At 71.4% G+C, this 57,671-nt stretch carries 47 protein-coding genes (2 of these 47 only partly in view); 29 read left to right on the top strand and 18 right to left on the bottom strand.

All coding sequences use genetic code 11. From position 1 onward, the window contains the following. The 4 genes from WMF39_RS14885 to WMF39_RS14870 form a co-directional block, all read right to left on the bottom strand. Nucleotides 1-711, bottom strand: the 5' portion of a protein-coding gene (locus WMF39_RS14885; RefSeq protein WP_437746165.1) for a 2-oxo acid dehydrogenase subunit E2. It extends 147 nt beyond the left edge of the window; 711 of the gene's 858 nt are visible here — the first part of the coding sequence; its start codon is at nt 709-711; its stop codon lies beyond the left edge, outside the window. Between the two features lie 290 nt (nt 712-1,001). Then, the gene (locus tag WMF39_RS14880) at nt 1,002-1,511 is read right to left on the bottom strand and encodes a hypothetical protein (protein WP_437746164.1); all 510 of its coding nucleotides are present in this window, start codon (nt 1,509-1,511) and stop codon (nt 1,002-1,004) included. Between the two features lie 561 nt (nt 1,512-2,072). Then, nucleotides 2,073-2,648 carry a histidine kinase dimerization/phospho-acceptor domain-containing protein gene (locus WMF39_RS14875; RefSeq protein ID WP_437746163.1) on the bottom strand — a complete coding sequence of 192 codons (576 nt, stop codon included), beginning with the start codon at nt 2,646-2,648 and terminating at the stop codon, nt 2,073-2,075. A gap of 87 nt (nt 2,649-2,735) precedes the next feature. Next, nucleotides 2,736-2,987: a hypothetical protein gene (locus WMF39_RS14870; protein ID WP_437746162.1), complete on the bottom strand. Its 252-nt coding sequence runs from the start codon at nt 2,985-2,987 to the stop codon at nt 2,736-2,738. 57 nt (nt 2,988-3,044) lie between these two features. Between WMF39_RS14870 and WMF39_RS14865 the strand changes: the two genes are divergently transcribed. After that, nucleotides 3,045-3,176, top strand: coding sequence for a hypothetical protein (locus WMF39_RS14865; RefSeq protein ID WP_437746161.1), 132 nt, complete (start codon nt 3,045-3,047; stop codon nt 3,174-3,176). A gap of 200 nt (nt 3,177-3,376) precedes the next feature. Further along, entirely contained in the window at nt 3,377-6,115 is a 2,739-nt protein-coding gene (locus tag WMF39_RS14860; RefSeq protein ID WP_437746160.1) for a cation-translocating P-type ATPase, read from the top strand. 186 nt (nt 6,116-6,301) lie between these two features. Here WMF39_RS14860 and ppsA read toward each other — a convergent pair whose 3' ends face one another. After that, nucleotides 6,302-8,629, bottom strand: coding sequence for a phosphoenolpyruvate synthase (gene ppsA, locus WMF39_RS14855; RefSeq protein ID WP_437746159.1), 2,328 nt, complete (start codon nt 8,627-8,629; stop codon nt 6,302-6,304). Between the two features lie 165 nt (nt 8,630-8,794). Here ppsA and WMF39_RS14850 point away from each other — a divergent pair, with 165 nt between their 5' ends. From WMF39_RS14850 to hypE, 11 genes are read left to right on the top strand one after another with little or no spacing between them, the layout of a single operon-like run. After that, nucleotides 8,795-10,237: a 4Fe-4S dicluster domain-containing protein gene (locus WMF39_RS14850; protein WP_437746158.1), complete on the top strand. Its 1,443-nt coding sequence runs from the start codon at nt 8,795-8,797 to the stop codon at nt 10,235-10,237. Nucleotides 10,238-10,243: 6 nt separating this feature from the next. After that, complete coding sequence (locus WMF39_RS14845) at nt 10,244-10,711, top strand: cyclic nucleotide-binding domain-containing protein (protein ID WP_437746157.1); 468 nt, start codon at nt 10,244-10,246, stop codon at nt 10,709-10,711. After that, the gene (locus tag WMF39_RS14840; RefSeq protein ID WP_437746156.1) at nt 10,708-11,613 is read left to right on the top strand and encodes an FAD/NAD(P)-binding protein; all 906 of its coding nucleotides are present in this window, start codon (nt 10,708-10,710) and stop codon (nt 11,611-11,613) included. The genes WMF39_RS14845 and WMF39_RS14840 overlap by 4 nt, the downstream gene beginning before the upstream one ends. Before the next feature lie 5 nt (nt 11,614-11,618). Further along, the gene (locus tag WMF39_RS14835) at nt 11,619-12,395 is read left to right on the top strand and encodes an oxidoreductase (RefSeq protein ID WP_437746155.1); all 777 of its coding nucleotides are present in this window, start codon (nt 11,619-11,621) and stop codon (nt 12,393-12,395) included. Beyond that, nucleotides 12,385-13,794 (top strand): Ni/Fe hydrogenase subunit alpha, encoded by a 1,410-nt coding sequence (locus WMF39_RS14830; protein WP_437746154.1) that lies wholly within the window; start codon nt 12,385-12,387, stop codon nt 13,792-13,794. Before WMF39_RS14835 ends, WMF39_RS14830 begins: the two co-directional genes overlap by 11 nt. After that, nucleotides 13,791-14,402 (top strand): hydrogenase maturation protease, encoded by a 612-nt coding sequence (locus tag WMF39_RS14825; protein WP_437746153.1) that lies wholly within the window; start codon nt 13,791-13,793, stop codon nt 14,400-14,402. The genes WMF39_RS14830 and WMF39_RS14825 overlap by 4 nt, the downstream gene beginning before the upstream one ends. Before the next feature lie 4 nt (nt 14,403-14,406). After that, a complete protein-coding gene (locus tag WMF39_RS14820; protein WP_437329410.1) occupies nt 14,407-14,748 on the top strand; it encodes a hydrogenase maturation nickel metallochaperone HypA in 342 nt (113 codons plus the stop codon). A gap of 2 nt (nt 14,749-14,750) precedes the next feature. Continuing rightward, entirely contained in the window at nt 14,751-17,066 is a 2,316-nt protein-coding gene (gene hypF, locus WMF39_RS14815; RefSeq protein WP_437746152.1) for a carbamoyltransferase HypF, read from the top strand. A 2-nt stretch (nt 17,067-17,068) separates the two neighbouring features. After that, nucleotides 17,069-17,314 carry a HypC/HybG/HupF family hydrogenase formation chaperone gene (locus WMF39_RS14810; RefSeq protein ID WP_437746151.1) on the top strand — a complete coding sequence of 82 codons (246 nt, stop codon included), beginning with the start codon at nt 17,069-17,071 and terminating at the stop codon, nt 17,312-17,314. Continuing rightward, entirely contained in the window at nt 17,311-18,438 is a 1,128-nt protein-coding gene (gene hypD / locus WMF39_RS14805) for a hydrogenase formation protein HypD (RefSeq protein WP_437746150.1), read from the top strand. The genes WMF39_RS14810 and hypD overlap by 4 nt, the downstream gene beginning before the upstream one ends. Further along, nucleotides 18,423-19,463 (top strand): hydrogenase expression/formation protein HypE, encoded by a 1,041-nt coding sequence (hypE, locus tag WMF39_RS14800; RefSeq protein WP_437746149.1) that lies wholly within the window; start codon nt 18,423-18,425, stop codon nt 19,461-19,463. The genes hypD and hypE overlap by 16 nt, the downstream gene beginning before the upstream one ends. A 214-nt stretch (nt 19,464-19,677) precedes the next feature. Here the strand turns inward: hypE and WMF39_RS14795 are convergent, their stop codons facing one another. Next, entirely contained in the window at nt 19,678-20,223 is a 546-nt protein-coding gene (locus WMF39_RS14795; protein ID WP_437746148.1) for a DUF4123 domain-containing protein, read from the bottom strand. Nucleotides 20,224-20,294: 71 nt separating this feature from the next. Between WMF39_RS14795 and WMF39_RS14790 the strand changes: the two genes are divergently transcribed. Next, a complete protein-coding gene (locus WMF39_RS14790) occupies nt 20,295-20,837 on the top strand; it encodes a hypothetical protein (protein WP_437746147.1) in 543 nt (180 codons plus the stop codon). Between the two features lie 64 nt (nt 20,838-20,901). After that, nucleotides 20,902-23,247, top strand: a complete 2,346-nt coding sequence (locus WMF39_RS14785; RefSeq protein WP_437746146.1) for a DUF2169 family type VI secretion system accessory protein — start codon at nt 20,902-20,904, stop codon at nt 23,245-23,247. A gap of 18 nt (nt 23,248-23,265) precedes the next feature. Here the strand turns inward: WMF39_RS14785 and WMF39_RS14780 are convergent, their stop codons facing one another. From WMF39_RS14780 to WMF39_RS14745, 8 genes are all read right to left on the bottom strand, one after another. Beyond that, on the bottom strand, nt 23,266-24,108 hold the full coding sequence (locus WMF39_RS14780) for a DUF4123 domain-containing protein (RefSeq protein ID WP_437746145.1): 843 nt from the start codon (nt 24,106-24,108) through the stop codon (nt 23,266-23,268). Beyond that, nucleotides 24,105-24,461 carry a PAAR domain-containing protein gene (locus WMF39_RS14775; RefSeq protein ID WP_012235334.1) on the bottom strand — a complete coding sequence of 119 codons (357 nt, stop codon included), beginning with the start codon at nt 24,459-24,461 and terminating at the stop codon, nt 24,105-24,107. The genes WMF39_RS14780 and WMF39_RS14775 overlap by 4 nt, the downstream gene beginning before the upstream one ends. A gap of 19 nt (nt 24,462-24,480) precedes the next feature. Continuing rightward, nucleotides 24,481-26,487: a type VI secretion system Vgr family protein gene (locus WMF39_RS14770; protein ID WP_437746144.1), complete on the bottom strand. Its 2,007-nt coding sequence runs from the start codon at nt 26,485-26,487 to the stop codon at nt 24,481-24,483. Nucleotides 26,488-26,655: 168 nt separating this feature from the next. Next, nucleotides 26,656-27,489 carry a class I SAM-dependent methyltransferase gene (locus WMF39_RS14765; protein ID WP_437746143.1) on the bottom strand — a complete coding sequence of 278 codons (834 nt, stop codon included), beginning with the start codon at nt 27,487-27,489 and terminating at the stop codon, nt 26,656-26,658. Next, entirely contained in the window at nt 27,486-27,896 is a 411-nt protein-coding gene (locus WMF39_RS14760) for an AraC family ligand binding domain-containing protein (protein WP_437746142.1), read from the bottom strand. The genes WMF39_RS14765 and WMF39_RS14760 overlap by 4 nt, the downstream gene beginning before the upstream one ends. A 377-nt stretch (nt 27,897-28,273) precedes the next feature. Then, entirely contained in the window at nt 28,274-29,089 is an 816-nt protein-coding gene (locus tag WMF39_RS14755; protein ID WP_437746141.1) for a hypothetical protein, read from the bottom strand. Further along, nucleotides 29,086-29,343, bottom strand: coding sequence for a hypothetical protein (locus WMF39_RS14750; protein ID WP_437535862.1), 258 nt, complete (start codon nt 29,341-29,343; stop codon nt 29,086-29,088). The genes WMF39_RS14755 and WMF39_RS14750 overlap by 4 nt, the downstream gene beginning before the upstream one ends. 5 nt (nt 29,344-29,348) lie before the next feature. Beyond that, complete coding sequence (locus WMF39_RS14745) at nt 29,349-29,570, bottom strand: hypothetical protein (protein WP_437746140.1); 222 nt, start codon at nt 29,568-29,570, stop codon at nt 29,349-29,351. 513 nt (nt 29,571-30,083) lie between these two features. On the opposite strand from WMF39_RS14745, the gene WMF39_RS14740 reads away from it, so the two are divergent. Next, nucleotides 30,084-31,661, top strand: a complete 1,578-nt coding sequence (locus WMF39_RS14740; protein WP_437746139.1) for a hypothetical protein — start codon at nt 30,084-30,086, stop codon at nt 31,659-31,661. A 232-nt stretch (nt 31,662-31,893) separates the two neighbouring features. On the opposite strand, the gene WMF39_RS14735 is transcribed toward WMF39_RS14740, so the two are convergent. The 4 genes from WMF39_RS14735 to WMF39_RS14720 form a co-directional block, all read right to left on the bottom strand. After that, nucleotides 31,894-33,729 (bottom strand): glycoside hydrolase family 43 protein, encoded by a 1,836-nt coding sequence (locus tag WMF39_RS14735; RefSeq protein ID WP_437746138.1) that lies wholly within the window; start codon nt 33,727-33,729, stop codon nt 31,894-31,896. A gap of 368 nt (nt 33,730-34,097) precedes the next feature. Next, nucleotides 34,098-35,504 (bottom strand): sigma-54-dependent transcriptional regulator, encoded by a 1,407-nt coding sequence (locus WMF39_RS14730; RefSeq protein WP_437746137.1) that lies wholly within the window; start codon nt 35,502-35,504, stop codon nt 34,098-34,100. 239 nt (nt 35,505-35,743) lie between these two features. Further along, a complete protein-coding gene (locus WMF39_RS14725; protein ID WP_437746136.1) occupies nt 35,744-37,135 on the bottom strand; it encodes an SGNH/GDSL hydrolase family protein in 1,392 nt (463 codons plus the stop codon). A 799-nt stretch (nt 37,136-37,934) separates the two neighbouring features. Beyond that, nucleotides 37,935-39,203 carry a serpin family protein gene (locus WMF39_RS14720; protein WP_437746135.1) on the bottom strand — a complete coding sequence of 423 codons (1,269 nt, stop codon included), beginning with the start codon at nt 39,201-39,203 and terminating at the stop codon, nt 37,935-37,937. A gap of 402 nt (nt 39,204-39,605) precedes the next feature. On the opposite strand from WMF39_RS14720, the gene WMF39_RS14715 reads away from it, so the two are divergent. The 13 genes from WMF39_RS14715 to WMF39_RS14655 form a co-directional block, all read left to right on the top strand. Continuing rightward, nucleotides 39,606-40,424 (top strand): class I SAM-dependent methyltransferase, encoded by an 819-nt coding sequence (locus WMF39_RS14715; RefSeq protein ID WP_437746134.1) that lies wholly within the window; start codon nt 39,606-39,608, stop codon nt 40,422-40,424. Beyond that, nucleotides 40,417-41,076: a class I SAM-dependent methyltransferase gene (locus WMF39_RS14710; RefSeq protein WP_437746133.1), complete on the top strand. Its 660-nt coding sequence runs from the start codon at nt 40,417-40,419 to the stop codon at nt 41,074-41,076. Before WMF39_RS14715 ends, WMF39_RS14710 begins: the two co-directional genes overlap by 8 nt. Before the next feature lie 24 nt (nt 41,077-41,100). Further along, entirely contained in the window at nt 41,101-43,380 is a 2,280-nt protein-coding gene (locus tag WMF39_RS14705) for a hypothetical protein (RefSeq protein WP_437746132.1), read from the top strand. A gap of 61 nt (nt 43,381-43,441) precedes the next feature. Then, complete coding sequence (locus tag WMF39_RS14700) at nt 43,442-50,434, top strand: pentapeptide repeat-containing protein (protein WP_437746131.1); 6,993 nt, start codon at nt 43,442-43,444, stop codon at nt 50,432-50,434. After that, nucleotides 50,431-52,383, top strand: coding sequence for a metallophosphoesterase (locus WMF39_RS14695; RefSeq protein WP_437746130.1), 1,953 nt, complete (start codon nt 50,431-50,433; stop codon nt 52,381-52,383). Before WMF39_RS14700 ends, WMF39_RS14695 begins: the two co-directional genes overlap by 4 nt. 322 nt (nt 52,384-52,705) lie before the next feature. Then, nucleotides 52,706-53,239 carry a hypothetical protein gene (locus WMF39_RS14690; protein ID WP_437746129.1) on the top strand — a complete coding sequence of 178 codons (534 nt, stop codon included), beginning with the start codon at nt 52,706-52,708 and terminating at the stop codon, nt 53,237-53,239. Then, nucleotides 53,236-53,781: a hypothetical protein gene (locus WMF39_RS14685; RefSeq protein WP_437746128.1), complete on the top strand. Its 546-nt coding sequence runs from the start codon at nt 53,236-53,238 to the stop codon at nt 53,779-53,781. The genes WMF39_RS14690 and WMF39_RS14685 overlap by 4 nt, the downstream gene beginning before the upstream one ends. Further along, the gene (locus tag WMF39_RS14680) at nt 53,778-54,053 is read left to right on the top strand and encodes a hypothetical protein (RefSeq protein ID WP_437746127.1); all 276 of its coding nucleotides are present in this window, start codon (nt 53,778-53,780) and stop codon (nt 54,051-54,053) included. Before WMF39_RS14685 ends, WMF39_RS14680 begins: the two co-directional genes overlap by 4 nt. Nucleotides 54,054-54,300: 247 nt before the next feature. Continuing rightward, nucleotides 54,301-54,516: a hypothetical protein gene (locus WMF39_RS14675; protein WP_437746126.1), complete on the top strand. Its 216-nt coding sequence runs from the start codon at nt 54,301-54,303 to the stop codon at nt 54,514-54,516. Between the two features lie 850 nt (nt 54,517-55,366). Next, nucleotides 55,367-55,849, top strand: coding sequence for a CoA-binding protein (locus tag WMF39_RS14670; protein ID WP_437746125.1), 483 nt, complete (start codon nt 55,367-55,369; stop codon nt 55,847-55,849). Next, nucleotides 55,846-56,559 carry a formylglycine-generating enzyme family protein gene (locus WMF39_RS14665; RefSeq protein ID WP_437746124.1) on the top strand — a complete coding sequence of 238 codons (714 nt, stop codon included), beginning with the start codon at nt 55,846-55,848 and terminating at the stop codon, nt 56,557-56,559. Before WMF39_RS14670 ends, WMF39_RS14665 begins: the two co-directional genes overlap by 4 nt. A gap of 294 nt (nt 56,560-56,853) precedes the next feature. Beyond that, entirely contained in the window at nt 56,854-56,997 is a 144-nt protein-coding gene (locus tag WMF39_RS14660) for a hypothetical protein (RefSeq protein WP_437746123.1), read from the top strand. 281 nt (nt 56,998-57,278) lie between these two features. Further along, on the top strand, nt 57,279-57,671 hold the 5' portion of the coding sequence (locus WMF39_RS14655; protein ID WP_437746122.1) for an MFS transporter. Its footprint extends 966 nt past the window's final position; 393 of the gene's 1,359 nt are visible here — the first part of the coding sequence; the start codon lies at nt 57,279-57,281; its stop codon lies beyond the right edge, outside the window.

The following is a 57,671-nucleotide window of genomic DNA, read 5'->3' as shown; positions in this document are numbered from 1 at the left end:
GCCGGGCACCACCTTGCCGTCCTCCACCACCGGCTCGTCCCTCACCGCGCCCGGGACCACGAGGATCGGCGTGCGCGTGTAGGGCACGAGCGGCACGTAGGCGCTCTCCAGGCCGAGCGAGCCGATGTTGGTCACCGTGACCGCGCCGAACGGGTCGCGGGGCAGCCCCAGCTTCGACAGGTCCAGGTTGAGCGTGTACATCACGAACGAGAGCAGGCGCAGAAAGGCGTTCATGAAGAGAAACGGGATGTGCCGGATCGCGCGCTTCGTCTCTTCCACCGCCCTGTCGCGCCGATGGCGCGCGCGCTCGATCGTCCGGTCCAGCTCGTCGACGATCTGCACCAGGTTCTTCTCATGGGCCCGTTCGATCGTGGTGACGGTGAGATCCACCTCGCCGTCGCCGCTGATCGTCTGCACGACCAGCACCGAGACGGTGACGCCGCGCCGGAGGTAGATCTTGTTCCAGCGCAAGATCGCGTTGGCGTCGGGGCAGCGGCGCAGCGCCTCGGCGCAGGCCTTGGCCACCAGGTGAGTCACCGTGAGCCGGCGGCCGGTGCTGTGACGGAACGCCTTGATGTAGTCGAGCGCGCGATCCATGCGCAGGGTGAGCGTGCCGTACACCGATGGATCGTACGCGGTGTGCCAAGTGCCGATCGCCAGCTTGCGGAAGCTGGAGATCTCCTGTTTTGGCACGAGATCGAGGTTGGGCATGATCCACCCTGCCATGGCTTCACGGGCTGCATGGCTCGGGCCACCGAGGCGTGCAGCGCGTCCCGGCTCCTCGTGCGAGCGGAGCAACGGCGCCGGAGAGTCAGCATCCAGCGCAGCTCACTGCGCCTCCTGCCCGGCCTTGCCGGTCGCCCCGTGCCCGCCTCGAGCGCGTGCAGGTCGCCCTCGGGCAAAGCGAGCTGGCGCGCCGGAGCAGCCGCCGCATGAACGAGGCATTCGGGACCGAGCGGGCGGGACAGCTCCGACCGCGTCGCCAGAGGAGGCGGACTGGACTACTGCGGCTGACGGGCCAGCAGGCCGATGATGGGGAGCGACAAAAGGACCGAGAAAGCAATTCCCATCGTCCATCGTATCCACCGCTTCTGCGGATTGTTCACCCAGTAGTACAGCAGCAACGACAGGAACAGGGACTGCAGGAGAACCTCTGGAAGACCCCTGAGATGGATCCATGTCGGCAATGTCGTATAGAGCATCCCCTCGATCGAGCCCGGAGCTGGTCCAAACGTGCCGAGGATTCCTACCGCCACGAGGACGATCCACATCACCAGCCAGCCGTTGTTCTTCCCGAAAAACGGCTCGCGCAGCATGTGGAAGACCCCCCCGAACATGATCCCCCTGATGGGCTGAAACAGCGGTCCGGCCATCACCCAGGGATCGCTCGTCGGCCGCATCAAGAGGTTCAGGCTGGACTCTGCAAAGAACCGCGTGTAATCGAGCAGCGACGACGCCAGGAGGCCCACGATCGTGTATGTGACAGAATGGGTCACGACCGTCTTGACCACGATCTCGAGAAGCGTTGGTCGCGCTGGGCTCATGGCATGCCCCCTGTGAGACGAGGTTGTGGACACGGTGTGTGTGTCGATGGTTACAGTTGCACGATGTGGCGTTCGCGGTCACGCCATCGGCATCGCTTGAGGGTCTCGTGCTGCTGGCGAGCCGTCCTGAGCGTGCAAGGCGCGCCAGGGAGCCTGACGCCGCGCCCACGCGAAACGTGGTGGTCCGTACCCGTATTTCCGTATCGTCGTGTTGCATGTTGCAGGGCACGTGCCAGCGACGGCCCCGGCCACATCACGCCACGCCCGGGGTACCTGACCCCGGCCGTCCGGAGCACGCACGCCTGGGTTCCCTGCCCAACTCCAGCCCCGGGCAACCCGCGCGGGGACCTCCCGCCGGGCTTCATCGAGATCTGGCGCGGCGGCGTCGCCGAGGATCCGCAGCGGCGGTCATGGGCAGCGAGCCTGCAGTTCTTGCGTCGATGCGAACGATACGCGCCGGTGTTTCACCAGCAGTGTCCGGACACTCCGTCGTGCCATCTTCGCGGCTGCATCGAGCGATACGATGGATCAACAGGCACGCGCTTCGACGCCGGGCGCGCCGCACTTGGCCGCGTTGGACAGCAGGTTGGTGAGCACCTGCTCCAGGCGCCCGGGATCGGCCAGGAGCGGCGGGACCCCATCGAGCACCTCGACGTCGACCCGATGTCCCCTCGTCGCGTCCGCCGTCCGCTCCACCGTCGCCCGGATGAGCGCTGGCAGATCGACCTCGACGTGCCTGAGATCCAGCCGGTGCGACTCGAGGCGGGAGACGTCGAGCAGATCGTCGATCATCCGGTTGAGCTGCGTCGCGCTGGCCAGGATGTGCTGCGCCTTGTCGCTGCACTGCGGTTGCTTCGCGAGCACGGCGGCCTTGAGAACGATCGTGGTGACCGGCTGGCGCAGATCGTGAGCGATGATGCTGGTCCACTCCTCGCGCATCCGCGCGAGCTCCTTCAACGGGCTGATGTCCTCGCCAGCAATGATCGCCCCGGTGATCGTCCCCGCGCTGTCGCGGAGCGGCGCGGCGGCGACGAGGAAGGTCCGGCACGAGCCGTCCGGCTTCGCGACGATGAGCTCCTCGCCGGGGATCGTCTCGCCGCGCATCGCCCGGCTCGACGGCAGCTCGTCCAGCGGGAGGGCGGTGCCGTCCGGGCGGCGCAGGCGATGTAGTGAATGGGCTCGCCCTTCTCGTCACGCACCACGGGGGTGCTCGGGAGAGAAGCCATCGAAGCGCTCATCTTCGCAGAGCTCCGCGAGGCGCAGCGGCGTCCTGTCTCGGTGGACCGCCCGGAGTCGGCCGCGCGGGCGGGGAGCTTGCGCCGATGATCTCTCCCACTCCGCCGTGGCGCTGCTGCAGATCCAGAGCTCGAAGGGCGCGTCGTCGCCGGCGTAGACGCCGAGGGCCGCGTACTCCGCGCCGGAGATGTCGCGCGTCCGGTCCACGATGCGCTGGAGCGCCGCGGACAGAGCTCGCGGCGCCCGCCCTGGCACGGGGAGACCATGCAGGCGACCTCCTCGTCGCGGCCGCTCGACGCCTCGATCTCGATCTCTTCCGGCGACACCGTGGCCCTCACCCTGATCGGCCGATTGTTGCACGAGAGCCACTTGTTGCACGAGAGCCACGCTGCCTGAGGCGCCAACGTAGACAGGTCGATGGGGATGACCTCCCTGAATGCCGATCTGTTCATGATCGCCAGCGACAGGAGCTCGGCGCGGCGCTCTGAGCCGCTCGCCCCGGCCGCTCTCCTCAGCGCATGCTCGGCGCGCAGCAGGTGGCGATCTCACCATCGAGCGGCGGACCCGGGGCTTGCTACTTGCTACTCCGTTGCCGAGTGCCGAGGCCCGCGGATGTGAGTCGCTCGTCTCCTCCTGTTCCTCCTCTCGCCGCGGCCGGACATGCACAGCCGTCGCGCGGCGCCGGCGCCCAGCCGCGCATCCGTCCCTCGGAGCTCGGCGCGCTCTCCGTCGAAGGGCGAATTCAGGCATTACGATCCAATCCGACCGGTTTGACGGACGTCGACGCCGCGAGGAGGCGGCTCGCTCACGGTGACAATGAGCCCGCGCCGCCCAGGCGTTCACGGCCGCTCCGGACGCTGCTTGCGCAGCTCACCCACACGCTCGCCCTGCTCCTCTGGCTCGGCGCCGGGCTGGCCTTCGCCGCGGGCGCCCCGGAGCTCGGGTTCGCCATCGTCGCTGTCGTCGTGCTCAACGGCGCGTTCGCGTTCGTCCAGGAGCACCGTGCCGAGCAGGTCGTGAGCAGCCTGATGCGCCGTGTGGCCGTGCGTGCCCGCGTCGTCCGGGCAGGCATCGAGCGGCGCGTGCCCGCGCGCGAGCTCGTCCCGGGCGACGTGGTCCGGCTCGCGGCAGGTGAGATCGTCCCGGCCGACTGCATCTTGCTGGGCGCCGACAGCCTCTCGATCGACCTCTCGATGCTCACGGGCGAGACAGCCCCGGTCGATCGCGACGCCGCGCCGATCACCTCGGCGGGCCGGGGCGCGGAGGAGCTCGCGCTCCCGAGCCTGCTCCCGAGCTGCGCGTCCGTGGTGACCGGCGCGGGCGAGGCGCTCGTGTTCGCGACGGGCGCGGAGAGCGCCGCGGGCAAGATCGCCAGGCTCCTCGAGCAGGGCGGGCGCGAAGGCTCGCTGCTCGAGCGCCAGGTCGCGCAGCTCTCGCACCTCACCGCGGCCATCGCGGTGATCGTCGGCGCGGCCACGCTGGTGCTCGTGCAGGCGTTCCACCGCGTCGGCCCGCTCGGCGCGCTCACGTTCGCGATCGGCGTGATCGTGGCGCTCGTCCCCGAGGGGCTGCTCCCGACGCTCAGCGTGTCGCTCGCGATCGGCGCGCAGCGCATGGCGGCGCGCGGCGCTCCGGTGCGGCGCCTCTCCGCGGTCGAGGTGGTCGGATCGGTGACGACCATCTGCACGGACAAGACGGGAACCCTCACGCAGAACGCGCTCTCGGTGCGCTGCTTCACCCCCGCGCGCGGCGCGCCCCCGGACGCGGAGCAGGCGGCGCGGCTCGCGGCCGCGCTGTGCAACAACGCGCGTCCGGCGCCGGCGGGCGGCGATTACGAGGGCGATCCGGTGGACGTGGCCCTCGCGCGCTGGGCCGCGGCCGGCGGGGTGGAGCTGGCCGAGGCGCGCGCCCGGTGGCCTCGGATCGCCGACACCGCGTTCGACGCGCGCCGGCGCTACATGGCGGTGACGTGCGCGGAAGGCGGCGCCACGCGGGACTTCGTGAAGGGGGCGCCCGAGGCGGTCATCGCGCTGACCGGCGCGCCGGCGCCCGCAGGTCTCGACGAGGCGGTGGTGAGCGCGGCCGAGCGCGGCGAGCGCGTCCTCCTGCTCGCCGTGAAGGAGGCCAGCGGCCCGCTCACGTGCCTGGGCCTCGCCTGCCTGCACGACCCGACGCGGCCGGAGGTCCCCGCAGCGATCGCCGCGTGCAGGCGCGCGGGCGTGCGGGTCGTGATCCTGACGGGCGATCACCCCGCAACCGCGCGCTCCGTGGCCGCCGCCATCGGGCTGGACACGGCGGACCGCATGGTCGAGGGGCCCGAGATCGACGCGATGGACGACCGGGCGCTGCTCGAGCTGCTTCGGGCCGGCGCGAGCCTCGCGCGCACGACGCCGGAGCAGAAGCTGCGGGTCGTGCAGGTGCTGCGGCGGTCCGGCGAGGTGGTCGTGGTGACCGGCGACGGCGTGAACGACGCCCCCGCGCTCCGCGCCGCCGACGTCGGCGTGGCCATGGGTCTGCGCGGCACGGAGGTGGCAAAGCAGGCGGCGGACATCATCCTGTCCGACGACAACTTCGCCACGATCGTGGCGGCCATCGAGGAAGGCCGGGCCATCAAGCAGAATATCCGCCGCTTCGTGAGCTATGTGTTCACGAGCAACGTCGCGGAGCTCGTCCCGTTCCTTCTCTACATCTTCTTCCCGATCCCTCTCCCGCTCGCGATCGTGCAGGTGCTCGCGATCGATCTCGGGACCGACGTGCTCCCCGCGCTGGCGCTCGGCGTGGAGCCGCCGTCGCCTGCGACCTTGCTCGTCCCTCCGGAGCCGCCCCGAAAACCGATCCTCACCCGGGAGCTCGGGCTGCGGACCTTTTTCCTCTATGGGGCCGTCGAGGCGTTGCTCGGCGTCGCGGCGTACTTTGGGTACTACTGGGCGCACTGGAGGCCGTTCGGCGCGCTCGAGCCGTTCCGCGCGCTGGAGCGCGAGGCGGCGACGATGACCTTCGTCGGGATCGTCTCGGGACAGATCGGGTGTCTGTTCGCGCAGCGCGACGGGCCTCTCTGGAAGCGGCTCGCGTTCTGGTCGAACCCCTGGGTGGCCGCGGGGCTCTCGATCGAGATCGCGCTGACGATCGCGCTCCTCTATGTGCCTGGGCTGAACCGGCTCTTCGCCATGGTCCCGGTGGGATCGGCGTGGCTCCTGTGGCTGCCCGGAGGCGTCGCGGTGATGGTGCTCGCCGATGCGCTGCGGCGCGCCGTGCTGGCGCGCGGCCCGCTGATCATGCCTGGCGCGGTCCGGAGCTGCTCGGGCCGGCGGCGGCCGCATCGAAGTGGGCGGTGACGTGGTAAACGCCGGCCTGGAGATCGAGGCAGAGGCGCAGGCCGCTCGTCTAGTGCACGTCCCCGGCGCTGTGCTGGCTCACCTATTCGTTCCCGCAGCTGACCGACCCGCAGCGCGAGGCCCTGCGCGCCGCGGAGAAGGCGCGGTGTCGAGGGGGTGGGTAGCGAACAGGGCTCGTCGCCGCTCTCACGGCCGCCGCGCCGCCTCGAGCAAGAGCCGCCGCTCGGCCGCCGCGATGACCTGGCGCGCCGCGGGCTCGGCGTCCGGGTTCACCGAGATGGACGTGATGCCGAGCCGCACGAGGTGCTCGGCGAACTCGGGACGGTTCGACGGCGCCTGCCCGCAGAGCGAGGAGGTGATCCCTGCCGCCCTGCACGCCTGGATGATCCGCGCGATGGCGTCGAGCACCGCCGCGTCGGACTCGTCGAACAGCTCGGCGCACACCGCGGAGTCGCGGTCTACCCCGAGCATGAGCTGGGTCAGGTCGTTCGAGCCGATCGAGACGCCGTCGATGCCCATGCGCGCGTACTCCGGGATCCAGAACGCGACGGAGGGTACCTCGGCCATGACCCACCGGTGCAGCCCGCGCTGGCGGCCGAGCGGGCTCCGGTCGATGAGCTCCAGGCAGGCCGCGAGCTCCCAGCGCGTGCGGACGAACGGGATCATGACATGCAGGTTCGGCGTCTCCTCGCGGACGCGGGCGAGCACCTCGAGCTCGATCGCGAACAGCTCCGGCTCGCGGACATACCGGTAGCAGCCGCGGTATCCGATCATCGGGTTCTCCTCGGCGGGCTCGAATCGCTCACCCCCCTTGAGCCCGCGGAACTCGTTGGTGCGGAAATCGTAGGTCCGGTAGATGACCGGACGGGGCTGGAAGGCGCGGGTGACGCGGAGCAGCGAGGCCGACATCTTCTGGAGGAACTCGTCGCGGCCGCCGGACGCGATCAAGGCCTTCGGGTGCACGCCGCCGAGCGCGTCGAGCAGCATGAACTCGGCCCGGAGCAGCCCCACGCCGTCCACGGGCGACGCGGCGACCTCCTCGGCGCGCTCGGCGATCGCCAGGTTCACGTAGAGCCGCGTGCCGAGCACCGCCGGCGAAGCCGCGCGCGAGCCGGCGGCGGTCGGGACGCGCTCGGCCGGCGCCTCGGACTTCGCGGCGGGCCCGGCTCGCGCACCCGCGGGCGCCCCGTCCGGAGCGGCGCCGGGCGCCTCCGCGGCGGCTCGGGCCCCTTCGAGGACCTTGCCGTGCGCGCCGTCGACGGTGACGGTCTCGCCGTCCCGCAGGGTCCGCGTGGCGGCGCGCGTACCCACGACACAGGGGATGCGGAGCTCGCGGCTGACGATCGCGGCGTGGCAGGTCATCCCGCCGCTGTCCGTGACGAGGGCCGCCGCGCGCCGGATGGCGGGCACCCAGTCGGGCGACGTCATGGGCGCCACGAGGACCTCGCCGGCCTTCAGCCGTTGCCCTTCCTCCGGCGAGCGGAGCACGCGCACCGTCCCGGAGGCCGTGCCCGGGGACGCGCCGAGCCCCGAGACGAGGAGCTCTCCGGGGGCGGGGTGCGGCGCGCCCAGCGTGGTGATCGGGCGGGTTTGCACCAGGTACGTCGCCCCACCCTCGACGGCCCACTCGATGTCTTGGGGGGCGTCGTAATGCTCTTCAACCTGCAGCGCGAGGCGCGCGAGCTCGAGCACCTCGTCGTCCTTGAGCACGCGCCGCGCGCCCTCGTCCTCCGGCAGATCCACGCGCTGCTCTCCGCCGTCAGGCGCGCGCACCAGCTTGAACGCCTTGTGGCCGACGCGCGCCTCCAGGAGCCGCGGCCCGCGCTTCGCGACCGTGTACGTGTCCGGCTCGACCTGCCCGCCGACCACGACCTCGCCGAGCCCGAACGCCGCCTCGATGACGAGGCGTGACGTGTCCTTCGTGGCGGGATCCGCGGTGAAGATGACGCCGGAGCGCTCGGAGCTCACCATGCGCTGCACGACGACCGCCAGGGCGGGCTCCTCCGTCAGGCGCTGGGATTTCCGGTAGCTGACCACGCGCTCGCCAAAGGCGGAGGCCCAGCAGTCGCGCACGCGATCCAGCAACGCTTGCTCGCCGGTCACGTCGGTGTACGTCTCGTGCATGCCGGCGAACGAGGTCGAGGCCGAGTCCTCCGAGGTGGCGGACGACCGGACGGCCACGATGGTGTCGAGCCCCAGCCTCCGGTAGGCATCGACGATCTCCGCCTGGATCTCCGCCGGGAGCGGCGCGGCCCCGACGAGGCGCCGCAGCGCGGCGCAGGTCGCGTGCAGCCCGGCCGGGTCGCTCGGATCGGCCTCGGTGAAGAGCGCGACGAGCTGCTTTCGCACGCCCGCGGCGTCCATCGCCGCGAGATACGCGTCCGCGGTGATGACGAAGCCCGGAGGCACGGGCAGGCCGGCGCGCGTGAGCTCCCCGAGGTTGCTGCCTTTTCCGCCGGCGGACGCGACATCCGCGCGAGACAATGAATCGAACCAGAGGACGTGCGCGGTCACCGTGTCTCCTCATCGAGATCTGGATGCCTCCGCTCGGCGCCACTGAGCCGGCGGACGCTCGATCGCCCGTGCGTGCGTCGGAGCAACAAGCGGACCCGCCGCCGTGCCAGTGTTGGTCGTCTGCTGCTCGAACCCAGCGGCACGGACCGTGCTCACCGGCCCCGCATGAGCGGCGCAGAGACCGGCTTTCATCCTGGCGATCGCGCCGTCCTCGGCCGGCCGGGGATCGCCGCGCTCCTCCAGGGCCTGCGCGAGGACGGGTACCGGCTCATCGGTCCCACGCTGCGCGGCGGGGCCATCGTGTACGACGAGATCCAGGGCGCGGAGGAGCTCCCCGCCGGCTGGACCGAGCAGCAGGAGGCCGGCCGCTACCGGCTCGCCAGGCGCGCGGACGAGGCCCTCTTCGGCTACGCGGTCGGGCCGCGGTCGCTCAAGCACCTCCTGTTCGTCCCCCGGCTTCGCCTGGTGCAGCTCAGGCGGCGAGGCGGATCCATCTCGCGGACCGACGAGGCCGAGGCCCCTCCGCGCCTCGCCGTCCTCGGCGCGCGGGCGTGTGATCTTGCCGCAATCGACGTGCAGGACCGCGTCTTCGTCGACGGCCCGCATCCGGATCCCGACTATGTGGCGCGCCGCAGGGGCCTCTTCGTGATCGCGGTGCAGTGCGGACAGGCCGGCGGGACGTGCTTCTGTGTGTCGATGCGTACGGGGCCGCGCGCAGAGCGTGGCTTCGACCTCGCGCTGACCGAGCTCCTCGACGGTGGCCACCGTTTCTTCGTCGAGGTGGGCAGCGACGCCGGCGCTTCCTTGCTCGCTCGCGCGGGCGCGTCCAGCGCGGGCGAGGACGACGCCCGCGCTGCCTTCGAGGTCTCGCGCCGTACGGCGACCCAGATGGGCAGGAAGCTCGAGACGGACGGCATCAAGGAGCTCTTCTATCGAAACCTCGAGCACCCCCGCTGGGACGACGTGGCCGAGCGCTGCCTCGGATGCACGAACTGCACGCTCGCGTGCCCGACGTGCTTCTGCAGCACGATCGAGGACGCGACAGACCTCCCGGCCGACGAGGGCCGGGACCTGGGTCGGGACGCCGCGTCAGCGGGTCCCTCCGTCCACATGGGTCGGGACTCCGCGTCCGCGGGTCCCTCCGTCCACATGGGTCGGGACTCCGCGTCCGCGGGTCCCTCCGTCCACATGGGTCGGGACTCCGCGTCCGCGGGTCCCTCCGTCCACATGGGTCGGGACTCCGCGTCCGCGGGTCCCTCCGTCCACATGGGTCGGGACTCCGCGTCCGCGGGTCCCTCCGTCCACATGGGTCGGGACTCCGCGTCCGCGGGTCCCTCCGGCGAGACGGCCGAGCGCTTCCGGCGCTGGGACTCCTGCTTCTCCCTCGACCACTCGTACCTGCACGGCGGCAGCGTCCGCGCCTCGCTCCGGGCCCGCTACCGGCAGTGGCTCACGCACAAGCTGGCCACGTGGATCGATCAGTTCGGCACGTCCGGCTGCGTCGGCTGCGGCCGGTGCATCACATGGTGCCCCGTCGGGATCGACATCACCGAAGAGGCGGCCGCCATCCGGGCAGGAGACGGCGCCGTCGCCGCCGGGAAGGGGTAGGCGCCGATGAAGGCGGAGGAGCTCCTCCCCATTCTCGGAGCCCACCCGTTCCTGGACGGGCTCCCGGCCGCGCACCTCGCGCGCCTGGCCGAGCGCGCGTTTGCGCGGAGCTTCCCGGAGGGGGCGTTCCTCCTCCGGGAGGGAGGCGAGGCGGACACGCTCTACCTGCTCGCGCAGGGGCGCGTGACGCTCGAGATCCACCGCCCCGGCCGCGACCCTGTGCAGGTCGAGAGCCTGGCGGGCGGGGACATCCTGGGCCTGCACTGGCTCTTCCCGCCGCGGCGATGGGTGCTCGACGCGCGGGCGGCCACGCCGGTCCGCTCGATCGGGCTCGACGCAGCGCACCTGCGCGCGTGCTCGGACGCCGATCCCGCGCTCGGGTACGCCGTGTCCCTGCGCCTCCTGCGGCAGCTCTACGCACGGCTGGAGCGCGTGCGGCTGCAGCGGCTCGACGTCTACAGGGCCGAGCCATGACCTTCGTGCCGCGGGACATCCCGCTGCCCTTCGCTCCGGACGCCGCGATCCCGGGTCGCCTGGCGGCGCCCTCCGCCCCAAACCCCTGGGCGCCGGAGCCGGCGCGCGTGCGGCGCGTCCACCGCGAGACGGCGACGACCTTCACGGCGACGATCGACCTGCCGGGCCGCCCGGGCGGCCTCGTCTTCGCGCCCGGCCAGTTCAACATGCTTTACGCCTTCGGGGTCGGCGAGGTCGCGATCTCGATCAGCGGGGATCCCGCGCGGCCCGATCGGCTCCTGCACACGATCCGCGAGGCGGGCTCGGTCACGCGCGCGCTCGGGCGCCTCCGCTCGGGCATGGCGCTCGGGCTGCGCGGCCCGTTCGGGAGCCCGTGGCCCGTCGACGAGGCGCGCGGCGCGGACGTGCTGCTCCTCGCCGGCGGGCTCGGGATGGCGCCGCTGCGCCCGGCGCTCTGCCACATCCTCCGGCACCGGGCCGCCTATGGCCGCGTCGCGCTGCTCTACGGCGCCCGCGGGCCCGAGGACCTGCTCTACCGCAGGGAGCTCGATCGCTGGAGCCGTCGCGCCGACCTGCAGGTGCTCGTGACCGTGGACCGCGCAGGCCCCGGGTGGCGCGGGCACGTCGGGGTCGTGCCGGCCCTCCTGCGCCTCGCCGACTTCGATACGGGCCGCGCGGTCGCGTTCGTCTGCGGGCCGGAGGTGATGATGCGCTTCACGGCGCGCGAGCTCGAGCGCCGCGGCGTCCCCGGCGAGCGCGTCCACGCCTCGCTGGAGCGGAACATGAAGTGCGCGGTGGGGATCTGCGGCCGCTGCCAGCTCGGGCCGAGCTTCGTCTGCAAGGACGGCCCCGTGCTCCGCTACGACCGCGTGGGACCGCTGCTCGCGGTCCGGGAGCTGTGAGCGCCATGGCGCGACGCGCGAAGCCGAAGCTCGCCGTGTGGAAGTTCGCCTCGTGCGACGGCTGTCAGCTCAGCGTCCTCGACCTCGAGGACGAGCTCCTGTCGCTCGCCGCCGCGATCGACATCGCCTACTTCAAGGAGGCCACGAGCCTCGAGCGCGCGGGGCCGTTCGACCTGTCGCTGGTCGAGGGGTCGATCACGACGCCCGCCGACGCCGAGCGGATCCGCGAGGTCCGGCGGCTGTCGAAGGCGCTCGTCACGATCGGCGCCTGCGCCACGGCGGGGGGCATCCAGGCGCTGCGCAACTTCGCGAATGTACGCGAGTTTCTGTCGGTCGTATACGCCTCGCCCGCCTACATCGAGACCCTCGCCACCTCCACGGCGATAGCCGACCACGTCCCCGTCGACTTCGAGCTGCGCGGCTGCCCGGTGAACAAGCGCCAGCTCCTGGAGGTGATCAGCGCCTTTCTCCACGGGCGCCGGCCCAATGTCGCGAGCCACAGCGTCTGCGTCGAGTGCAAGAGCCGCGGCAACGTGTGCGTGATGGTGACCGGGACGCCTTGCCTCGGCCCGGTGACGCACGCGGGCTGCGGCGCGCTCTGCCCGACCTACCAGCGCGGCTGCTATGGCTGCTTCGGGCCCATGGAGGCGCCGAACATGGAGTCGCTCTCGCGCGCATTCCAGGCGGCGGGCGTGCCGGAGCGCGACCTCGTGCGGCTCCACCGCACCTTCAACGCGAACGCCCCGGCGTTCCGCGCGGAGAGCGAGCGGCATGAACGGTGAGACGCGCACCATCGCGGTCGACTACCTCGCCCGCGTCGAGGGCGAGGGTTCGCTGACGCTCGTGATCGAGGACGGGCGGGCGAAGGAGGCGCGCCTCTCGATCTTCGAGCCCCCGCGGTTCTTCGAGGCGTTCCTCCGCGGTCGAGGCTTCGCGGAGACGCCCGACATCACGTCCCGCATCTGCGGCATCTGCCCTGTCGCGTACATCACGAGCGCGTGCCGCGCGATGGAGGACGCGCTCGGCATCGAGCTCGGCCCGGAGCTCCGCGCGCTCAGGCGCCTCCTCTACTGCGGCGAGTGGATCGAGAGCCACGCCCTGCACGTCTTCCTGCTGCACGCGCCCGACTTCCTCGGCTACCCGGACGCGGTCGCCATGGCGCGCGACCACCGCGCCTGGGTCGCGAAGGGGCTCGCCATCAAGAAGGCGGGGAACGCCATCGTCGCGCTCCTCGGGGGCCGCGAGATCCACCCGGTCAACACCCGCGTCGGCGGCTTCTACAGCGCGCCGTCTCGCGCGGACATCGAGGGCCTGCTCCCCGAGCTGCGCGCCGGGAGTGAGCGCACGCGCGCGTGCCTCTCCTGGATGGCGACGCTGCCGTGCCCGGAGCTCGAGCGGCCCTACGAGTTCGTCGCGCTCCGCAGCGACGACGTGTACGCGATCGCCGAGGGGCGCCTCGTCTCCTCGGGCGGGCTCGATATCGAGGTGCGCGACTACGACGCCCATTTCGTCGAGGAGCACGTCTCCTGGTCGACCGCGCTGAGGTCGAGGATCCGGGGTTCGGGGCGCAGGGCGCCGGCAGGCGACCCGGAGCCCCGAGCGTTGGACCGGGGTTCGGGGCGCAGGGCGCCGGCAGGCGACCCGGAGCCCCGGACGTCCGAACACAGCGGCAGCTACCTGTGCGGCCCGCTCGCGCGCTTCAACCTGAGCTTCGATCGCCTGCTCCCCGAGGTCCAGGACGCGGCGCGCGCCGCCGGCCTCGCCGTCCCGTGCCGCAACCCGTTCCGGAGCCTGCTCGTGCGCCTCGTGGAGATCCTTCAGGCGTTCGAGGAGTCGATCCGGATCATCGAGGCGTACGCGCCCCCGCCGGCGCCGTTCGTCGCGCCTCCCGCGGTCCGCGCGGGCACGGGCTACGGCGGCTCCGAGGCGCCGCGCGGCTTCCTGTACCACCGCTACACGCTCGACGCCGAGGGGACGATCCTGGACGCCAAGATCGTCCCGCCCACGTCGCAGAACCAGCTCTCGATCGAGGAGGACCTCTGCGCGCTGTCGCCGTCCTTGGCGTCGCTGCCGCTCCGCGAGGCGACCGCGCGCGCCGAGCAGGCCGTGCGCAACCACGACCCCTGCATCTCCTGCGCGACGCACTTCCTCACCCTGCGCGTCGAGGAGGCGCCGCGATGACCGCGCGCATCATCGGCCTCGGGCAACGCGCCGCCGGGGACGACGCTGCCGGGCTCGCCGTGCTCGAGGCGCTGCGCCGCCGGGGTCTGCCGGGCGACGCGGAGGTCGTCGAGGCGAGGGACGCGACCGCGCTCGTCTCGCTCCTCCAGACGCCCGCGACGGTCGTGGTCGTCGACGCCGTGCTCGCGTCGCCGCCCGGGGAGGTGCTCGATCTCTCGCCCTCGGACCTCGCCGCCGGTGCGCCTGTCCCGGTCTCGACGCACGGCCTCGGCGTCGGGCAGGCCATCGAGCTCGCTCGCATCACGGCGCCGGATCGGCTCTCACCCGACATCCGCATCGTCGGCGTGAGCATCGGCGGGCCTTGTCCGCGGGGTTCGGGGCGCAGGGCGCCGTCAGGCGACCCGGAGCCCCGAGCGTTGGACCAGGGTTCGGGGCGCAGGGCGCCGTCAGGCGACCCGGAGCCCCGAGCGTTGGACCAGGGTTCGGGGCGCAGGGCGCCGTCAGGCGACCCGGAGCCCCGAGCGTTGGACGAGCTCGTCCTGTCGCCCGACGTGGCCGCGGCGGTCCCCCGGGCTGTCGCCCGCGTCCTCTCGTTCCTCGGAGGGTGAGCCCGTGCACGAGTCGTCCATCGCTCGACAGCTGCTCTCCGCCGCGCTGGACCGCGCCGCGGCCGAGGGGGCGACGCGGGTCGTCTCGGTGCGCGGCTGGGTGGCCGAGGCCGAGGCGCTCTCGCCGGAGAGCCTCTCGCTCCACTTCGCGGCGCATGCGCGCGGCACGCCGGCCGAGGGGGCGCGCCTCGATCTGCGGCTCCACCGCGTCGAGGCGCGCTGCCTCTCGTGCGGCGGCACGTACGCGCCCGACCATCACGTCCTGCTTTGCCCGCGCTGCGGCGGCGACCAGGCGACGCTCCTCGGGCGCTTGGGGCTCGGCCTGGATGCCATGGAGGTGGAGTAGCCGTGCCGCGCCTCGCGCTCCGCGTGTACGGCATCGTCCAGGGGGTGGGCTTCCGGCCGTTCGTGTACCGGCGCGCGTCCGCGCTCGGCCTGGGCGGCTGGGTGCGGAACCGCCCCGGCGGGGTCGAGATCGAGGTGCAGGGGCCGGAGCGCAGCCTGGACGCCTTCGTCGCCGGCCTGACCCGCGAGCCCAGCGCGCCCGCGCGCGTCGAGCGCATCGAGATCGAGCGGCGGGCCGAGGAGGACACCGGTCCGTTCCAGATCCTCGGTAGCGAGGCGGAGAGCGGGGTGCGCCCGTCGATGCCCGCGGATCTCGCCGTCTGCGAGGCGTGCGCCCGCGAGGTGGACAGCGAGACCGGACGCCGCCGCCGCTACCCGTTCACGAGCTGCGCGCAGTGCGGCCCCCGCTACACGATCCTCTCGGGGCTCCCGTACGACCGGACCAGGACCACGATGGATCGCTTCCCGATGTGCCCCGCATGCGCCGCGGAGTACGCGGACCCCTCGGACCGGCGCTTCCACGCGGAGCCCATCGCCTGCCCGGCATGCGGCCCGCACGTCCAGCTCGCCGCCGCAGCCGGAGACCCGATGGATCCCGGCATTCGGGGCTCCGGGTCGCCTGACGGCGCGCTCCGCGAGGCCGCGGCCGCGGTGCTGGCGGGGAAGGTGGTCGCCGTGAAGGGGCTCGGTGGTTTCCATCTGCTGGTCGACGCGACATCGCCGGACGCGGTCGCGCTCCTGCGCCGGCGGAAGCGCCGCGACGCCAAGCCGTTCGCGGTGATGTTCGGCTCGCTCGACGCCGTGCGCAGCACCTGCCGCGTGTCTCCCGCGGAGGCGGACGCGCTGCACGGTCCCGAGGCGCCGATCGTGCTGCTGCGGCGGCTCTCGCCCGCCGCTGCGCGGGTCGCCATCGCCGACGCGGTCGCGCCGGGTACGCCGCGCCTGGGTGCGCTGCTGCCCTACACGCCGCTCCACCGGCTGGTGCTCCAGCTCGTCGGTCGCCCCGTGGTCTGCACGAGCGGCAACCTTTCGGACGAGCCTATCTGCACCGACACATCCGACGCGCTGGAGCGCCTGGGCGGCGTCGCCGACCTGTTCCTCGTGCACGACCGGCCGATCGTGCGCCCCCTCGACGACTCCGTGGTCCGCATCGGGCCGGCTGGCGTCGAGCTCCTCCGCCGCGCGCGCGGCTTCACCCCGCTGCCTCTCCCGCTGCGGGTCGCCGCCCCGCCGATCCTCGCGCTCGGCGGCCACCTGAAGAGCACGACGGCGCTCTTCTTCGACGGCCAGGTGGTCGTCAGCCAGCACCTCGGCGACGCGCACACCGCGGAGGGCGCCGCGCTCATCGAGCGCACGGCCCTCGAGCTCGCGCGCCTGTTCCGGGTGCGGCCGGAGCGCATCGCCTGCGATCTCCACCCCGACTACGCGTCCAGCCGCATCGCCGAGCAGCTCGCGGCGGACTTCCGCGCGCCGCTCGTCCGGGTACAGCACCACCACGCGCACGTCGCAGCCTGCATGGCCGAGCATGGCATCGACGGACCGGTCCTCGGCCTCGCGTGGGACGGCGCCGGCTACGGGCTCGACGGCGCCCTCTGGGGCGGCGAGGCGCTGGTCGTGGACGGGGCGTCGTTCCGCCGCGCGGCGCACCTCCGCTCCTTCCCGCTGCCGGGCGGCGAGCGCGCCATGAGGGAGCCGCGCCGCTCCGCGCTCGGCCTGCTCTGGGAGCTGCACGGCGAGGGCGCCCGGGATCACGCGCGCGCCTGGTTCCGCGAGGCCGAGCTCGGCCCGCTGTTTTCCATCCTCGCGCGCGGGACGGGCTCGCCGCGCACGACGAGCGTGGGGCGCCTGTTCGACGGGGTGGCGGCGCTCGCGGGCCTGCGCGGGGCGGCGAGCTTCGAGGGGCAGGCCGCCATGGAGCTGGAGTGCCTGGCCGAGGCGGCCGGCGAGCAGGCGGGCTATCCGCTGCCGCTGCGCGCAAGCGCGCCCGGGGTGCCGGCGGTGCTCGACTTCGGCCCGCTGATCGACGCGGTGCTGGGTGATCGGCGTGACGGCGTGCCGCCCGGCGTCATCGCGGCCCGCTTTCACGCGGCGCTCGTGGACGTCGCCGAGGCGCTCGCTGCCGCGAGCGGCCTCGGGCGCGTCGTGCTCGCGGGCGGGTGCTTCCAGAACGCGCTCCTCGCCGCGTCGATCCGCGAGCGCCTCGCGGCGCGAGGCGTCGAGGTCTACGCGCCGAAGCTCTACCCGCCGGGCGACGGCGGCCTGTCGCTCGGCCAGGTCCTCGTGGCCGCGCGGCGCGGCGCAGACGCGGTGGAGGCGTGACCATGTGCCTCGGCGTCCCCGGCAAGATCCTCGGCGTCGCGGGTGGCGACCTCCGGCTCGGCCGCGTCGCCTTCGGCGGGATCGTCAAGGAGATCTGCCTCGCCTACGTGCCGGAGGCGGAGCCCGGCGATTACGTGATCGTGCACGCGGGCTTCGCCATCAGCCGCATCGACGAGGCGTCGGCGCGGCGGACGCTCTCCTACCTCGACGAGCTCGGCGCGGCGCGCGAGGGGGAGGAGCCGCGATGAGGTTCATCGACGAGTACCGCGACGCGCAGCGCGTCGGGCCGTACGTGGATGCGATCCGGCGGGTGGTCTCTCGCCCCTGGTCGATCATGGAGGTCTGCGGCGGTCAGACGCACGCCATCGTCCGCTTCGGCCTGGACGAGCTCCTGCCCCCGGAGATCTCGCTCCTCCACGGCCCTGGCTGCCCGGTGTGCGTCACGCCGGTCGAGCTCATCGATTGTGCGCTCGAGATCGCCTCGCGCCGGGAGGTCACGTTCTGCTCGTTCGGCGACATGCTGCGCGTCCCCGGTTCGAGCGACGACCTGTTCGCGGTGAAGTCGAGGGGCGGCGACGTGCGCGTCGTCTACTCGCCGCTCGACGCGCTCGCGCTCGCCGAGCGCCTGCCGGATCGTGAGGTCGTCTTCTTCGCGGTCGGCTTCGAGACCACGGCGCCCGCGAACGCCATGGCGGCGTTCGAGGCGCGGCGCCGCCGCATCCGGAACTTCTCGCTCCTCGTGTCGCACGTGCTCGTGCCGCCCGCGATGGAGGTGATCCTCCGGGCGCCGGATCGGCGCGTCGACGGGTTTCTCGCCGCGGGCCACGTGTGTACGGTGATGGGCATCGACGCCTACCGCCCGCTCGCCGCCGAGCACCGCGTCCCCATCGTGGTCACGGGCTTCGAGCCGATGGACATCCTCCAGGGCATTTTCATGTGCGTCCGGCAGCTCGAGGAGGGCCGCACCGACGTGGAGAACCAGTACGCCCGCTCGGTGCGCGAGGCCGGCAACGAGCCCGCGCAGCGCATGATCCGGGAGGTCTTCGAGATCGTGCCCCGGACCTGGCGAGGCATCGGTCCCATCGCCGGGAGCGGGCTCGGGCTCCGGGCGCCTTACGCGGACCACGATGCAGAGCGGCGGTTCGGGGGTTCGGTGCGCAGGGCGCCGGCAGGCGACCCGGAGCCCCGGGCATCGACCGACTGCAAGAGCGGCCTCGTGCTCCAGGGGGTGATCAAGCCGCCGGACTGCCCCGCGTTCGGTGTGCGCTGCACGCCGGAGACTCCGCTGGGCGCCACGATGGTCTCCTCGGAAGGAGCGTGCGCGGCCTACTACCGTTACCGGAGGGCGGACCCGCCGTGCGGTTCGAGATGAGCTGCCCCGCGCCGCTGCGCGAAAGGACGGTCCAGCTTGCCCACGGCGGCGGCGGGCGGCTCATGCGTGAGCTCATCGAGCACGTCTTCCTGCCCGCCTTCGACAGCGCTCCGCTCTCGGCCCGTCATGACGGCGCCGTGGTGCGGCTCGGCGGCGCGTCCCTCGCGTTCACCACGGACACCTACGTCGTGCATCCGCGCTTCTTCCCCGGAGGTGACATCGGCAAGCTGTCCGTCTATGGCACGGTGAACGACCTGGCCATGACGGGCGCCCGGCCCGCTTACCTGAGCGCCGGCTTCATCGTGGAGGAGGGGCTGCCCATCGACGAGCTCCAGCAGATCGCGCTGTCGATGCGCGCCGCTGCGGACGCGTGCGGGGTCGAGCTCGTGACGGGCGACACCAAGGTGGTCGACCGGGGCAAGGGAGACGGGCTGTTCATCAACACCGCCGGCATCGGCGTGGTGCCCGAGGGCGTGGCCATCGCGCCGCGCCGGGTCCGGCCGGGCGATGCCGTACTCGTGTCCGGCGACGTGGGGCGGCACGGGATCGCGGTGCTGTCCGTGCGTGAGGCGCTGGCGTTCGAGGAGCCCGTGGAGAGCGACTGCGCGCCGGTCGAAGGCCTCGCTGCAGCGCTGCTCGAGGCGGGGATCGACGTCCACTGCCTGCGGGATCCGACGCGCGGCGGGCTCGCGGCCGTGTTGAACGAGATCGCGCTCGACGCGGGCGTCCACGTCGAGGTGGAGGAAGCGCAGATCCCCGTGGAACCTGCGGTCCTCGGGGCGTGCGAGCTGCTCGGGCTCGACCCGCTTTACGTGGCGTGCGAGGGCCGGCTCGTCGCGTTCCTGCCGGAAGCCCAGACGGAGCGCGCCCTGGCGAGCCTGCGCGACCACCCGCTCGGCCGGGGAGCCGCACGCATCGGTCGGATCGTCGGAGAGGGAAAAGGGAGCGTTGTCCTGAGGACCCGGCTCGGGACCCGGCGCACGCTCGATCTGCTCTCCGGCGAGCAGCTCCCGCGAATCTGCTGAAGCCGCGGCTCGGAGCGCGCGAAGCATTCATGTCGGGCGAGCCATGCGGGGCTCGAGCGACACGGCACGGTGGGCGTCAAGATCGTTGGGCGTTGAGCTGGTCACGACATCATCACCCGATGTCGTGCGCGCTTCTTACCTATTTTGATCTATGTCCACCGAAGGAGCGTGTCTCCGAAGTCGAGCCGAGGTGGTCCTTTCGGGAACGTCCGATTCACGCCGGCGCGGCCGCGCGGAGGTCGATCACGGAGCGCGCGAGTTCGGGCCCGGCGCGCCGGAACACGACGAGCTCCCCGGCGCCTTCGCCTTCGACCGCGTAGCGGAGGACAGGACCGAACACCTCGCCGAGCTCGCCGGCGTTGCACGTGGGCAGGTAGGTGCGCAATACCCGCGGGTCGTAGTAGCGAAAGAACATGGCCGCTCCGTCCGGACCCAGGACGCGGAGCAGGCGGCGCAGGTGCCGCCGCACTGTCTCGAGGGGAGACGGCGTGGCGAGGAAGATACCCCAGCTCTTCCCCCACCCGAGCCGGAGCAGGCGTCGCGTGAGCTCGCCCGATCGCTGGAGCCTCACCAGGTAGGGCGCCACCTGGGCCAGCTCCGGGCCCAGCTCGCCCGCGAGAAGGCAGCAGTGCGGCAGGTCCGAGGAGCGCACCGAGTCGGAGATCGCCGTGTCGCGCGCGCCGTCGAGGACGGCGTAGACCAGATCCGCCTCCGCGCCCCAGAGGTGCTGAACGATTCGATCGAGCGCGGCGTCATCCATCCATCACCTCGCGGCGGGGCCGCCCGGCGCGGCCCCGGGCATGATAACCTGCCTCCGTGCTGCGGCTGCGGTTGAACGAGCGTTTTCTCGACCTTGTCTCGCCGGAGGGCGGCGGGACCGCAAGGCCGGGCGAGGAGCGGTGGATCGATCTCTTCTGGTCGTGGGAAGAGCCGCCCCCGGGCGATCGCGTGCCGCTTCGCGGAGATCGGCTCGCGGCGCGGCGCACCATCGCCTCGCTCGGCGCGCGCGCCGAGATCCTGCACGAGCTGCGGCGGTTCCTCCGCGAGGATCGGCCCTGGCTCTCGATATCGCCGGACGATCGCGAGGTGATCGACCACCTCGCGGCCGCGCTCGCGGCGGGGCAGGTGCACCTCGCGGAGGCCCCGGACCAGGGTGGCTCCGGGAAGGACTTGGCCCAGCCCGCGCCCTCTCCCGCCGCGGCGGTCCCGGCCCAGCGCCCGCGCGCCGCGGCAGCGCCGGCGGAGGAGCCCGACGACGCGCAGGAGGAGCCGTGCTGGCCGTGCCTGCAGCGGGCCGCCGCCTCGGCCCAGGCGTTCCGGGACGCGGCCGCGGCAGGGCTCCCGTTCATCGCGGACAGCCCGCGCGCCCCCTGACGGCGCGGAGCGCCGCGCCTGACCGAATCCAATTTGCCGGAGTGGTGGTACCGTCGGCCCACCTATGGACGTCGTCTCCGACGGGCCGCTCCCCGTCGCCTCGCTCCTCTGGCAGGTGCGCTCCTTGACCTGGGTGCTCACCGTCGTCTGCAAGGCGACGTTCACGCTCGCGCCGGGCGAGTCGCCGCTCGCGCCCGCGCAGGAGCCGATCCGCGAGCGCGACGCGCACCTGGACGACGACCCCGCGCGGAGCCTCATCGAGGCGAGCGATCTCGCGCCGCTGAAGCAGGGCGCCGATGTCGTCCTCGTCGGCCACGCCCACGCGCCCGGCGGCAGCCCCGCGCGGTCGCTGATCGCGCGGATGGCGGTGGGCGAGATCGACAAACCCATTCAGGTGTTCTGCGATCGCCGGTTCACCCAGGAGGGCGAGCTCCAGGAAGGAGCGCACTTCACGACGATGCCGCTCGCCTACGAGCGCGCCGCGGGCGGGCCGGACACGGACAACCCTGCGGGCATCCATCGCGAGGCGCGCGACGCCCGCGGCAGGGCCGCCGTCCCGAACCTCCTCCCCGTGGATCGGATCGTGGCCAGCCCGGACGACCCCATCGCGGCGGTGGGCTTCGGGCCCATCGCCCCCACCTGGCCTTTGCGGCGCCGCAGGCTCGGCAGACACGCGGCGGCCTGGTCGTCGGGAGCGCTCCTCTCGAGCCCGCTGCCGGAGGATCTCGATCGCACCTTCTTCAACGTCGCTCCGCTCGATCAGCGCCTGCTGCAGCTCCGCGAGGACGAGCAGATCGTGCTCGAGAACCTCCATCCTCGCCACCCGCGCCTCGTCACCAGCCTTCCCGGCGTCCGCCCGCGGGCGACCGTCACCGGCCGCGCCGGCGGGCCGCGCGATCTCGCCATGCGCTGCGACACGCTCGTGATCGACACCGCTCGCCTCCTCTGCACGCTGACCTGGCGAGGCCAGCTCCCGCTCGCGAGCCCCAAGGAGTCAGGGCAGATCCGCGTCTCGCTGGAGCGGCCCGCGAGGCAGGCGCCGGCCGAGGCACCCACCCCCGCGGCGCCGGGGCCCCAGCCGCCGCCGCGGGTGGCCCCGGCCGCGCCCAAGGTGAAGCCTCCCTCCCTCGGCCCGTCGAAGCAGACCGTCGACATGCCGGTGAAGTCGCTCGACGCCGTGCAGGCGCCGATCATGCCCTTTCGCGCGGGACCGCCCACGCCGCCTCCTCCCGAGGCGCCCGCTCCGCGCCGAGCCGAGCCGCCCGGTGTCCGGCCGAAGCCGAGCTCGACCGAGGGCCAGACGGGCGATCTCACCGAGGACGCGACGAAGGTGCCTCTCCCCTTCGTCGCCCCGTCCTCGGCGCCGCCCCCCGCCGCCGCATCGAACACCCCTCCTTCGAACACCCCTCCTCCCAACACCCCTTCTCCGATCCCTGCCCCGCCGATCGCGAAGGCCGGCGAGCCGGTGAGCCCCTGGGCGGCCGGCGCTCCGCAGCCCGGGTCGAGCGCCATGGGCATGATCCCGCACGCGCCGGCGGCGCCGCAGACCATCGGCGCGATGCTCGCGGGCACAGGCGGGGCAGCGGACGCCAGCGCCGCGCTCGCGCCGGCGCAGCGGGACGCGCTGACGCTCGTCTGGTTCGATCGGAAGAGCGTGCCGCGCATCGTCCGCAAGCCGGCCTGGCAGCGCCTGCTCGACGCGATGGAGGCCGAGCCCCTCGACCCGGAGGCCGACGATCCGGCGCTCTCCGACGAGCCCGCCGAGATCGAGGATCGGGCGCAGGTCTTCGAGATCCTCGATCGCGGCGCGGCCGCCGACGTCGCGGGCGTGCACGGGGCGCTCGCGCGCGCCGCCGGCAAGCGCGGCATGCCGGTGCCGCCCCTCGAGCTGATCGAGGGCGAGCTCTCGCTGTCCTTTGACGAAGTGGAGACGCTGAAGGCGCTTGTCTCCACGGCGACGCCGCTCGCGACAGGCGACGACGCGCTCGCGGCGGCGCTCGGGGCCGCCGAGAAATTCCTCGCCACGCCGGGCGTCTCGACGGCGCCCGCCGTCGCCGAGGCGCTGTGCGGGAAGATCCGCGAGGCGCTCGGCCACGGCAAGAGGGGCCGTGTAGAGCTCGCGAACGAGCAGGTGGAGCGCGCGCTGCTCGAGCAGCGGCACTACCAGAAGCGCAAGGTGCTGGGCGGGCCGCACCTGCGCGGGCTGCTGCGCGTCGCGGGAGAGACGCAGCCGCTCGTGATCTACCTGCCGGCCTCGATCGCCGAGGCGCTGCCGCTCTCGGCGCGCTTCCGAGCGCGGGTGATCGCGGCGGTGCACCCGGCGATGGACGAGCGGGAGGCGGAGCCGGTGGCGCTCCAGGCGGCGGCGCTGGGGCGGGTGGTGCAGGTCAGGCAGCCGCGCGCATCATGAGGATCCGGACAGGCGCCGTCACGCCCCCCCGAGCCGCAGCGCCTCGCCCGTCTCGCCCTCGATGACGAACCCGCCGATCTCCGTCCCCAGGATCTCGCTCCGCTGCCGCGCCGAGCACGACGGCAGGAACAACCGCAGCACCCGCGGATCGTAGAACCGGAAATAGAGCCCCCTCCCCGTCTCTTCGTCCCTCACGATCAGCGACCGCCGCAATCTCTGCCGCACCTCTCGAAGAGGCCTCCGCCCGGTCAGGTAGACTCCCCAGCTCTCGCCCCACCCCTCGTTCACGAGCACCGGCAGGAGCGCCGACCCCTTCTCGATCCGCACCAGGTGCGGCGCCGCCCGGGCCATCGCCTCGCCCGCGACGCCCTCGAAGAGCGAGCGATTCTCGTCCTCGCAGGCGCGCAGCAGCGTGAGGATGCGCCGTTCGCGGGCGGCGTCGAGGAGGGCGAAGAGCGGCTCCGGCTCGCTCTGCAGCGCCTCCAGCGCGACCTCCCGCGCGGCGAGCAGCTCCCGTGACGGCGGCGGGCGCGGCAGCGCTGGCGGGAGATCGGCGCCCAGCTCGTCGGGCACGAGCCGCAGCAGGAAGTGGGTTTGCCCCGCGACGACGAGCGCGCCGTCGCCGATCGTGGCCTCGGCGACCGCCTTGCCGTCGACCTGCGTCCCCCGGCGGCTCCGATCGACGAGCCGGCACACGGCGCCATCCCAGGCCACCTCGAAATGCACCGGCGCCATCTGCTCGTCCTGCGAGATCACGATATCCGCCCGCCCGAGGCGCCCCACGCGCAGCGCCTCGCCGGCCTGGAGGCGCACGCGCCGCCCGGCGAGCAGCCCTGATGTCACATGGAGCAGCGCCTTCACCCGGCGCCGTCCATCCGGCAGCTCTCGCAATCGAGGAACGGAGTCCCCGACACGGACGCGGCGAGCAACGCATCGATGGTGGGGGTCGAGCCGATGTTCACCGTCGGACACCCCGTCACGATCGCGCCCTTCGGCGCCGTCTCGTCGCCGAGACGCGCGGCCATGGCGCCCTCGATGAACACGGTCGCCGAGCCCTGGACGATCGCGGCGCTGGCCGGGCACGCGGCGCGATCGCCGACCCGCGCCGCGGGCAGGAAGCCGATGTTCACCGTCCTGGCCGACGAGACGATCGGCGTGGGCCCAGGGTGGGTCTGGCAGGTGTGCAGATCGGTGAGGCGCGCGGCGGCGGGCATGATCTCGCTCCTCCTCGTCTCAGGGAGACGGCGTGTCCTTGGGGTGCGCCTCTTCGGCCTGGAGCGGCGCCGCCGGGTTCGCGCCCTGGCCGGCGCCCGGCGCGCCGCCGCTGTTGATGTTGACGATGGATCCCACGATGTCGACGCCCCCCGGGTGGATGTCGATGAAGCCTCCAGGCCCCTTGATGGTGAGCCGCTGCCCGGCCTCGAGCACCAGGGTCGCGCCCGCCTTGATGTGAAGCTGCTTGCCGGCCTCGAGCGCGTGGTTCGCGCCCACGCGCTCGTCCCGGTTCACCGCGACCGTGAGCGACACCGAGCCGTCGACGGCCGTTCGCTGGTCCAGCTTCACGTGCACGTGGTCGCCCCCGTGGACGAGCTGCTTTCGCGCGCCCTTCACGACCACGTGCTCGTCGCCGCCCACGGTGCTCCGCTTGTGGCGCGCGGTGCGCTCGACCTCATCGCGCTTGACGAGCTGGTTCCTGTCGCGCTGCGCCTGCATGTAGACGAGCTCCTGGCCCGCCTGGTCCTCGAACTTGATCTCGTTGTACCCCGCGCCGCCGGGCGACGAGCTGCTCTTCCAGGTGCTCACCGTCTTGTGATCCGGCAGCTTGTACGGCACGAGCTCGCGGCCGTTGAAGGCGCGCCCGGCCACGATCGGGAGATCTGGATCGCCGTCGAGGAAGGCCACCAGCACCTCCTGGCCGACGCGGGGGAGCATGAACATCCCGAACCCGGCGCCCGCCCAGCCCTGGCTCACGCGCATCCAGCACGAGCTGTTGTCGTCGAGCTTGCCCTCGCGATCCCACGGGAACTGCACGCGCACCCGCCCGAGCTCGTCGGTGTGGATCTCGGCGCCCGGCGGCCCCACCACGGTCGCGCTCTGCAGCCCGGGCGCGACCGGCCTGGGCGTCTTGCGCGCCGGCCGGTACGGGACCTTGGAATCGGCGAAGAGCGCGCGCCCGCGCACGCTCCACGGCTCGCCGAGCGAGGCCACGATCTCGAGCTCGGCCACCAAGAGCGGCCCTCTTCCGAACTCCGGGTGCGGGTGCTGATCGACGGCGAAGACCCGGCCGGGGTAGAGGTCGATCACGTTGGCCTCGAAGAGCACGCCGCGCTTGTCGGCGCGCATCGCCGCGAGGACCCGTGTCGAGAGATCGGCTCCGTGCTTCGGGTCGTGGCGGTAAACGCCCTTGGCGTCGCCGATGGGCGCGCCGCCCCCGGCGCTCGCGGCGAGGAACGCGCCGGGCTCGTAGCGGTACTGCTCGTACTTCGCCTCGGGCGCGGGCGCCGGGGGCGCCTCGCCGGTGAGCGCGAACGAGGGCTTGCGGAAGTCGTGGCCGCGGATCGTGCTCGCGCCGGGCCGGACCTCGTGGCCGAGCCGCACCCTGGTGACGAACTCGCGCTCGGCGGTCTCGATGGGGTTGTCGACGTACGGCAGCGGCGGCCCCGGCCTCAGCGGCTCCGCCTCGAGCTTGTCGCTCAGCGTGAGCTTGGTGTCCGCCCCGCGGTCGGGGAAGGTGTAGGCGATGCCCGCCTCCTCGAGGAGGCGGGAGAGAAAGGCGTGATCACTCTCGCCGTGCTGGACCTTGTACTCGAGCCTGGGGTACGCGCCGCGATCGATCTTCCACGCCGGCTCGATCGCCCACTCGCCGAGGAGCGCGTCGACGATGTCGGGGATGGAGAGGTGCTGGTAGATGCGGTGGCCGCGGCGCTGGGTGAGCAGCCAGAGGCGCGGCACGATGCGGAGGTAGTACGTCGAGAGCCCCGTCGGCTCGGCCTGCACCTGCTCCACGTGGCTGCACACGCCTTGCCAGAGCCTGCTGCTCAGCCAGTGGAGGTGCGCGGCGTCGGGCTGGATCTGGAGCGACGCGCTCTGGCCGACGAGCGACTCCAGCTCGAGATCCGAGAGCCTGGACCGGGCCCACACCGAGACGGCGAAGAGCTCGGAGACAGCCTCCTGGACCACGACACGGCGCACGGAGAGCGAGGCCTCCCCGGACTGGAACGAGAGCTCGAAGATCGACATTCGGATCGGTCCTGGGTGCGAGCGCCGCCGCGGGAGGCTGCGGAGAGCGGATGGTAGCCCACCTCGGAAAAGAACGGGGGCGTGGCAGCCAGGAGCATCGCGTCGTCCTGGCCCCGAGACCAGACAAACGTCGGCGCAATCCAGAAAAAACCCTCGAGATTCAGGGAGTCAGCCTTCGCGTCCCCACGAGTGCGCCGGGGCGAGCCGCGCCTCGAACCAGCAGAACGTCTCGCGCACCCGGAACACGCCGCCGTCGCCGTGCTGCTCGGCGAACCGAGAGAGCGCCGCGGGCTCGACGGCCCTCGGGTCGAACCGGTCGTGGGTCGTCGCCTGCCACCACCGCAGCAATGCGTCCAGCGTCGGATACACGTGAGTTCCATGCTGCTCCTCCAGGCGGAGCAGCTGGAGCCCGGCGCCCTCGACGTGGTGCGCGAGCGCCGCGGCGTCCTCGAAGGCGAAATCCCGCAGGATCTTCTCCCCCGAAGGGTCGGCGAGCCGCGAGAGCTCCCCGACGAGCGCGGGGAGCGACGAGACGCACTGGACGAGGATGCGCCCTGCGGGGCGGAGCAGGTCGCGCATCAGGCGGAGGACCGCGCGCTTGTCGCGGATCCAGTGAAACACGAAGTTCGAGAAGAAGAGATCGAAGGGGCGGCCCCGGGCGACCTCGCCGAGGGTCTCGGCCGCCGCCACCTGGAACTCCAGGTTGGGCGCGCCTGCGGTGCGCCGGGCGAGCGCGATCCGCGCCTCGTCCGGATCGATCCCAAGGACGCGCCCGTCGGGGCCCACGATCTCGGCGAGCTGCCGCGTGAGGCCGCCGGTGCCGCAGCCGAGGTCCAGCACGAGCTCGCCCCGCCTCACGCCGGCGAACGCGATGAGGCGCTCGCCGCGCCCCCTCTGCCAGAGGCTCCCTCTCCGGTAGGCCTGCGCGGCGCTCGACGCGGCCACGGCGGGCCTCCTGACGCCAACGTCCTTGTCGAGGCTCCGAGGAAGGTCACGTCTCATGTCGCACCCCCATGGTCGAAGCGCACGGTGATGAAGTAGCCAGAGCCCTCGACCACGTTCGCCGAGTGCGGGACGCCCGGCGGGATCCAGATGCTCGTGCTCTCGGTGACGTGGTGGACGCGGGAACCGAGCTCGACGCGGTACTCGAGGCCCGCGGGATCCGGGAGGATCAGGTTGATCTCCGGGCCGTCGTGGGTGTGAAGCGCCGTGTAGTCCCGGCGCGCCGCCTCGGCGCTGTCCACCCGGTGAACCGCCAGGTGAACCGGGAACCCCGCGGCGAAGAACCTGCGGATGCACTCGACGTCCTCATGGAATGCGACCGAGGACAGCGGGCTCGGCACGTTGGCGCAGAGGACCGCCTCGTCGATCCGCTTTTCGACAGAGAGGGACCTCGAGAGGAGATTCATTGTCGTCATCGGTATCGGCGCAGACATCATGGCGCTCAGCTCCGTGTGATGGCGCGGCGGCGCCGCGCGCCCGTGGACGGGAGTCGCGAGCGGGCAACAACGCAACGCGCATGCCGCCAGGCGCGCCCTCCCCGGCGTGACGCCCATGGGCGCAGCGCAAGCGCGCCGACGCGGCAAATTCGACCCCAATGGGCGCGCCGCGGCGCGCGCCGGGCCGACGGCTCGACCTCTGCGCCGGGCGAGCCGCCGTGACATGTCACGGCCGACAGCGTGACATGTCACACCCGAGAGCGTGACATGTCACGCCCGCCGTCACGCTCTGATCGTGCCATCGCGCGCCGCCGGGGCGACCTGTGGCAAGCACCGCACCACCGTCGTCAGTCGGTGATCGTCTCGTATTGCAGCATCGTCCCGCACGCCGCCGCGAAGTACCCGAGGAGCAACATCATGTCCACGCCTGGCCCGAACGCGGTCATCTTCGCCGAGGAGAAGAACGCGAACAGGATGTCTCCCACGGCCATGAGCGCGCAGCCCGCGAGCAGCGATCCCCAGATCGCCCACACCTTGCCGCCGCGGAAGGCGCGCGTGATCCGCAGCATCACCAGCGCGGGGACGAGCGCGATCAGATCGAGGATGGGATAGGCGATGTTGATGAGCCGCTCGCCGAGCGGCACCGGCGCGCGCGCGATCGGGGCGAGCAGGGGATAACCGACGATCGCCATCGCCGCCGCGGCGCCCGCGGCGATGCCGAGGTGCTCGCGCGCGCTGCCGACGGGGAAGCCGGACGCGCGGTACACGAAGACGAAGCGCACCGACGCGGCGATCAGCATCGCATATCCCAGGAGGAACGCGGCGTCCGCGATCGACGGCAGCGGCGTGGGCGCGCGCGCGACGAGCGGATAGTACACGAGCCCGACCTGGCCCAGGGTGAAGAGCGCGAGCCACGCGCCGAGCAGGAACCACGGGCCGCGCGCCGGGTTGTCGCGCTCGAGGCGCGCGGCGCTGCGCAGGCCGAACACGGCGGCGACCGCGAGGCACGCGAGCCGCACGAGCGGACCCACGGTGTCGACGACCGACGTCGGGAGGATCCGCTCGGAGAGCTCGGCGGCCTGTGGCAGGAGGCGCGGGACGTACACCGCGCACACGATCGTCACCACCACCGGCGCCACGCGGCGAACGGGGACTCGCGTCATCGAGCTCCTCCCTGCGCCCCGATCGCGGCGCGCGCCTCGTCGAGGATCCGCTGGGCCTTGTCGCGCCCGACGAACACGCCGAGCCCCGGCGCGACCGCGGCGAGCAAGCGCTCCACGTCGGCCGGGGAGAGGCGCCCGTGCTTGAAACCCAGCTTGTCCGCCTGGCTGCGCACGGCCGCGCGCGCCATGTTCTCGCCGAGGTACGGCGCGAGCACGTGCACCAGCTTCTTGATGACCTCGTCCGCCGGGAGCATCGCCCTCAGCAGCGACGCGCCATGACGGCCGGGAGCTCGCCCAGGCGGACGACGTGGATGGTCATGGGGGCGCTCGCAAGGTAGACCGCGCCGCGCGAGAGGGTCAACGAGGCAGAGGAAGCGCCCGCGGGCCGACCCACGTGCTCCGTGACGATCTCCGAGAGCTCATCGAGCTGCCCACGCGCGAGCCGGCGCTCGAGAGCCGCGGTGTTCGCGCCGCAGCGCAAACGCGATACCCTCCTTCAGGGTTTGAAGCGTCACGAGGTCGCCGAGACAGACGCCCTGTTCGATCAACGACGGATGAGGTCGCTCTCCGCGTCCAGCATCGCTGGCCTGCGGAGCTCGCCTTCCCATGGCGCCCCCTTGATCTCGGAGGTCAGCGGAACGGCTGGGCAGAAACGGGCAATTTATGGCCTCACTGAACGGGATCAACCATCGATACAGCTTCACTTTTCCAAGAGGAAGGCGGATGGCGCACGGAACCCTCAATCACCAGGGTGAGCGGCGATCACCCTTGACATACTAAATACTCTTTACTTTCCCTCTCCCCGCGGCTCATCCAACGACGGTGATGATCGTTTTGGAGCAAATTTACACCCGCTTCTCTGCTCGGAAGCCTCGTGCTACGCAAATACTACCGGCGGTTGGCCGATGCTCCATCTGGCGTCTGGCTCAGCGGCTGCGCGGAAGCATGCACCCGGCACCCAGCGGTCCGGCATCCAGCGGTAACGAGGAGCACCATGCGAATCAACGATCAGGCAGGTCCGTCCACCGTGTCATTGGGCAAGAGGTCTCAACGCACGTTCGGTTTCCTCTCGTGCGTTACGGCCTTGCTGCTGGGCGCCTGTGGCGGCGAAGATCCCGACGTCGGGGGCTCTGGTGGAGCAGGCGGCGCCGGCGTGTCGTCCACCTCCACCACGACCTCGTCGTTGACCGGCACAAGCGCCGGCCCCGGCACGAGCGGCGCCGGCACCGGCGACCCCTCCACCTCCGGCGCGACCACGGGCTCCTCCTCGTCGACCGGAGATCCCACCGGTGGCACCGGCGGCTCGAGCGGGACGGGCGACACGCACCCGAAGGATCATTGCGTGGATGGTTACGATCCCCATCCCAGCGACGCGACGATGAAGGACGGCTCGGCGGAGTTCGTGAAGAACAACCAGATCGATCTCACGGTTCAGCCGGAAGTCATCGCCTGGATGGAGGAGAACGAATGGCAAGCCGCCCACTTCGAGTGGCATAGCATCCGGCGCTGCAATGGCGGCATGGGCATGAGCAGGGTCAATATCTGCAGGTCGGCGGTCCCGGTCCCGTCGGACCAGGAGTGCAAGACGACGGGCGACGGCTTCCAGTTCCTCGCCATGCACCGGCACATGATCCAGTCGCTGAAGCAGCTCTGGCCGAAGCACTCGGAGCAGTTCGAGGGCTTCAAGAAGTTCCCCACGACGGCGGAGGAGCTGCCCCAGCAGTGGAGATCGGACTTCAGGCCCTGGAGCGCCACGACGCTCGCCAACGCGAAGATCGGCGACGAGATCGACAAGCCGGAGAACCTGAGCCGCTTCCCGGACGAGGGCGCGCTCGGTATGTGGCTCCAGTGCTTCGCCGGCCAGGCCATCCCGGGCACCAACCTGCAGGCCAGCGGCCTGCACGGGGATCTCCACTTCAAGTGGGTGCGCCCCCAGAACACCGATCACGGCCTCGGCAACCAGTTCACGAACATCGACAACTACATGTTCTGGAAGCTGCACGGCTGGATCGACAACGTCTGGGAAAAGTACCGTGTCGCCAAGGGCATGTCGCCCACCGACCAGAAGCTGAAGGACGCGGTGGCCGCCCAGTGCTACGAGATGGACGCGATCGCTCAGGTCATCAATCCCGACCTGAAGCCGGATCCGGATCCGGGGAATCCCCTCCCCGAGGAGTCCGGCGTGTTCCACACCACCGTCCGTCCGATCTTCGAGAGCGCGATCCACAAGTGCAGCGGTTGCCATGCCGCGCCGTCGACCGGTCCCGCAGCAGGTCTGTCGCTCGGCGGCGACATCAGCTCGACGGACATCGTCGCGGGCCTCGTCAACAAGGCCGCCAAGGGCGGCGGGCAGTTCAAGCTCGTGGTCCCGGGAAATCCGGACCAGAGCTGGCTCTACCTCAAGGTCGCAGGGACGGCCGGGAGCGCCGGATGCAGGCCTTCTGCCGGAGGCACCTGCCAGACGGGCGTCATGCCGCAGGCCGCGGATGGCAAGCCGAGCGTGACGAGCGCTGAGCTCGCGGCCCTCCGCCAGTGGATCCAGAGCGGCGCGCCCGCGCCGACGAAGAACTAGGCTCGCCCCGCTCGGCCTCCCCCACGGCCCGCTCGCCCCTGCGCATGCCCGGCCCCTGGGGGGCAACCCCCCGTCAAGGCACGCCTCACCATCGTCATCGATGAACGCCGCCGGCTCGATGCCACCCCCCACGGTGCGCGAGCCGGCGGGCGACCCAACGCGCCCTCGAGCGGGCCCGTGGGCCTCTCGCTCTCGGCCACGCGGATGACCATGCAGGCGGCCGGCTCCCATCTTACGGCTTGGTTACCTCGAAGGACGCGACCTTCACCGAGCCGCCCAGAGACTGTGTGGCGTAGTTGAAGATGCCGAACCGGTAGCCGAGGAAGTACTGCCAGTTCTTGTTCATGTTGAGCGTGTTGCCCAGGTTGGTGAATCGGGCGCCGTCCGTGCTGTAGGAGAAGCGCGCCTGCGCGCCGCCGTTATCCGTGCGGACGTTGGCCTCCACGCGCAGCCAGATCGTGTTGCCGGACGCCTCGGCGGAAGCCACCTCGGTGCCCGTGCTCGTCGTGGCCCAGGAGGTGTTCATGTTGACCCCATTGGTCATCACGACGCGCGTCGCCCCGTTTGCCTTCTTGACCCCGATCCACGCCGACATGTCGCGCAGGGCAGCGAGGCCGGCGACATCGCCGTTCTGCATCTTGCTATGATCGAGCTCGATCGTCGCGATCGACACGGGCCCTTCGATGCGGCGCGTCAGCGTGTTTCGCGCGGCGTACAGATCGTTGGTCACCGTCGCGGTCTGCAGGGTCAGCCCGGCCCCGGACGACCACTTGGAGCTGTCGGGGTTGTGGTTCCACTCCCACTCGGGGCGCAGGGTCGCCTCCGCGAAGGTGTCCTTGGTCACAGGCGGCTTCACCCGGTTCGATCCGCAAGGCAGGTTCGGGAAGGGGTACGTACCTCCCCATTTGCCGTCCACCAGGGTGAGCGAGGGCCAGCCGTCGGCCCAGGTCATCGGGGCCATCACCGGGATGCGGCCCGCCGGGTACGAGTCGTTGAACCCGAGGTAGTACCAGTCGCCGTTCTGCGTCTGGACGACGCCGCCCTGGTGCGGGGCGCCGCCGGAGCCCGGAGCGCCGGCGTAGGGCAGCTTGACCGCGAAGGGCCGCAGCTCGTAGGGACCAAAGGGCCCACTCGTCGAGCGAAGCACGTACTCACCGTTCGCGTATTGCGTGGTGAAGATGTAGTAGTTTCCATCCTTCTTGATGAAGCGAGAGCCCTCCAGCGGTCCGGAGAGGTTGCCCGGCGTCTGGAACACCGTCTGACTCTTGACCTGGCTGAAGCCGTCTGCGCTCAGCTGCGCCACGCTGATCGTGTTGTTTCCGGAAGCCACGTACATGGTGTCGTCGTCGTCGATCAACAGCCCCATGTCGTAGTAGCAGCCGCCCTTGTGCTTCTCCCACGGACCTTCGGGGGACTTGGCCGTGAAGACCCAGCCGCCGCCCTTGTTGTGCATGCAGCCCATCCAGTAGAAGGTCTTGTTGCTCTCCCGGTACTGGAGCGTGGAAGCCCAGATGCCGTTGACATAGGATCGACCCCCGCTCAGGTCGTATGACGGGTCGACGTCCAGCAGGGGAACGGAGTGGGAGACGTATTCCCAGTGGACCAGATCGTAGGAGCGGAGCAGGGGCGCTCCAGGCGCATGGTGGAAGGTGGACGCCGTGTAGTAGTACGTGTCGTCCACGCGAATGACCTCCAGATCGGGGAGGTCTTGCCAGAGGAGAGGATTGGAGTAGGTCTCGGGGCAGACGGCGGGGGCGCCGCCGCCGTCGCCGCCGTCGCCGCCGCCGGCGCCGGGGTCACCTCCCCCGGACGCGGCCGAGCTTCCGCTGGCGCTCGTCGAACCGCCGCTCGTCGTTTGCCCATCGCTCCCGCCCGAGCCGCTGCTGCTCGAAACGCCCGCTCCAGGGCCGGTCGTCGCGCCCGTGGCGCCACCGCCGCCATCACCGTCGCCCACCTGCGACTCCCCGCTACAACCTGCGAGGAGAGCGAGGAGACAGGCAGCAGACGCCGCACCGCCTGCGCGTCGGTTGAGAGAGCGGGTGTTGATAGGTCGGGAAGGGAAGTGCATGGTGATGGCCCGATAAGAGGTGTCAGCGAGAGCGCGTGGCGCGCGGCTGTCAGACAAAAGAAAAACGAACGCGTCGAGGCGACGCGGCTCCTTGGTCGGGACGACTCGGCGTTGTCGCGCGGTCGCCGTCCAGAAGCATTCGCCCGAAATTTTCGGGAAAATTCACAGGGAGGCAGGGAGACGGGGAGTAAAATTCCACCGATCTCCCCGTCTCCCCGCCTCCCTGTTCAACTTCCCGCGAAAAATGCCAGCCCAAGGGAGGCTTTGTCAGGTCACCGCCCTGCCCGAGCGCGCCTGAGTCAATTGTGAACGTTCACATTCCACCAGTCAACCAAAATTGACGGGGGCGCGCCGCCGTCGACGGAGGCTCAGGAGCGCGGCCGGGGGATCCCGAGCCGCTGCCGCCGCTCCCACAGCGCCTTGCGGCTGATGCCGAGGCGGCGGGCGATCTCGGTCTCCGTCAGCTCGTGCTGGTGCTCGAGGACGAAGCGGCGGAAATAACCCTCGAGAGAGTCGGACGGGGGCTCTCCCTCGTGCGCGTCCGCGGCAGGCGCGGTCAACGGCGGTTGAGGGGGCGCGTCGAGCCCGAGCAGCTCCAGCCCGATCTCGCTCGCATCGGCGAGCACCATCGCGCGATGAACGGCGTTCTCCAGCTCCCGGATGTTGCCCGGCCAGGGGGCCGCCGCGATGGCGGCGCGCGCCTCCGGCGTCAGCGTGAGCGGCGCGCGGCCCATCGCCCACGCGCGCCGCCGGAGCAGCGACTCCGCGAGGCGCAGCGCATCGCCCGGCCGCTCGCGCAGCGGCGGGAGGCGGATCTCGAGGACCCGCAGCCGGAAGTAGAGGTCGCTCATGAACGATCCGTCGCGCACCATCGCCACGAGATCTCGGCGCGTCGCCGCGATGAGGCGCACGTCGACGCGCCGGGCGCGGGTCGCGCCCACGCGCCGCACCTCGCCCGTCTGGAGGAAGCGGAGGAGCCGCGCCTGGACCTTGGGCGGCAGCTCGGCGACCTCGTCGAGCAGCAGCGTCCCGCCCTCCGCGGCCTCGCAGAGCCCAGCGCGCGCCGAGATCGCGCCGGGGACGGCGCCGCGCTCGTATCCGAAGAGCTCCCCCTCGATCTGCCCCTCGGGGATGGCCGCGCAGTGGACCGGGACGAACGCCAGCTGCCTGCGCGGGCTCAGCCGGTGCACGGCGCGGGCGAGCGTCTCCTTGCCCGTGCCGCTCTCGCCGAGGACGAGCAGCGTCGCCTCGCTCGGGGCGACCTTGCGCACCCGCGCGAACACCTCGCGCATGGCCGCAGAGCCGCCGACCATGCCATCGAGCTCGTCGTCTTCAGTCGTAGGCGGCACGGGCGGCACGGGCGGCGCAGGCGGCGCGGGCACCGAGGCGCCTTTCGCGACGTCGGGGAGCGCGCTCCCCGCAGGCCGCGCGCCGGGGAGATGATGGTCGAGGAGGGCGACGAGCTCGGCATGATCGAACGGCTTCGACAGGTAATCCGCAGCGCCGCGCTTCACGGCGTCCACGGCCGCCTTCACCGTGGCGTAGCTCGTCATGAGCACGACCGGCGCGCCGCCGCACTGCCCGACGAGCGCGGTGCCCGGCGCGCCCGGCAGGCGCACGTCGGCCAGCACGAGATCGAACGCGCGCAGATCGTGATCCGCCGAGGCATCCTCGACCGACCCCGCCTCGATGACGTCGTGCCCATGACGAACGAGCAGCCGCCGGAGCTCCGTCCGGATGACGACCTCGTCCTCGACCAGCAGGATCCGGCTCACGGCGCCACCTCGAGCCCGCGCATGGGACAAGGCTACTCAGGACCGTTGCGGCTGAATACGCGAGGACGCATGGCGCAACGCGTCAACCCCAGCAGCTCAGTTGTCCAGGTTACTGATCGCAGCGCCATGCGAGGACCGAGGCGCATTCTCCACCGGGGGAGCGGGGGGTCTTCGCCGGGCGCGCAGGGGCTCCGAGCTCCGCGCGCCCGATCGTGCTCCCCCCACGATCGGCCTACGACTTATGGCTTGGGGACGAACAGCAAGAGGTCAACGGAATTCGCCATCGCCTCCAGGCCGGCCGGGTTCAGGTGCAGCCCGTCGCTCTCGAAGTTGAAGTCAGCTCTCAGCTTGGCGGGATCCTCGGGGTCGGCGACCGCCGGCTCGAAATCGATGACGTCGTCGAACTTGCCGCTCGTGCGGATCCAGGTGTTGACCGCCTGGCGGGTGGCCTCGTGCTCGGCGGTGTAGTACCCGTGGCCCTTGAACTGCGTGATGGGAGCTCCGTAAACGAGCATCCCCTTGTCATGCGCCTTGGTGATGAACTCGCTATAGGCCGCGATCAGGCCGTCGCCGACGGGCGGCGCGCTGTCGTTGCCGATGTCGTTCGTGCCGATGAACGTGATCAGCCATTTCGCGCCGCGCTGGTCCAGGACGTCACGCTGGAAGCGGGCCTTGGCGGTCGGCCCGAGCCCGCCGGCGAGCACGGTGCCCCCGCCGATGCCCAGGTTCAGCACGGCGACCTGCTGGGTCCCCTGATTGGAACGCAGGCGGCGAGACAGGAAGTCCGGCCAGCGGGTGTTCATGTCCGTGATCGAGCCACGGCCATCGGTGATCGAGTCACCGAGGATGACGACCGCCGCGGCCTCGGGGACCGCATCGACGTCGAGGCCCGTGATGTAGTACCAGTGCGCCGTGGACACAGGGGAGGTCAGGTTCGCCGCCGAGACCCCGTTGCCGGTCTGGATATACGAGTTGGTCCGCGAGCCCGGGTGTCCGGTGATCCCGGCCGGCACGGCGCCGAACTTGATGGTCACCGCCATCTTGGTGAGGGGCTTGATGGTGTACTCGATCGGATCGGAGAAGACCGTCTTGCCCACCGGGATGGTCACCGCATCGGCCCCCGCGAACTTCAGGGCATGGTCGGTGGCCACGTCGATGCCGTCGGCGGTCGTCGACTCCGCGATGTGGACCGACTCCATGGTCACCGGCCCGTCGCCGAACTCGTTCGAGAGCAGCAGTCGCACGCCCTTGCCGCCGATCGACGTATAGATCACCTGGCGCAGCGTGTTGTTGGCCAGGCCCGGCGCGGGCGGGTTGTTGTTGGTCTCGGTCAGCTGCGGACCGGTCGTCCACGTCCCGACCCAGTGCGCCTCCGCCGCGCCGCCGGCGCCTCCGCCGCCGCCGCCACCGACGCCCGTGGCCCCGCCGCCGCCGGTGGCGCCAGCGCCGCCCCCTCCGGTGTCGCCGCCGCCATCGCCGCCGCCGCCGCCAGAGGCATCACCCCCGCCGGAGCTCGCCGCGCTGCTCGAGCTGGACGTCGAGCTCGACGTGCTGCTCGATGTCGTGGTGTCCGTGTCATCGCCGCAGCCGGCGACAGCCAAAAACAGAAGAGCACAAAGTATTCTTCGCATGGTCCTCGACGCTCGAAAGATTGCTGTGTTCGCGATCGTTCGAATTGCCCCTCGGCGCACCGCCCCCGCCGACCAGCAGCTCCTTCAGCGCATTCGAACTTTCGATTTTTTTGATTTCAGCCGATAGCGCGCCGGTTCGCTCGTGCGCGCAGCGTCGCCCGGATCGAGCCCCGATCGATCGAAGAGCTCATCTGGATGGCTGCGCTGCCCACCGTCGATGTCCGGAGGCGCGCGGGAGAGCGCGGGCCGATGCCATGTCCCTCACACGCGCCATCGAGTGTGTCACACGAGGACTCGAACTACTACTCGGTTCATCGCCGGGAGGACGCCCGGGGCGCGCCGTCCGACCACGTGGCGTTACGTTCGGTAACGCTTCGATGCGCTCGCGTTACGTTCGGTAACACCCGGCGCAACGCGTCGTCGAGGCGCTTCGACCCATGACCCGAGGCCGCCGCGGGCCGCGCGGGCGGCGCGCCGGCCAGCCCGGCGCTGGCGGCGCACCGGTCCGAGGAATGATCTCGCGGTGGGGGTCAGGACGGAGCGCTCGGAGGGACCGGCGGCGGAGGGCCTCATGCACGTCCTCGCGCGTCCCGGTGCCGGCGAGGAGGTGCCACGCCCGGAGCGTCGGCAGGTCGCGCATGGCCTCCACGACCAACCGGAGAGGCGGCGGCATGGCTCCGAACCGAGCTTCGTAGAGCTCGATCGTCGCCCGCGCCATCCCCTTCGTGCGTCCCAGCTCGATGAACTGCTCGACGAGTTCCTGCGTGGTCATCCCAGCGCCGCGGCGGGCTTGGAGGCCTTACCTCGACGGATCGGCCACGCGGCCCGCAAACAGGATCGTTCGCTCCGCCTTGTTCTGGATGAAGAACACGAACGGTCGATCGAAGCGGATGACCGCAGGGTCGGGCGCCGCCGTCTCGCCGACGACCACCGCCGTCGCCGCCGCGGCCTCCGTGCCGGCCTCGTTCACGTCGACGAACGCCTGGTGGACCAGCGCGCTGATGGACAGGTTTCGCGCCCCGTCGATCCCCGAGAAATCCGCGTTGGTGAACGGGGCGGTCATGCCAAGCTCGCGGAGGGGCGGGATGAGATCGAACCGCGACTCCACCCTGAATTTCGGTAGCGTGATGGTGACGTTCCGCGTTTCCCGAAAGACGAGGAGCTCGCTGAGACGCCCGTAATTGAGGCCTGCCTCGAACTCGCCGAGGTCCGGCGGCAGCACGAGCACCATGGACAGACGGTCTTCCTCGTACGGCACTTCGACCACCTGGTACCCGTCGCTGTCTTTATATCGCATCTCCGCCGTGGTGGTCATCATCGGCACGGACACCGTGGAGCCGTCCGCCACCGTGAAGTCGCCCGGGGCCGTCGCGTCCTCGTCGAAGGGGAACATCCACGGCGCTTTGAAATAGATGGCGTTCGTCAACACGAGCCGCGTGGTGCTCTGGAGTTCGCCCTCCTGCAGAAGGTCCGCGATCCGGTCCTCGGTGCGCTCGGCCACCCAGCCGTTGATGACCTTCCGCGCCCCCTCGGCCGCCCCTGCGAAGTCGACGAGGCGCATCCCGGCCCCGTAATGCTCCGCGAGCACGTCGAGGAACGAAGGCAGGAACGGATGACCGTCCTGCCCCCAGAGCGCATTGACGACGTGGAGCTGGAACCCCGGGCGGCCCGCCCCGTTCGCTTCCGGGCCGTAGCTCACGAGCGCCCGATTCAGGACGTTGAATGCCGGATGCAGCCGCTCCTGCCGCAGCTTGAATTGCAGCGTGCGCTTCATCTGCTCCTCCGTCTCCGTACGCGCTCCCGCGTACGTCATCGCCAGAGCGCTCGACACGCTGTACGGCGAGTAGAAGAAGTTGCCCGGCTCGGCGCTGAGCTGGCGGTAAAGGTCGAGCGCAAAGATCGAGTTGCCCCAACCGAGATCATCGCGCTCGACGTCCGACACCTGCGGGTCGAGGATCTGTTGCTTCTCGGAGGCGGCGACGCACGGCGGGGCGCCTGGGTCGCTGCACCCGGAGGATGACGGCTCTGGTTCAGGATCGGAGCGGCCGGAGATGCAGCCGGCGAACATCAGGGACAATGGAAGGAGGGCTGAGAGGGCCTGGCGTTTGCGCATGCGGCCCGGCAGAGCAGGCGTCGTGCCAGAGCGAGGCGAGGGCCATTGCGGCCCGTGGGCGCCGACTCCCCGCTGACCCAGGGCACCTGTGGATAACGACGCTCCGCTGGCCGGGAGCGCCGCGGAGCGGCGTCTGCGATCGATGAGGCAGAGCTGGCCCATTGTGGCGCAGCTTCCGCCGCGCGCCCGCCGCCCCGGGGAGCGCCGATCCGATGTTAGGATGGGGCGCATGACCCTGCGGCACCGCGCTCTCGAAGCGCTCACGGCCATCGTCGAACCGACGGACGGTCCGCACCCGACCGGAGCGGTCCGCGCGTACCGGCGCTCCTTGCGCCTCCACGGGTGATGAGCGCTCCCATGGACCGAGAGTGGCCGCTCGACGCGGACGACTTCTCCGCCTACTACGCCTTCGCGCCCGCGGCGCTCGCCATCCGCGAGTGCGTGCGGCTGCGCGCCGTGCGCGAGCTCGATCTGCCGGAGCCGCTGCTCGACGTCGGCTGCGGCGACGGCCTGTTCGCGCGCCTCGCCTACCCGGACAAGCAGGCGTGGGGCATCGACATCAACCCGACCGAGGTGCAGCGCGCGCAGCGGACCGCGTCGTACCGCACGCTCATCTGCGGCAACATCGTCAACGTCCACCTGCCCGAGGGGTTCTTCGGCAGCGCCATCGCCAACTGCAGCCTCGAGCACGTGCCCGATCTCCACGGCGCCCTCGTGAACATCCGGCGCGCGCTCAGGCCCGGGGCGCGGTTCGTGCTCATCGTGCCCACGCCCGACTGGACGTACCAGCTCGCCCTGCCCGAGGCGCTCCGCTCCGTGGGCCTGGTCGGCCTCTCGCGCGCGTACGGCGACGCGCTCGATCGGGTCTTCTCGCACGTCCACCTCTACGACGAGGCGGGCTGGCGCGATCACCTCGCGCGCGCGGGCTTCGACCTCGTGGAGACGCGCCCCATCGCGGGCCGGCCGACCTCGTGGGCGTTCGACTTCATGCTGTACCCGAGCTTGCTCGGCTACGTGATGCGCAAGCTCACCGGCCGCTGGATCGCGATGCCAGCGCTCCGCCCGCTCACCGTCGACGTGGCGCGCGCCATGGTCAACGCGCTCGGGCGCCTCGCCCCGGGCGGCGACGCGGCCGCCGAGTACCTGCTCGTGGCGCAGGCAGGGCCCGATGGCTGAAACGGCGGCGCCGCCCGGCGACTACTTCTCGAACCACCGCCGCCGCGAGCGGTTCCCGTGGTCGCTCTACCACGGCGCGCTCACCCGCCCCCTCGCCCGCGCCATCGCCGCGCGCGGCCTGCGCCCGCGCGTGCTCCTCGTCGGCTGCGGCCTCGAAGGGGAGATCCCCGGCGCGCCGCCCGCGACCGAGCTCTACGGCTGCGATCTCGACGCGCGCGCCATCGAGGCGTGCCGGCGCCTCTACCCGGCGCGCGCAGCGCGCTTCGCCGTCTGTCCGGGGCCCTACGAGCTCCCGACGGGCGGCGGGTTCGACGGCCCGTTCGACGTCGTGCTCGCGAAGGAGGTCGTCGAGCACACCCTCGATCCGTCGCGCTGGGCGCGCGGGCTCTCGGCGCGCCTCGCGCCGGGCGGCGCGCTGCTGCTCACGACCCCGAACTACGGCCGCCTGTCGACGCTGCCGCTCCTCGAGGCCACGGTGCTCGAGTGGATCGCGCGCCGCGACGGCTTCTCGCGCAAGCACATCCACCCGAGCAAGTTCGACGAGCGCAGCCTCGCGGCGCTCGACGTCGGGGAGCGGATGCGGCTCGTGTCGGTGCGGCGCACGCTCACCGGCTGGTCGCTCCTCGGCACCTGGCAACGCGCCCCGGGCTGACCCGGGCGAAGGCGAGCTCCGCTGATGCTCTACCTCCTGCTCGCGCTCGGCGTCCTCGTCCTCCGGCTGGCCGAGCTCCGCGCGGGCGCGGCCGCCGGCCCCACCGCGCCCGCGCCCGCGCCGGTCGCAGCCGCCGCGCCCGGGCCCGCGCCGCGCCTCGCCTGGCTCGCCGCCGCCGCGGCGGTGGCGGTGGCGCTCCTGCCCGCGCTGCGCGACGCGCCCGCGCTCGCCGGGCCCGGCGCCGCGCTGTCGAAGGACACGATCTCGCACCTCGCCATCGCCTACGACATCGCGACGAGCGGCCTGCCGCACGGGTGGATCGCCACGAACAACGGCGGCTTCCCGATCGCGCTGCACTACCCGCCGGTCGGCTGGCTGCTCGTGGCGGCGCTGATCCGCCTCGGCGTCGCGCCGGTGGTCGCGGTGAAGGGGCTCGGCTTCGCGGCCTTCGTCGGGGCCCCGCTGGTCGTCCTCGCCGCGGCCCGCGCGGTCGGCGCGCGGCCCGCGTCGGCCGCCGCCGGCGCGGTGGCGCTCGCGTGGGTCGCGCCGTACGTGCAGTTCGCCGGCGGGTGGCCATCGTTCTTCCTCCTCGGGCTGCTCTCGCAGATCCTGGTCATCCCCCTCGTCATCGCGTGGGCCGCCGCGGTGATCCGCCCCGCCCGCTTCGAGCTCGGACCGGCGCTCGCCGCCGCCTGCGCGGCGACGCACCCGCAGGTCTTCACGGTGAGCGCCGCCGTCCTGGGCGCGGCCGCGATCGCCGCGTGGGATCGGCGGCTGTGCGCGCGCGTGCTCCGCTCGCTCGCCGGCGGCGGCCTGGTCGCGGCCGCGCTCTACGGCCCCGGCATCGCGTCGATGGCCGCGCCCTTCGGCTGGCCCGCCGGCCTCGGCTGGCGGCACATCGGCTTCGGGCCCGAGCGCGTGCTGCCGTGGATGCTCGATGGCGACCTGCTGGACCACGAGCACGCCCCGGTGATCGGCTCCGCGTGGATCGCCGCCTGCTTCCTCCATGCGACGCGCCTCCGCGCCCCGGTGTCGCGGGCCGTCCTCGCGGCGTCGGCGGTCGCGCTGCTCCTGTCGATGAGCGGCGGCTGGATCGTCGGCGCAGGCCCGCTCGGCCGCGCGCTGCTCTCGCTGTTCCAGCCGATGCGCGCCCTCGCCCTCCTGCCGCTCGTCGCGGCCGCGGCCATCCTCAGCGCGCTCGACCTCGCGGCGGCGGCGCTCGCGCGCATCGGCGCCGCGCTGGCAGCGCGGGGCGCGCGCCGCTCGCGCCCCGCGCTCGCCGGGCTCCTGCCAGCCGCGCTCGCCGCGGTCCTGCCGGCCGCGCTCGCGCTCGTCGCGGCCCTCGAGATCCCTGCCCGCGCGGCCGATCTCCACGTCCTTGCAGAGAAGCAGGCCGCGCTCGTCGCGTCGCGCGGCTGCCCGCCGCCCGCCGAGGGCTTCGACCCCGATCTCATCGCCCGCTGGCTCGCCGAGGCGCCGCACGGCCGCGCGAGCTACGCCGTCGAGGACGAGTTCGCGACCTGCTCGATGATGCACGCCGCCGATCTCCGCCGCGCGGTCCCGATGGCCGTCTCGACCGGCGCGGGCGCGCATGTGGGCGTTCACGCCGCGGCCTTCCTCGAGGTGGCGCCCGAGCGCCCCGGGAGCGCCGCGCGCGCGGAGGCGCTCGGCATCCGCACGCTCATCCACCTGACCACGCAGCGGCCGGGGCCGCCCGAGGCGTGGGCGCTCGTGGACAGGCGCGGCGAGGTCGAGCTGTCTCGGCGGGTGGGCGGCACGGACTACGTGGGGCTCGGGTGCGTGCGCGAGGTGTGGCGCGGCCAGGAGGCCGATCTGCTCGCGGCGCTCTTCGAGCACCTGAAGCAGCCGCGCACCGTGCTCGACACGCCTGGTGAGCTCGTGGCGCTGGAGGCCACACGCGGCCCGCTCGAGCGCATGGGCGTGGCCGACGACGGCTGCGACGCGGCCCGCGCCAGCGTGCGCGAGGTGCCGCGCGAGCCGGGCGCGTACGAGGCGTTCATCGACGCCGAGGCGCCGGTCGACGTCGTGTTCCGCGCGACGGCGTACAGCGGCTGGCGCGTGCGCGACGGCGGCGCCGAGCTGGCCCCGCGGCGCGTCGCCCCGGGCTTCTTCGCGGTGCGCGTCGGGCCCGGCCGGCACCACCTGGAGGCGGTGGTGGCGCTGCCGCGGTTTTACCTGCAGGCGCTCGCGCTCGCGTGCGGGGCCGCGCTCGCGCTGGGGGCGCCGCACCTCCGGCGGCCGATCTTCCGCAGGGGCCGGCTCCCAGTCACCGAGCGCCGGTGACTGGATGGCTCCGCCGGAGCAATGATAAAAGCAGACGCGCCGGGCAGCGGGGAGCGAACGAGTGCAGAAGGCGGCAGAGGGGTCGACGTACACGCGGGTTGCCGTCGTGCAGCTCGCTTATCATCCGGCGATCGTCGTGGATCGACGATCGCCGCTCGAGGATCCGCTCTTCGATCCGAAGGGAGCGTCGGACTCGTTGCTTCCCTCGCGGGGCGAGGTGCCGGAGGCGATCAAGCCGAAGCTGGACGCGCTCCGCCGGCGCGTCCGGGAGGCGTACGACGCGCAGCTCCTCGCGCGGATAAGGGCGGTGCTCGCCGCGTGCCGGGAGTACGGCGCCAGGATCGCGGTGCTCCCCGAGTACAGCGTCCCGTGGGAAATCCTCGAGGGCGTCGCCGAGGCCGCGGGCGATATGGTCGTCGTGGCCGGGACGCACACGTTCGACCGGGCAGCGCGGCGATCCGGGGTGTACGAGCGGCTCGGCGCGGCCGCGCTCCCCACGGTCGGACAGTCGGTGTGTCCGGTGCTCCACGGCGGCAGGCTGCTCAGCCTGCAGGCGAAGCTGAGCCCGGCGATCCCGGAGCGGAGCTCGATGCGGCCTGGCGCGACCTGGACGCCCGTCGAGATGCCCGACGGCTTCCCGGGGCCCATGGGCGTGCTGGTCTGTCTCGACTTCCTGTTTCGAGAGGGCGAACCGCACCGGAAGCTCGTGGCGGAGCGCCTCGGGGCGTGTCGATTCCTCGCCGTGCCGAGCCTGACGCCGCACCACACGCTGCCGGAGTTCGCCGGCAAGGCGTGGGAGGAGGCGCGCCGGTACGGGCGGCCGGTGCTCTATTGCGACGGCGCGGAGGGCGGCGGCACGTCGGTGTACGTCGACGAGGGGCAGGCGCATGACCTGCAGCGGTTTCCGGATCGCGCCGGGTACCTCGATCCGGGCGACGAAGGGGTGATCGTCGCCGACGTCGACCTCGGGTACGAGCGGGCCGGGAGGTCGACGCGGTACGAGGCGCCGAGGCCGGTGGTGCCGGTCGCCGAGGCGACGCTCGTGTACCGCGGGCACCCGGCCGGGGAGGCGTACGCGCGGTGGCTCGACGAGGCGCGGGAGCTGCTCGCGCGGGATGACGACGACGCGCTGGAGGCGGTCGTCACGCGGCTCGAGCAGGCGCGCGACGTGCTGCTGAACGCGGGCGCGCTCTCCGGGGCCGCGGCGCGGGGCAGACGGCTCAGGCGGCTGTACGGCGAGCTCGACAGGGTGACGAGCGTCGAGCAGCTGCGGCAGTTCACGCGGGAGGTGGTGCTCCCGGCGCAGGTGCTGCCGCTCGAGGCGCTGCGGGCGGCGATGGCCGGCGCGGCCGCCGACGTGGTGTTCGGGTGGATGGCGCAGAGGGAGGCGCGGGAGGCCGGGTTCGCCGAGGTCGAGGCGCGGCTCCGGAAGGCGGTGGACGCGACGCGGGGGGCCGGCGAGTGGACGAGCGACGGCGCGGCGGCGCTCGGGGCCGTGGCGCAGGCGGTGCGCGGCCCGCGCGAGGTCGACGAGAGCAGGCAGGACGAGAAGCCGGCGCCGGAGGTGCGGGTGGTGCTGCCGGGAGGGCTCGACCCGGCGGCGCTGGGGACGAGGCGGGTCGGAGGGTGGATCCTCGCGTTTCAGAGACGGCCCGCTGACCTGATCGAGGTCGTCAAGGGTCGCCTCCGGCGCGCGGCGGCGGCGGACGCTGAAGCGGGGCGGCCCGTCGAGGAGCTGGACGAGCACGGGCACGTCACGAGGTTCTCCGAGCATCAGATCAACGCGGCAGAGGACCTTCGCCTGCTCGCGATGGCGGAGGGGAGACAGCGTATCGCGACCATCGGCGTCTCGTCCGAGAGCCAGAGTGTTCCGCCGGCGATCCTGATCGCATCTTCCCGAGACGAGGGGTGGGTCCTCTGGACCGACGGCGGCGAGGGATCCCTCGGTGGTCGCTCGGAGGGACTGCTCGCCGCGCTCGCCGAGGCCGGGCTTGCGGGCGCCGCCTGCGACGCGGTCCCACTGGACGTGCGGCGGGACCGGATCGCGGGCCTCTTGCCTCGCTTCGGCGGGGCGCGCGCCGTGATCGCGGCGCTCCGCGACCAGCGGCTGCGCGAGGTCGACGGCAGGTTCGTGGAGCCCGACGCCCGTGTCGACGGCGGGGAGCCCACACCGATGCTCGGCGCCCTCGACGCATGGCTGTCGTCGGGCGAGCCGACGGCCCTCGTCCTCGGCGAGTTCGGGTTGGGGAAATCGACCGCGCTGGCCGTGTGGGCCGACAGGCGCTGGGAATCCGGGGCGACGCCGCTGCCGCTCCTCGTGAACCTCGCCGGCCCGTCCCCGTCGGCGAGCGCGGAGCAGCTCCTGCTCCAGGCCGCCGGGCTCGAGGATGCTCCCGAGAACCGCGCCGCCGTGCGCCTCCTCACGCGGCATCGCCTGCTCGTCCCCTGCTTCGACGGCTTCGACGAGATGGCGACGCGCCTCGAGGCCGCGGAGCTCGCAGGCCGGCTCTCCGGGCTGATCGAGATCGCTGCGGGCGGAGGAAAGGTGATCGTCTCCTCGCGGGACAACTACTTCCCCAGCCAGGCGCACCTCGCGACGACGACCGAAAGCGCGCTCTCGCAGGCGCTCGGCGCGCCGGCGGGGATCCGGCGCGTCGTGGTCCAGCCGTTCACCGACGATCACGTGCGCGATCTCGTGCGACAGATCCGCGGCGAGGGCGGCGCCACGGCGGCGCTCTCGCGCATCGCCGGGATCTACGACCTCAAGGACCTGGTGCACCGGCCGCTGCTGCTCGGGATGGTGCTGGCCACGCTGGACGACCTCTCTCCCGGCGCGCACGTCGGCCGGGCGGATCTCTACGAGGCGTACCTGAAGCGATGGCTCGACAACACGCGGAAGGACGATCCGGAGTGCTTCACGGACGAACAGAAGAAGGAGTTTGCAGAGGCGCTGGCCGAGCAGCTCTGGCGGTCTGGAAAGGCGACCTGCACGTGGCAGGAGCTTCAAGGCTCCGTCCGCGCTCGCCTCTTCCCGCTCCTGCCCGAGGGCATGCCGCCGGGCGCGGCGTTCCTGGAGATCCAGGGCGGAGCGTTCTTCGTCCACGAGGGTGAGGACGGGTATCGCTTCGCGCACAAGTCGTTCCTCGAATACTTCCTCGCCCGCGCGCTGGTCGCGACGCTGCCTGAACGGCCGGAGGAGGCGCTCCGGACAAGGCCGATCACGCAGGAGGTCGCGGCGTTCATCGGAGAGATCCTGAGGGCGGACGGGGAGCCGAGGCGCGCGAGCGCGGTGCGCGCGGTCCAGTCGTTCCTGGCGGAGGCTCGGCGGCCGCTCCAGCGACCCGGTGAGGCCGCCGAGAACGCTCTCCGGCTGCTGCTCGGCCTCTCTCGATGGGCAGGCGATGCGGCGGACTGGATCCCGGGCGACGCGGATCTCCGCGGGGCGCAGCTCGCCGGTGAGGATCTTCGTGGGGCGCGCCTCGCCGGCGCGAAGTTGGAGGATGCGAACCTCGCCGGCGCCGACCTCTCCGGGGCGGAGCTGACGGGCGCCGTGTTGAGCGGTGCCACGCTGTCGGGCGCGAAGCTCGACGGAGCGCTCCTCCGAGGCGTGGTCGCGCATCGCGCAGACTTCACCCAGGCCGAGGCGAACGGTGCCGTGGTCGAGGTGGCGGACCTCACGGGCGCGGTCCTCCGGCAGTCGACCTGGACAGGATGCTTCTGGAGGGGCGCGCGGGCCGAGGGCGCCGACGTGAGCGCATGGCTAGCTACGGGAGAGAACGAGTTCCTCGAGCGCGGGCGGAACCTTGCTCCGGTACCGCCGCAGGCGCAGGCGGAGCTCGTCTCGGGACACACCTCAACCATCAATGCGCTTGCCTGGGCGCCTGACGGAAAGCGCCTGGCGAGCGCCGGAGACGACGGGACGGTGCGCCTCTGGGACTCGGGCACCGGAAAGGAGATCGCTCGCCTCGAGGGACATGGAGATGGGGTCAGTGCCGTAGCCTGGCACCCTGACGGCAAGCGCCTGGCAGCCGCCGGATTCGACTGGACGGTACGCCTATGGGACCCGGGCACCGGAAAGGAGATCGCTCGCCTCGAGGGAGATTCGGGTTGGGTCAGCGCCGTGGCCTGGCACCCCGACGGCAAGCGCCTGGCGAGCGCCGGTGACGACTCGACAGTGCGCCTCTGGAATGCAGACACCGGCAACGAGCTCGCTCGCCTCGAAGGACATTCGGATTCGGTCAGGGCCATAGCCTGGCACCCCGACGGCAAGCGCCTGGCGAGCGCCGGATTCGACGGGACGGTGCGCCTCTGGGACCCGGACACAGGAAATGAGCTCGCCGCCCTCGAAGGACATTCGGGTTGGGTCGGTGCCGTGGCCTGGCATCCCGACGGCAAGTGCCTGGCGAGCGCCGGATACGACAAGACGGTGCGCCTCTGGGACCCGGACACAGGAAATGAGCTCGCCGCCCTCGAAGGACATTCGGGTTGGGTCGGTGCCGTGGCCTGGCATCCCGACGGCAAGTGCCTGGCGAGCGCCGGATACGACGGGACGGTGCGCCTCTGGGACCCGGACACAGGAAACGAGCTCGCCCGACTTGGGGAACACCTATTCGGCATTATGGCCGTGGCCTGGCACCCCGACGGAAAGCGCCTGGCGAGCGCCGGATACGACACGACGGTACGCCTCTGGGACCCGGGCACAGGAAACGAGCTCGCTGCCCTCGAAGGACATTCGATGGGGGTCAGTGCCATGGCCTGGCACCCCGACGGCAAGTACCTGGCGAGCGCCGGATACGACAAGACGGTGCGCCTGCGGGACCCGGACACAGGAAACGAGCTCGCTGCCCTCGAAGGACATTCGATGGGGGTCAGCGCTGTGGCCTGGCACCCCGACGGAAAGCGCCTGGCGAGCGCCGGATACGACGGGACGGTGCGCCTCTGGGACCCGGACACAGGAAACGAGCTCGCTGCCCTCAAAGGACACCAATCGAGCATCACTGCCGTAGCCTGGCACCCCGACGGAAAGCGCCTGGCGAGCGCCGGATACGACACGACGGTACGCCTCTGGGACCCGGACACAGGAAACGAGCTCGCTGCCCTCGAAGGACATTCGAGCGGGGTCACTGCCGTGGCCTGGCACCCCGATGGAAAGCGCCTGGCGAGCGCCGGAAACGACGGGACGGTGCGGCTCTGGGACCTGGACACCGGAAACGAGCTCGCTCGCCTCGAAGGACATTGTGATTGCGTCACTGCCCTGGCCTGGCACCCCGACGGAAAGCGCCTGGCGAGCGCCGGAAACGACGAGACGGTGCGCCTCTGGGACCCGGACACAGGAAACGAGCTCGCTCGCCTCGAAGGACATTCAGATTGGGTCACTGCCGTGGCCTGGCACCCCGACGGCAAGTGCCTGGCGAGCGCGGGAGACGACAAGACGGTGCTCCTCTGGGACCCGGACACCGGAAACGAGCTCGCTCGCTTCGAGGGTCATCCCTCCCGGATCTGGACGATTGCCTGGCACCCCGCCGGCAAGCGCCTGGCGAGCGCCTGCGACGACTCGGTACGGATCTGGAACGCCTTCGACCGCAGGCTCCTCGCCTCGTTCGAGTCCGCAGGCCCGGCCAGCCTCACCCGCACCGCCGGTGGCTTCTGCTCGTTCGGTAACCTCCACCCCGATCGCGCCCGCCTCGCCCTCCGGCGCCCCGACGCGACGACGACGCTTTACCTTCCCCTCGCCGGCTTCCGCGACGTCCTCCACCGCCCCGACAAGGTGAAAGCTGCGCTCGCCGGAGATCTCAGCGGCGACAACCTCGGCGAAGAGCTCGTCAGGCACGGCTATGCGGACGGCGTCCCTTGGGATGGCGAAGAGCACTTCATCACGGCTGGTCCCGCGGCCCCCGCCCCCACCGCTGCTGTCCCCGGGACGGCCGCCCCTGCGCCAGCGCTCACCGCTCCTGCGCTCGCCGCGACTGCCCCCGCAGCCGCCGCCCCGGCCCGCGCGCGCGCGCCTGCCATTCGCGAGCTCGCTCTCGAATCGCTCTCCGCCCCCGCAGCCGCCCTCCCCAACCCCTTCCGCCCCGGCCCCGCCCTCACCGACGCTTCTGCCCTCCCCGGCCGCGCCCCCGTCGTCGCCGAGCTCCTCGCCCTCATCGACAGCCGCAGCCCCGCGGTCCTCCGCGGCCCGCGCCGCTCGGGCAAGACCTCCATCCTCCACCACCTCGCCGCGCGCCTCTCCCCTGCCCGCGCCGTCCACCACCGCTCTCTCGAGGGCCGTGCCTCTCCCCTTCGCACCGCCGACGATCTCGCCGTCTTCCTCGACCCCTCTCTCCAGTCCGACGTCACCCCTGCGCTCACCCTCCGCGATCGCCTCTCCAGCGCCGGCGATGCCGTCCTGCTCCTCGACGAGGTCGCCAATCTCCACCAGGCCGACGCCACCGTCTTCGCGTGGCTGCGCGCCGTGGGCCAGGAGCAGACCAGCGTCGTCCTCGTCGGCTCGCACTGGGACTGGGTCACCGTCGTCGAGCACGCCTTCGCCGCGGCCCCGGGCTCCTCGTTCGGCAACGACGTCACCCCGGTCAACCTCGGCCCTCTCCCCGAGGAGGACGCGATCCGCTTCCTCGTCGACACCACCCCTCCCGACGTCCCCATGGAGGCCGAGCGGACCGCCCGCTGGATCGTCGAGCTCTGCGGCCCATGGCCGTTCTATCTCCAGGTCATGGGCTACGCCCTTGTCCAGGCCGTCCGCGCCGGCCAGCGCCGCGCCCTGGTCGAGCGCGCCGGCGTCCGCGAGCTCTACGAGCAGCGCCTGCTCCTCGACCGCGACGCCGCCTTCTTCCGCGCCCGCTGGGCCGAGCTGCCCGAGCGCGCGCGCGCCGTCCTCGGCGCCCTCCGCGGCGCCCCCGACGCGGCGCTGCCCGAGGTGCGCAAGCTGCCTTCCGAGGACGTCGCCGTCCTCTGCGATGCGGGCCTCTGCGACGCGCTCGGGGCCTGGCTCGCGGATCCACCGTTTTTCGACTGGATTCGACGCATCGCCAGGCAGACAGGGAGGGAGTCATGACACGCGCGTTCGACGTGAGGAGACCGTACTCGCCGGAGCGCGACGTCCGCGATCACAGCCACCTCCTGGATCTCTTGATGTCCCTGCCCACGAACGGCGTGATATGGCCGCTCGTCGGCGCGCGCAGGGCCGGGAAGACGTGGACGCTCAAGGCGCTCGAGCACCACCTCGGCCTCGCCGACAAGACGAGCGTGCGTTACCTCGACCTCCGCAAGTTCGGCCGGGCGCTCCCCAGCGTGCCGCCGGGGACAACGCTCCTCCTGGATGAGCCGCAGCTCGCCGGCCAAGGCGGCAGCCCGCGCGACGCGAGCGCCTTCCTGCGCTGGTGCGTCGACCTCTACACCAACAACACAAGGATCTTCCTGGCGATGAGCCCCGCCGAGTGGATCGCGCTCGAACGCGCGGCCTCCGGCGACGCCGGGCTCGTCTGCTCGCGGGACATGCGCTTCCTCGATCCCCTCTCGCACAGCGAGGCGCTCAAGCTCGCCCGCACCGCGGTGTCGAGGGCGCTCCTCCCCGACCTGCCCGCCGCCTGGCGCCGGAATCCCTTCCTGCTCGAGCTCGTCTTCGAGCTCGCCGAGCAATCTCCCGCTCTGGCGAACACCTCATGGGCGCTCCTGCGAACGGCGCGCGTGCGCAGCGAGCTCCTGGAGTTCGGCTATCACCGCGCCGTGTTCGAGGACGGGCTGACCGACGCGCAGCGGAGCGCGCTCCGCGAGATCGCGCGCGGCGCAGCGCCTCGCGACGAGAATGTCGATCTGCTCGAGCGCTGCGGCCTCGTGCAGCAGCGGGACGGACGCCCCGTCCTCGCCGATCCGATCCTCGAAGCGAACCTGTGCCCACTGCGGATCCACCATGTCTCGGATATCCATTTCGGCCCGAAATCCGCCGAGCGCGTCGACGTGAAGGAGAGGAACCAGCACGGCAACACCATGAAGGGCGGGCTGGGCCCCCCGCGCGTCTGCGATCATTACGTCGAGCACGTCGCCGAGCTCGCCGCGGCCGGCCGCGCGCCGCACCTGCTCGTCGTGTCCGGTGACGTCGCCGAGTGGGCCGACGACGACCAGTACGCCGAGGCCCGCCTCTGGCTCGATCAGGTCTCCAGGCACCTCGCCAATCACCCTCGCCTCCCGCCCGACGAGCCCAACGTGCTGCTCGTGGGCGGCAATCACGACGTCGACTGGCGGCAGGCGACGGGGCCCGCGCAGGCCGGGACGCAGGCGCGCCACGCGCCTTTCGCGCGGGCGTTCGGCGATCACCCGCGCTGCGCGCGGCCGCCGCTCGAGGAGCCGCCGGCGACGCGGGCGCTCGCGGTGGCGCGGTATGCGGATCTCGGGGTGGAGTTCGCGCTGCTCGGGTCGGCGGAGTTCGGCGGCCAGGAGGAGGAGGATCCGGTCCGGGACGAGCTCCTCTCGCTCATCGGCCGCCTGCGGCGAGGCGCCATGGAGGAGCCGGACGCGGAGCGCGCCGCGGCGCTGCGCGACCACGTGGCGCGCATCGATCCCGGTTTGGTCCACAACGCGGATCTCCAGCGCCTGCGCAGGGCGCAGTGGCACGCGCCGATCCGGATCGCGGTCCTCCATCACCCGGTGTCCCCGCTGCCGTCCACCGAGCTCGCCCGCTTCGGCGGCCTGATCAACGCCGGTGAGGTGAAGGACGCGCTGGCCCACAAGGAGTTCTGCCTGGTGCTCCACGGCCACAGCCACACAGGCTGGTTCGGCAAGGAGCAATGGCCGGAGCGGCACGAGGACTGGACGATCCGTATCGCCGCGGCGCCGTCGCTCTCGAGCCGAGAGGTGCAGGAGCACAACGGCTACAACGAGATCGAGATAGCGCGCGACGGCGTGGGCGGCGAGGTCGGCTATCACATCCACGTGAGGCGCATGGTGAGAGAGGGCGCGACCTGGACGCGGCGAGCGTCGATGGGGCCGTTCGCGCCAGGGAAGTAGCGCCGCGGCCGAGCGCACGCCCCCGCAGCGGGGGTCGCATAGCCACGCGTGGACGGTTTGCGGTCTGAGCTCGGGCCTGTCGGAGCTCTTGCGATGCTTGCGCCGAGACCTCCGGCTCGAGGCTGTCCATGGCCAGACGTCTGGCTGACGGGGCAACAACTTCTCTGACATAGAGGGGCGCGCATTAGCGCACGCCCGGAACGGATCAACTCCTCTGCAATCGGAGCTGCTCGCCGAGTTTCTATTTGACGCCCAGACCACACTCAGAAGAATGGTGCCTGTACCCACACCGCGTGTCGCGGCTCGGCCAGGAGCCTCCACCATGTCGATGCGCTTCCACGGCACGGTCGGTCTGTTCTGCGCTTGTGCGCTCGTCGTCGTTCCCGCGCCGGCGCCGGCATTCGAGCTCAGCGGCGGCGTGAGCGTCGGCGGAATCCAGGTCGGGACCGAGCCCGAGCTTGCCGTGAGCCCGTTCGTCGGGTGGCTCTGGCGCAGAACGAGCGACTTCCGGATCGAAGTCCACAACGTGCTCAGCATCGTTCCAGGGGCAGGCGTCGGGGTCTACGATCGGACGGCGGTCACCTTCGGGTACACAACGAAGACCGGCAACGTCAGCCTCGGGCCGTCGCTCTCGATCTACTTGATGCGGGTGTGCGGTGCCGTGATCTGCGACCGCGTGATGGGGGTCGCTCCGGGAGGCCGCGCCCAGTCCGACTGGTACTTCGCCGGGCGCCTGGGGGCGTCCACGAGCGTCAACGTGGACTGGGCTGGCGGGAGCAGCCGTGTCCTTCCTGGCAGCATGGTCCTGATGGTCACTGCCGGGCCAATCTGGAGGTTCGGGGGAGATTCAAAATGAAAAGAGGGATCGTTTTTCTAGTTCTCGGTCTCACCGGGTGCAACTTCGACCTGGGAGAGTGTTACGTGCGGGGTGATGGAAAGGAGGGGGCCGGCGGGGGCATCATCACCCCCACGGGCGGGGTCGGAGGCTTCGGGTATGTACCTCTCCAGCCGCAGAATCACACCGGCTACGACGAGGACCCGTGCGGCGGCTCACAGGTCGCCGAGTGTACGGTCACATGGAAGGCGGATTCGGCTCAGTGCAAGAACCGGGGTGAGGCAGGTACCTGCACCACGCTCTACCAGGGCCATCATGCAAGCCTGGACGAAGCCAAGGAACGATGTGAATATGCCAACGGGGTGCACCTCGACTCGGGAGTGCTGTCGTGCGGCCCGTGTCGGTGGGTGAATGGTGCGAATGGCGATCCGGTTGAAGAGTGCAAACAGAATTGCGAAAGGATCAACCAGAAGTGCATAGATGACTGTGCGAAGGGGGACAAGGATTGCATGTATAAGTGCAATTTGAAGCTCGGTGACTGCCTCAAGGGTTGTGAAAGATGAACATCTTAGAGATCGTCTCCACCTTCACGCCATCGGACGGAAGCGCGCCACGGACCATAACGATCCGTATTAGCGACCTCCGTGAGGAACCCGACGGGTTATGGTCTGTGGCCGTGGACGTGCTCGGGTTCAAGACCGATGACCACGTGCGCCTCAAGGGCGCTGACTGGCTAAACGCCATCGAGAGTGCGGCAGGGTTCATTCGGAGGCTTGCGGGAGGCAAGGTCAGGGATTACGGCGGCACCATCAGCCCGCTCCTCCTTCCGCCTTGACGTCTGAGCCGCGAAAGTCCGAGCTCGCCCCGCGCCGGCCGTTTCCGTCGCCGTCGTTAGCGCGATTCCGCCGATCCGCGCCGTCCCTGGCCAGGAAGCCCATCGGCTGGGAGGCGGTTCAGACCGGTAGCCTGGGTAGCCCCCGGACGGACCGGGAGCTTAGTGACACATGTCGTAGAGGGCCAGCGACGGAGAACCGCCGGTGCGCTGAAAAAAGACATGTTCAGTGGATGAGAGGCTTCGGTTCATGACGCAGGTCAACGAGTCGGACGAGACGTTCGCGGAGCTGTGGCGGCGGTCCGGTATCAGCCGGAAGACGTGGTACAAGTGGGTGGAGCGCCACGAGCAGGCCGGACCTCGCGGCCTGGAGGAGCGGCGGCCCGTGGCGCACACGTTCCCGCATGCGACGCCAGCGGTGATCGTCGACGCGCTGATCGAGCTGCGGAAGGACCGCCCCACGTGAAGCCGAAGAAGCTGCGCGCTCGGCTGGAGAGCCTGGGCCTGGAGAGGGGTCCCCCTCAAGAACAAGGAGCTGCGGCTGGCCAAAGGGCGTGACCTGCGAGAATTCACGCCGGATCGTGAGGAGAGGCTCATGTGTACCACGACCGCGGGGAGCAGTTCGTGTACAGATTTTGGCGGTCCGAGAAAGTGCGGCGAGCGTGTCGCGTCGACGAGGATCCGGTCGCTGTTTCCAGTCCTCCCGGAGCAGGGGCCTGTAGCTCAGGGAAGTGTCACCGCGGCTCCCGGTCAGAAGTGTTACCAGGGCTCCGCTCGTACACCTGCGCGGCTCAGGGTTGGCCTCCTGCGCGGCCTCGGCGCCCTCCTGCGCGTCCCAGCCGCCCTCCTGCGCGGCTCCGGCGAGCCTCCTGCGCGGCCTTGGAGCCCTCCTGCGCGGTCCCAGCCGCCCTCCTGCGCACCCATTTTGGTGTCCCATCGCACGGTTGCATGGCTCCAGCGCAGCCCCGGACCCCTCCTGCGCAGCCCTGGCCCCCTCCTGCGCGCCCATCTTGGTGTTCTGCATTACCATGACTCGATGCCTGCGCGTGATCGCCCCCCGCTGCGCAGCTCCGGCGTCCGCTTGCTCGGCTCCGCTGTCCCCTCGTGACGTGGTCTTCCTGCTCTCCTCTGACCGAAGCCTCGGTGTCACCGATATCCTCATCGATCGACCGCCCCTCGGCTGCTCGGGCCACCGATGGCGCCCTCGCTGCATTCAGCACGGAGATCGCGACGGCGATGGAGAGAATCTTCATCGAGGAGATCACGCAGGTCCAGGACGACGTCGCGCATGCTAGATCTGCTCCGCGGCGCAGAACATGCTCGACGTCCCTCTACTCGGCACCGTGGACATGGAACGGACGCTCAGGAATGCGCGCTCGATCGCGGTGCTGGGGATCAAGCCGGAGAGCCGCCGGGATCTCGATGCGCACCAGATCCCGCTTTACCTCCAGAAGGTCGGCTACCACATCCTCCCCGTCCCGACCCGTTATCCCGAGGCGACCCAGATCCTCGGTGTGCCCGTCCGCCGCCGCCTGATCGAGCTTCCCACGCCGCTCGACGTGCTGAACGTCTTCTGCAAGCCCCAGGATTTCGTGCCCCACGTCGAGGATGCGCTCGTGTTGCGTCCGTCTTTGGTGTGGTTCCAATCCGGGCTGCTCGAGCTCTCGGCGGCGCGCAGGCTGCTCGACGCCGGGATTCCGGTCGCGGAGGATTGTATCGGCTGCTGGCGCGCGTCGATGTGGCCTTCCATCGAGCCATTCGAAGCACAACGCTCGGCGGCGAGCTCCAGGACGCCATGACAACAGCCCCACGCTCGACGCCCTCCGGCCTCGTGTGGATCCCTGGCGGCACCTTCACGATGGGCCAAGATCCGATCTTCGAGTCCGAGGCGCCAAACCCACCGCATCGCGTCGAGCTGTCCCCTTTCTGGCTCGGCGCGCACCCGGTCACCCGCGCCGAATACAATGTCTTCGTCGCGGCGACGGGCGCCTCGGCGCTGCCCTCCGCGGGCCGGGCAGAGCTCGACGCGCCCGATCGGCCCGTGGTGAACGTGAGCTACGCGGAAGCCCTGCGGTATTGCGCCTGGGCCGGTGGGACGTTGCCCACGGAGGCGCAATGGGAGCTCGCCGCGCGCGGATTCGATGGTCGGCGGTACCCCTGGGGAGACGATCCCCCGGACGAACGGCGCGCCTGCTTCGCCGAGGACTGGAATCGCGGCGGGCCGAGCCCGATAGGCGAGCACCCGGCCGGCGCGAGCCCTCTTGGTTGCCACGACATGGCCGGCAATGTCTGGAGCTGGTGCCTGGACGCGTTTCGCGCGGACGCGCACCTCGAACGAATGCGCCTCGGCCGCGATCCGTGCGTGGGCGGCGCGACGCGGGTGCGCCCGCTGCGAGGCGGGTGCTGGCGCAGCATCGAGAGCAGGCTCCAGTCGGCGTACCGCAACTGGAGCCACGAGGTCGCGCGACATACAACGATCGGCTTTCGCCTCTGTGTCTCGACTGTTTGACGCGAAGGCTGTCAGGACGAAGGCAGATCGCGTGAAGTCGGCGGGGGCGGGGATGCCGAGGGGTGCGGGACGCCGAGCAGGGCCGCGGCGGCGGGCGCGATCCTCCGCGGGTCCACGGCACGCTCGTGCCGTCCGCGCGGCGACGCCCTCATCCTGCCGTGGGCCCCGGCTGGCGCCTGGCATGCCCTGGGTCAGGCCGTATCCTTCATCCCCGCCTCTCCCGGCCGCGGCCGTACGATGCATGGCCCCGACGCTCTGGTTGCGGCCCGACTGGTCGAGGTTGTTGCGGGCGGGGTGACGGTCGCCATCACCGGCATCCTCCCGGCACACCTCGTGAGCGGCGCCAGCAAGACGGACGCGTCCGACGCAGGCGAGAGCCCGACGCGCCTCGCGCACGCCTGTCCGCCGATCGCGATGGCTGACCAGCAGGCGCCCTGACCGCGCCTCGCGTGCCGTGATGGGCACGGCGCAGACATCAAAAGGAAACATACGGTCTACAACCCATCTGGCGTCCGACATCAAACGGAAACACACGATCTGCAACCCATCTGGCGTCCGACATCGACCGGAAACATACGGTCTGCAACCTATTTTGGGCTCGACATCGACCGGAAACATACGATTTACGACCCATTTACGGTCCTTGTTTTATGAATCCGTCCTGAGGCCTCGATCGCCGCACCGCGAGGTCCTTCAGAACTTGCAACTTACGAGGACCCATGACCAAGGCGACCAAGATCGAGCTATTTTCGCTGTCGACTCCAGCGATGCGCGCATTCCACCTGACCTGGCTGGCGTTCTTCGCCTGCTTCTTCGCGTGGTTCGCGGTGGCACCGCTGATGCCGGTCATCAAGGGCGAATTCGGGCTGACCAAGGAGCAGATCGCCAACATCAACATCGCCGCCGTGGGAATCACGGTGGCGGGTCGTCTGGTGATCGGGCCGCTCTGCGACAAGTACGGCCCGCGGGCGACCTACACGTGCTTGCTCGCGCTCGGCGCCATCCCCGTGCTCGGGATCGCGCTCGCGCAGAGCTATGAGGTCTTCCTGTTCTTCAGGCTGCTGATCGGCATGATCGGCGCGAGCTTCGTCATCACGCAGTATCACACGTCC

Origin of the sequence: Sorangium sp. So ce1504 (genome assembly GCF_051521635.1) — a bacterium.
GTDB lineage: Bacteria > Myxococcota_A > Polyangia > Polyangiales > Polyangiaceae > Sorangium > Sorangium cellulosum_B.
This window is presented reverse-complemented; position numbering and strand designations above follow the sequence as displayed.

Coding starts and splice junctions, on each gene's coding strand:
- WMF39_RS14875 (WP_437746163.1), bottom strand. CDS start 2,648: ATGCGCGGCGAGACGATCCCCGGCGAGGAGCTCATCGTCGCGAAGCCG.
- WMF39_RS14865 (WP_437746161.1), top strand. CDS start 3,045: ATGCAGGCGACCTCCTCGTCGCGGCCGCTCGACGCCTCGATCTCGATC.
- WMF39_RS14850 (WP_437746158.1), top strand. CDS start 8,795: ATGAGCGGCGCAGAGACCGGCTTTCATCCTGGCGATCGCGCCGTCCTC.
- WMF39_RS14845 (WP_437746157.1), top strand. CDS start 10,244: ATGAAGGCGGAGGAGCTCCTCCCCATTCTCGGAGCCCACCCGTTCCTG.
- WMF39_RS14840 (WP_437746156.1), top strand. CDS start 10,708: ATGACCTTCGTGCCGCGGGACATCCCGCTGCCCTTCGCTCCGGACGCC.
- WMF39_RS14835 (WP_437746155.1), top strand. CDS start 11,619: ATGGCGCGACGCGCGAAGCCGAAGCTCGCCGTGTGGAAGTTCGCCTCG.
- WMF39_RS14830 (WP_437746154.1), top strand. CDS start 12,385: ATGAACGGTGAGACGCGCACCATCGCGGTCGACTACCTCGCCCGCGTC.
- WMF39_RS14825 (WP_437746153.1), top strand. CDS start 13,791: ATGACCGCGCGCATCATCGGCCTCGGGCAACGCGCCGCCGGGGACGAC.
- WMF39_RS14810 (WP_437746151.1), top strand. CDS start 17,069: ATGTGCCTCGGCGTCCCCGGCAAGATCCTCGGCGTCGCGGGTGGCGAC.
- hypD (WP_437746150.1), top strand. CDS start 17,311: ATGAGGTTCATCGACGAGTACCGCGACGCGCAGCGCGTCGGGCCGTAC.
- WMF39_RS14795 (WP_437746148.1), bottom strand. CDS start 20,223: ATGGATGACGCCGCGCTCGATCGAATCGTTCAGCACCTCTGGGGCGCG.
- WMF39_RS14785 (WP_437746146.1), top strand. CDS start 20,902: ATGGACGTCGTCTCCGACGGGCCGCTCCCCGTCGCCTCGCTCCTCTGG.
- WMF39_RS14775 (WP_012235334.1), bottom strand. CDS start 24,461: ATGCCCGCCGCCGCGCGCCTCACCGATCTGCACACCTGCCAGACCCAC.
- WMF39_RS14770 (WP_437746144.1), bottom strand. CDS start 26,487: ATGTCGATCTTCGAGCTCTCGTTCCAGTCCGGGGAGGCCTCGCTCTCC.
- WMF39_RS14765 (WP_437746143.1), bottom strand. CDS start 27,489: ATGAGACGTGACCTTCCTCGGAGCCTCGACAAGGACGTTGGCGTCAGG.
- WMF39_RS14760 (WP_437746142.1), bottom strand. CDS start 27,896: ATGAATCTCCTCTCGAGGTCCCTCTCTGTCGAAAAGCGGATCGACGAG.
- WMF39_RS14755 (WP_437746141.1), bottom strand. CDS start 29,089: ATGACGCGAGTCCCCGTTCGCCGCGTGGCGCCGGTGGTGGTGACGATC.
- WMF39_RS14750 (WP_437535862.1), bottom strand. CDS start 29,343: ATGCTCCCGGCGGACGAGGTCATCAAGAAGCTGGTGCACGTGCTCGCG.
- WMF39_RS14740 (WP_437746139.1), top strand. CDS start 30,084: ATGCGAATCAACGATCAGGCAGGTCCGTCCACCGTGTCATTGGGCAAG.
- WMF39_RS14735 (WP_437746138.1), bottom strand. CDS start 33,729: ATGCACTTCCCTTCCCGACCTATCAACACCCGCTCTCTCAACCGACGC.
- WMF39_RS14725 (WP_437746136.1), bottom strand. CDS start 37,135: ATGCGAAGAATACTTTGTGCTCTTCTGTTTTTGGCTGTCGCCGGCTGC.
- WMF39_RS14720 (WP_437746135.1), bottom strand. CDS start 39,203: ATGTTCGCCGGCTGCATCTCCGGCCGCTCCGATCCTGAACCAGAGCCG.
- WMF39_RS14715 (WP_437746134.1), top strand. CDS start 39,606: ATGGACCGAGAGTGGCCGCTCGACGCGGACGACTTCTCCGCCTACTAC.
- WMF39_RS14710 (WP_437746133.1), top strand. CDS start 40,417: ATGGCTGAAACGGCGGCGCCGCCCGGCGACTACTTCTCGAACCACCGC.
- WMF39_RS14705 (WP_437746132.1), top strand. CDS start 41,101: ATGCTCTACCTCCTGCTCGCGCTCGGCGTCCTCGTCCTCCGGCTGGCC.
- WMF39_RS14695 (WP_437746130.1), top strand. CDS start 50,431: ATGACACGCGCGTTCGACGTGAGGAGACCGTACTCGCCGGAGCGCGAC.
- WMF39_RS14690 (WP_437746129.1), top strand. CDS start 52,706: ATGTCGATGCGCTTCCACGGCACGGTCGGTCTGTTCTGCGCTTGTGCG.
- WMF39_RS14685 (WP_437746128.1), top strand. CDS start 53,236: ATGAAAAGAGGGATCGTTTTTCTAGTTCTCGGTCTCACCGGGTGCAAC.
- WMF39_RS14680 (WP_437746127.1), top strand. CDS start 53,778: ATGAACATCTTAGAGATCGTCTCCACCTTCACGCCATCGGACGGAAGC.
- WMF39_RS14675 (WP_437746126.1), top strand. CDS start 54,301: ATGACGCAGGTCAACGAGTCGGACGAGACGTTCGCGGAGCTGTGGCGG.
- WMF39_RS14670 (WP_437746125.1), top strand. CDS start 55,367: ATGCTCGACGTCCCTCTACTCGGCACCGTGGACATGGAACGGACGCTC.
- WMF39_RS14665 (WP_437746124.1), top strand. CDS start 55,846: ATGACAACAGCCCCACGCTCGACGCCCTCCGGCCTCGTGTGGATCCCT.